The following is a 57,143-nucleotide window of genomic DNA, read 5'->3' on the forward strand; positions in this document are numbered from 1 at the left end:
GAAGGCGCACGCAGTGTCGCCGGCACTGAGGTGGTCATCAAGCGCGTACCCGAGACCATGCCGCAAGAGGCCTTCCAGGCCGCTGGCGTCAAGGTGGACCAGGCAGCCGCCGTCGCCACGCCTGCCGAGCTGGCAGAGTACGACGCCATCATCTTTGGCACCCCCACCCGTTTTGGCAATATGAGCGGCCAGATGCGCAGCTTCCTCGACCAGACCGGCGGCCTCTGGGCCAAGGGCGCACTGTCGGGCAAGGTGGGCAGCGTGTTCACGTCGACCGGCACCTTGGGCGGCCAGGAAACCACCGTGACCTCGTTCTGGAACACCCTGGCCCACCACGGCATGGTGATCGTTCCCGCTGGCTTTGGTCTGCCTTCGCAGTTCGACCTGTCGCAGGCCAAGGGCGGCTCGCCTTACGGCGCTGCCACCCTGGCCGGCGCCGATGGCTCGCGCCAGCCTTCCGCCCCCGAACTGGAACTGGCCTTTGCCCAGGGCGCCAAGGTTGCGGCCCTGGCCGCCAAGCTGAGCGCCTGAGTCTGCGCCTCTAGCCGGCCTGGCCGGCTGCAGCAGCCTTAAGACGCAAAAAAGCCAGTCAGAATGTCTGACTGGCTTTTTGGTTTTGGCGCCTTGTCCGGTACCTGCCACCGTCGCGGTGACAGGGCAGTGCCGCTTACTTGGCGGCCAGGCGCTGCCAGGTGTCGATGACGCTGTCAGGGTTCAGCGAGATCGAGGCAATGCCCTTGTCCGCCAGCCACTGCGCAAAGTCCGGATGGTCCGAAGGGCCCTGGCCGCAGATACCGACGTACTTGTTCTGTGCCAGGCAGGCCGTGATGGCGCGCTCGAGCATCTTCTTGACGGCAGGGTCGCGCTCGTCAAAGTCGGCAGCCAGCAGCTCCAGACCGGAGTCACGGTCCAGGCCCAGGGTCAGCTGGGTCAGGTCGTTCGAGCCGATCGAGAAGCCATCGAAGTACTCCAGGAACTCATCGGCCAGGATGGCGTTCGACGGCACTTCGCACATCATGATGACTTCCAGGCCGTTCTCGCCGCGCTTCAAGCCATTGGCCGCCAGCAGCTCGGTCACGCGCTTGGCCTGGTCCAGGGTGCGCACGAAGGGGATCATGATCTTGACATTGGTCAGGCCCATGTCGTTGCGCACGCGCTTGAGCGCCTCGCACTCCATCTTGAAGGCTTCGCCGAAATCCTTGGAGATGTAGCGCGCTGCACCACGGAAGCCCAGCATCGGGTTTTCCTCATCGGGCTCGTAGCGGCTGCCGCCGATCAGCTTGCGGTATTCGTTGGACTTGAAGTCCGACATGCGCACGATAACCGGCTTGGGGTAGAACGCCGCAGCGATCGTTGCCACACCTTCGGTGATCTTGTCCACGTAGAAAGCGCGTGGCGAGGCATGGCCACGGGCCACCGATTCGACGGCCTTCTTCAGGTCGGCATCGACAGCGGGGTAGTCCAGGATGGCCTTGGGGTGCACGCCGATGTTGTTGTTGATGATGAATTCCAGACGCGCCAGACCCACGCCCTCATTGGGCAGCTGGGCAAAGTCAAATGCCAGTTGGGGGTTGCCCACGTTCATCATGATCTTGGTCTTGATCGGCGGCATCTCGCCACGCTTGACCTCGGTCACTTCGGTTTCGAGCAGGCCGTCATAGATGCGGCCGGTGTCGCCTTCGGCGCAGCTGACCGTCACCAGGGTGCCGTCCTTCAGCAAGTCGGTGGCATTGCCGCAGCCCACGACCGCAGGGATGCCCAGCTCGCGCGCAATGATGGCGGCGTGGCAGGTACGGCCACCCCGGTTGGTGACGATGGCAGCTGCCTTCTTCATCACCGGCTCCCAGTTCGGGTCGGTCATGTCGGTCACCAGCACATCGCCGGCTTCGACCTGGTCCATCTGCGAGATGTCGGACACCAGGCGCACACGGCCGGTGCCGATCTTCTGGCCGATCGCGCGGCCTTCGGCCAGCACGGTGCCACTGCCCTTGAGCTTGTAGCGCTGCTCGGCCTGGCCCTTGGACTGGCTCTTCACCGTCTCAGGGCGTGCCTGCAGGATGTAGAGCTTGCCGTCGGTGCCGTCCTTGCCCCATTCGATATCCATCGGGCGGCCATAGTGCTTCTCGATCACCAGCGCGTACTGCGCCAGCTCCTGCACTTCGGCGTCGGTCAGCGAATAGCGGTTGCGCAGCTCGGGGCTCACATCGGTGGTGGCCACCAGCTTGCCGGATGCGGCTTTTTCTTCGGGCGTTGCAAACACCATCTGCACCAGCTTGGAGCCCAGATTGCGGCGGATCAGTGCCTGCTTGCCCGCTTCGAGCATGGGCTTGTGCACATAGAACTCGTCCGGGTTCACGGCGCCCTGCACCACGGTCTCGCCCAGGCCGTAGCTGGAGGTGATGAAGACCACCTGGTCAAAGCCCGACTCGGTGTCGATCGTGAACATCACGCCTGCGGCGCCCTTGTCCGAGCGCACCATGCGCTGCACACCGGCCGACAGGGCCACCACGTCGTGGGCAAAGCCCTTGTGCACGCGGTAGGAGATGGCGCGGTCGTTGTAGAGCGAGGCGAACACTTCCTTCATCTTGTGCAGCACATCGTCGATGCCCACCACGTTCAGGAAGGTTTCTTGCTGGCCGGCGAACGAGGCGTCCGGCAGGTCTTCTGCGGTGGCCGACGAGCGCACCGCAAAGGAGGCCTCGGTGTTGCCCGCTTGCAAGGTCACAAAGGCCTCGGCAATCGCTTTTTGCAGATCGAGCGGGAAAGGCTGGGCCTCGACCATCGCACGGATCTCGGCGCCGACCTGGGCCAGCGCGCGCACATCATCCACATCCAGCGCCGCGAGCTTGGCGCTGATCTTGCCAGCCAGGCCTTCGTGGGCCAGGAACTCACGGAATGCGTGGGCCGTCGTGGCAAAGCCAGTGGGCACGCGCACGCCTTGCGGCAGTTGCGAGATCATTTCGCCGAGCGAGGCGTTCTTGCCGCCTACGACCTCGACATCGGTCATTCTCAGGTTCTCAAACGGTACGACCAGGGCGGTCGCGCTGTAGAGGTTGGACATGGTGAAGCTCCGGAAGTTAAAAACTGGCTCGGGCGCCCATGGCCGCAGTGGGGGCAATGGCACGCAGGCATAGACTCCTGTCCGGCCGCTGCGGGCTCGGACATCTGGCTTTGTATTTGTACTGGTAGGCCGGAGTACATGCGGGAAATGTGAATAATGGGCGTCATTGTAGGCGTGCTGCCGCCGTTTTGCTTGCGACTTGCTGAACACCGTGGTCAACAATGACAAAGCCCGCACGCAGCGGTGCACCGCCTGCGACAGAATTCGCCCGTTACCGCCGATGTACCCCCATGCACCAACGCACCATTTTCTTTATCTCTGATGGCACCGGCGTGACAGCCGAGACCTTTGGCCGCGCCATCATGAAGCAGTTCGACATCACCACCCGCGCGGTGCGCCTGCCGTTTGTGGACACGGTCGACAAGGCCCACCAGGCCGTGCACCAGATCAACCACACAGCCGAAAAGGAAGGCAAAAAGCCCATTGTCTTCACGACCCTGGTCGAGCCCGAGACGGTCAAGGTGGTGCATGCGCACTGCAAGGGCCTGGTGATGGACATGTTTGCCACGTTTGTGCAGCCGCTGGAAGACGAGCTGGGCGCCAAGTCGCACCACCGCATCGGCCGCTTCACCGATATCAGCGAGAGCAAGGAATACTTTGACCGCATGGAGGCGATCAACTTCAGCCTGGCGCACGATGACGGCCAGACCCACCATGACCTGGCCGGCGCCGACGTGATCCTGGTGGGGGTCAGCCGCAGCGGCAAGACGCCTACCAGCCTGTACCTGGCGATGCAGTTCGGCCTGAAGGTGGCCAATTACCCGCTGATCCCCGAGGATTTCGAGCGCCAGCAATTGCCCCCGGCGCTGCTGCCTTATAAAAAGAAGATCTTTGGCCTGACCATTGCGCCCGAGCGACTGTCCCAGATCCGCAACGAGCGCCGCCCGGACTCGCGCTATGCGAGCCTGCAGAACTGCCGCATGGAGGTGGCCGAAGCCGAATCGATGATGCGCCGCGCCGGCATCCAGTGGCTGTCGACCACGCACAAGTCCATCGAAGAGATTGCGGCCGTGGTGCTGCAGGACCTCAAGCAGGACGAGTGAGCGCCAGGCTGCCGTGAGCTGCACGCTGCGCAACTTGGATGCGCAGCGTTACCGTTGCTTCGCACAGCTTTACAGCAAGCCGCATGCCGGCCTGCTATAACCAAGTGATAGCGGCCCCGTGTGGATGGGCCGCCGCTCAGGAGTTCTCCGATGAACGCAACATTGACCTGGATCGCCAGCGCCGGCCTGTGTGCCATGCTGCTGGCTGCCCTGCCCGCCCATGCCGCCCAACCGGGCGCTTTTTCCGTCACCGAGACCAAATCGGCCATCGGCAACAAGGCGGCCAAGCCCCCCCGCACCAAGGACCGCTGCATCGGCCCCGAGCTGGTGGACAAGGAAGGCTTTCTCTACCCCGACCTGATCCTGTCCAAGCACTTCAGCCAATGCCGTATCAAAGACAGCAAGCTGCTGGACAAGAACAACAAGAGCTGGACGGTGACCTGCGGCAAGATGCTGACCGCCCAGGCCAAGCAAACCAATACCGGCGACAACTTTCATCTGCATATCGATGCAGCCCTGCTTGGCGGCGCGATGAAGCAGACATTGGACTATGAGGCGCAGAGCCTCAAGCGCCAGTGCACACCTGAAGACGAGCCGCTGGAATAAGCCCACCCGCACCGCCAAAGAACCAGCGGGCTTGGGCCCGCTCAGTGTTGCGCCAACAGCGGCCGGGCCCTGCCATGCGCTGCCTTGCCGGCGGGTGTCGATGGACCTAGCGGATCACTTCAGCCATTTCTGCGCCTCTTGCTGCAGCACACCGCGCAGCGCGAGCACGTCCCAGGTGTACTGCATCACGCGCTGGTAGTCGGCATCGTCCACCGGCAGCATGAAGCCCAGCTGGTTGACGGGGGTCAGCGGCTTGTCCAGGTACGCGGCGTAAAGGCGCGGATCGGCCTTGCTGTAGTGCAGCGCCTCATAGGTCTCGGTGATCATCGCGTCGCCCTTGCCTTCGGCGATCAGGCCCGGAATCTCGGCGTTCTTGTCGTGCGTGCTGACCTGGGCGTTCTTCAGGTTCTGCAGCACATAGGCTTCGTTGGTGCCGCCGGGATTCTTGATCACGCGCACGCTGGCCTGGTTCAGACTCTCGGGTGTGGTGAACTTGTCCTTGTCGGCTGCCCGCACCAGGGCCACCTTGCCGAACGGCGCATAGCCGGGCAGCATCTGCACCTTGCTCAGGCGCGCCACATTGCGGGTGATGCCGCCCACGGCCACATCGAACCTGTTGTCCTGCAGGTCCTGCATCAGCTTGGGCCAGGTGGTATCCACATACTCGACCTTGACACCCAGCTCCTTGGCCATGGCTTCCACCACCTCGATGTCATGGCCGGCATATTTGCCATCGGCCTTCATCGCAAACGGACGGTAGTCGCCCGGCGTGCCTACGCGCAGCACCTTGGCCTGCAGGATGGCATCGAGCCGGGGGCCCGCCTGGGCAGGCAGAGACAGCGCAGCAAGCGCGGTCGCGCTGACAGCCATCGCGGCGAGAACATGGGTTTTCTTCTGGAACATGGGGCACCTTGGTGTTTCGACAATCGGGAGGAAATATCTCGCAAAAAAAGCGTGCACACCGTTGCGGTGTACACGCTTTTTGAGACACGCGGCGCCATTGTCTCCCGGCGCCCGCCGCCTGCCCATCGGGGTTCACCCAAGCGCAGCAGGCACTGCGGCGATCAATAACGCGAGATCTGGCCCTGGTTGATCTGCACGCGGTCACCCGGGCGCAGGTCGCCGGGGTTGGGCACATCAAAAATGCGCTGGCCGCCGTTTTGCAGGTTGATATGGATGCGGTAGCCGCTGACGGTGCTGCGGCCGCCATTGGACGACTGCTCCAGCGCATTGCCTGCTGCTGCACCACCGGCCACACCGGCGGCGGTAGCGGCCATACGGCCAAAGCCGCCACCGACCTGGTTGCCCAGCACGCCGCCCACCACCGCGCCCAGGATGGCGCCGACGCCCGAGGTGCTGCGCGACTGCGAGCGCAGCTCTTCAATATTGGCCACGGTGCCATATTCCATGCCGTAAGGCGCTTGCTGCGGGTAGCCGCCCTGCTGCGGGTAGCTGCCCTGTTGCTGGGGCGCGGGGCCTTGCGGGTAGCGGTTGTCATAACGCGGAGGTGCCTGCACACAGGCCGCCAGCACCGAGGTGGCCGCCAGGGCCAGGCCCAGCTTGCCTGCGCGTTGCAGCATGCTGCGCGAGCTTGGATTGGTTTGAGACATTGCGCTCTCCTTTCAGATCACAAAAATGGCTTGGGGGTCAGGGCATCCGCGCCCTGCCAGGTTCAATACGGTGCGGCGGCTTATCGCGTGCCGGTGGAGCCATAGCCCCCGGCACCGCGTGCGGACACATCGCCAAAATCTTCCACCACCTGAAAGCTCGCCTGCACGACGGGCACGATCACCATCTGCGCCAGGCGCTCCATCGGCTGCAGCACAAACGGCTGGGTGCTGCGGTTCCAGGCGCTGACCATCAGCTGGCCCTGGTAGTCGCTGTCGATCAGGCCGACGAGGTTGCCAAGCACGATGCCATGCTTGTGGCCCAGGCCCGAGCGCGGCAGGATCATGGCGGCATAACCGGGGTCGCGCAGATGGATGGCCAGCCCGGTGGGCACCAGTTGCCAGGCATTGGGCTCCAGGGTCAGCGGTGCATCCAGGCAGGCACGCAAATCCAGGCCAGCGCTACCGGGGGTGGCGTACTGGGGCAACTGGTCTTGCATGCGGGGGTCGAGAATCTTCAGGTCAACAATCATGGTGGTGGTTCAACTAGCAATGCAGCGAAGGCTAGCATATACACAACGCCCGGCGCCCCAGTTGGTGCACAGGCCTACAAGCATTTACCGTATGCATACAAATGCGCCGGCCCGCGCCTGCGCTGTCTGCTGCCCCGGCCCGGCGCTGCCGCAGCCGCCCCACTGCAGAGACTTTTCCCAGCGCTAACCCTTCTGGGACCAGCCTTTTCTGAAAGCCGCAATCAACATCACGATGCCCAGCGGCGGGAACATGATGCCGAGGATCGCGGCAATCAGCAGCCCGATGAGCTTGAAGCCGCTGAAAGACTTTTGAGGGGCCGCGCCGTCGCCAGCGGGAGCAAAGATGGACGTGCTGGACGCGCCTGAGGTGCTGCGCGCAGTGGCGGTCACTGTCTGCGCCGCGCCTGGGCGCTTGTCCTTGCGCGTTTGGTCCATCTGGCGGATGCGGTCAAGCAGCTCCTGGGCCTGGTCGGCAATCGGGTTGTGGCTTGCCTTTTGGCCGGATGCCCCCGATAGCGCCTGGCCCTGTCCCTGGCGCTGCCGCGCCGGGCGCTGCGTGCTGCCGGCAGCATGGGCGGCGCCCGTGTTCTGCCGGGCGATGAGCTGCTCCACATAGCGCACAAAGTCACCGTGGGGCGGTGTGTCGTAGACAGAGGCTGTGTCCCTGTTCAGCAGTGCCAATTGCATCTCCTCCTGGCGCGGCCGCCTGCAAGTGGCGGCAGCGATTGATAGTTTCAAACTCCGGCATAGCAGCCATGCATGCCCGGGACGCTTTCCCTCTGAGAGCGCATTGTGCTTGACATCCAGCGCCCCTACAACGCGTCAGATGCGGCGTCCGTTGCCTGCGCCCGGCCTTGCTTTCTGTCACAATGGCCTCAACTTTTGTCCATGGCGCATCCCCGCTGCCTAGAAACCCGATATTTAACAAGGAACCTGCCATGTCGGAATCCCTGATCAAGCACACCAACGAAGCCAGCTTTGAAGGCGATGTACTGCAACCCAACACCAATGTTCTGGTGGACTTCTGGGCGGAATGGTGCGGCCCTTGCAAGCAGATCGCTCCGGTGCTGGAAGAAGTGTCGGTCAGCTACAAGGACAAGCTGCAGATCGCCAAGGTCAATGTGGACGAGAACCGTGCCATTTCGGCCAAGTTCGGCATCCGCGGCATCCCCACGCTGATGCTGTTCAAGAATGGCGAACTGGCCGCGACCAAGGTCGGCGCGCTGAACAAGGCCCAACTGACGGCCTTCCTGGACGAGCAACTCGCCTAAATTCAGCCCCGGGATGCCAGCGCAACATCCGCATCAGCATCCCGCCAGAGCGGCTATGGCCACCAAAAGCACGGTTTGCGCCGTGCTTTTTGCTTTTTCAAGCTTTTGATTTATCTATAATTTTTATAAGAAAATCGAAAACCCTAGCCGCTCGCTGTCCCGCTTGATACATATAGTTGATAATTCAAGCGGGATGTTCGTACAGTAACCTGTCTATAATCTTCATTCAGATCACCGATCGTATTCCGACCAAGAATAGATCACGCATGGTCTCCGGCTTCGCGGTCTCCCGCTTATTGCACCGGCTCTGCATTCCCCCTACCTCTAACAGTTACTCCGTTCTGGAGTCCATCCATGCACTTAAATGAGCTCAAGGCACTGCACGTGTCTGAAGTCCTCAAGCTGGCAGAAGAGCTTGAAATTGAAAATACTGGCCGCATGCGCAAACAGGAGTTGATGTTTGCGATCATCAAGAAGCGGGCCAAAGCCGGTGAACAGGTTTTTGCCGATGGCGTTCTGGAAATCCTCCCTGATGGATTTGGCTTTCTGCGAAGCCTTGATACCAGCTTCACCGCCAGCACCGACGACATCTACATTTCCCCCAGCCAGGTGCGCCGCTTCAATCTGCACACCGGCGACATGATTGAAGGCGAAGTGCGCACCCCCAAGGATGGCGAGCGCTACTTTGCCCTGACCAAGCTCGACAAGGTCAATGGTCTGCCCCCTGAGCAGAACAAGCACAAGATGATGTTCGAGAACCTGACCCCGCTGTTCCCCAAGGAACAGCTGCGTCTGGAGCGTGACATCAAGGCCGAGGAAAACATCACCGGCCGCCTGATCGACATCATTGCGCCTGTGGGCCGTGGCCAGCGCGCACTGATCGTCGCGCCTCCCAAGAGCGGCAAGACGATGATGATGCAAAGCATTGCACACGCCATCACCGCCAACTACCCCGATGTGCACATGATGGTGCTGCTCATTGACGAGCGCCCTGAAGAAGTGACGGAAATGCAGCGCTCGGTCAAGGGCGAGATCATTGCATCGACCTTTGACGAACCCGCCGCCCGCCACGTGCACGTGGCCGAGATGGTCATCGAGCGCGCCAAGCGCCTGGTGGAAATGGGCCAGGACGTCGTCATCATGCTCGACTCCATCACCCGCCTGGCCCGCGCCTACAACAACGTCGTGCCCTCGTCGGGCAAGGTGCTCTCCGGTGGTGTGGACGCCAATGCCCTGCAGCGCCCCAAGCGCTTCTTTGGCGCGGCCCGCAATGTCGAAGAAGGTGGCTCGCTCACCATCATCGCCACCGCCCTGGTCGACACCGGCAGCCGCATGGACGAAGTGATCTTTGAAGAATTCAAGGGCACCGGCAACAGCGAACTGCACCTGAGCCGCCGCCTGTACGAAAAGCGCGTCTTCCCCGCCATCGAGCTCAACAAGAGCGGAACCCGCCGCGAAGAGATGCTGCTGGCACCCGAGATCCTGCAAAAGACCCGCATCCTGCGCCAGTTCATGTACAACATGGACGAGATCGAGTCGATGGAGCTGATGATCAAGAACATGAAGCAGACCAAGAGCAATGTCGAGTTCTTCGACATGATGCGCCGAGGCGGCTAACCCCCTTCAGCGCCCTCCCGCCTGCCAACCCTCCGCCCACACGGAGGGTTTTTTCATGGCGCAGCGCTCAGGACCCCAGCCACGCCGCCCACGCCGCCGCCCAAGGCCTGCTGCAAAGCCAGATGGCTTTGCAGCAGCGCCAGGCGTGCCGACCCATGGGCCAATTCACTGCTGCGCAGGCGCTCCTGGGCATCGAGCCATTCACGCAGCGGCGCCTGCCCGGCCCGGTAGCGCATGGCGTAGAGGCGCTCGATCTGTTGGCTCTCTTCAAGCGCCCGGCGCAACCATTCCAGTTGGCGGCTCAGTTGCGCGCGCGCCGACAGCGCCTTGTCGACTTCGGCCAGCGCACCATAGAGGGTCTTGCCAAAATTCAGTACCGCCTCCTCATGGCGCGTGCGGGCGATGTCGGCAGCCAGGCCAAGCTCCCGTGCGTTGAGGAAGGGCAAGCTCAGGTTGGCGCCCAAGCTGGCCACAGGGTTGGCCAGCACCTGCAACAGTGCCTGGCTGGATGTGCCCAGCGACCCCGTCAACGACAGCGTCGGATACAGGCGCGCTGCAGCGGCATCGCTGGACGCCAGTGCGGCCCGCAGCCGCAGCTCGGCCGCGCGCAGGTCCGGCCGGCGGCCCAGCAGTTCGGCTGGCAGCCCTGCACTGACAGGCGGTAGGGCGGTGGCCGGCAAGCGCGGTGGCTCCGCCTCAAGACCGGGCGGCGCGCCGTTGAAGAGCACCATCAGTGTCTGGCGCAGCTCTGCCCTGCTCTGCACCAACTGGCTGAGCGCCACCTGCTGCTGCGCCACCGCCTGCTCCGCCTCGCGCAAGGCCAGACGAGAATCTGCGCCACTGCGGTAACGCAAAGCCACCAAGGCTTGCACCCGCTGGGCATAGGCCAGGCTGTGCTGCGCATGGCCGATGCGTTCGTTCGCCCATCCGATCTGCCAGTAAAGATTGGCCACAGAGCCGGCCATGGACAGGGCCACCGCATCCAGGTCCTCACGGCTGGCCTGCGCCTCCCATGCAGCAGCATCGCGCTGCGCGCCAAGACGGTCAAAAAGATCGAGCTCCCAGCTCAGCCCCAGCTGGGCATTGGCGTTTGTCGCGAGGCCCCGGGCATCACCCGACAAAGGCTGCGTGGCAGTGCCAGCCAGCGATAGTGACGGCGTTGGCGCAAGCGCACGCGCTGCCAGCTGCGCCTCCAGCGCAGCCCGCCGCACGCGAATCGCGGCTGCAGCCAAGTCGCTATTGCGCGCCAGCGCGAGATCGATCCAGGCACCGAGCTGAGGGTCAGCGAATGCGCGCCACCAGCTCGGCTCCTGCGGAACGGCCGCCTCTTGTTCGGCATGCACAAACTGCGCGGGCAAGGCCACTGCTGGCGGCACATAGGGCGTGCGGACAGGCGCTGCACAGCCTGCCAGCGCACTGCCTGCCAACACGGTGATCCATAACGTAGTACGCCGCATAGGTCAGTCCCTTGCCAGTGCCTGGACAGGATCGAGCCGCGCTGCCGCACGCGCGGGCAAAAAGCCAAAGCCGATGCCGATCAGCGACGCACTGGCCACTGCCCCCGCGATGGAGGTGGTGCTGAACGACAGCTGCCACGGCGCATGCAGCAAGCTGACCAGCGCACCCACACCCAGCGCCAGCCCGATGCCCAGCAGACCGCCCACCAGGCATACGAGCACGGCCTCGATCAGAAACTGCTGCAGGATGTCCGACTGGCGGGCACCGATGGCCATGCGTACGCCGATCTCGCGTGTGCGCTCCGTCACCGACACCAGCATGATGTTCATCACCCCCACGCCGCCGACCAGCAGCGCAATCGCCGCGATGGATGAAATCAGCAAGGTCAGCACCCGGCCGGTGCGGCTCACCGCTTCGCGGATCTGGTCGGCGTTGAAAATAGAGAAATCCTGGCTGCCATGGCGCGCGGTCAGCAAGGCCGTCACCGCCCGTTGGGCCGCCTCGAGGGGCACCGTGTCGGCAATGCGCAAGCGAATGCTGTCGAGGTGGTGTTTTCCGCCCAGGCGTGCATACACGGCGGTGTAGGGCACCAGAAAGTTCGGCGTGGGGCCTGCGAAGCTGTGGGTCTCCGGTGCCAGTACGCCAATGACCTCGGCCGGCATGCGGCCCAGCAGCACAGTCTCCCCCAACGGCGACGGCTGATGCGGAAACAGCGCACGCGCAGCCCGCTGGTCGATGACCGTGACCTGCGCATTGCGCTCGACCTCACCCTCGTTGAAGAAACGTCCGGCGGCCAGCCGAAGCCCTAGCACGCGCCAGTGGTCCGCGCCCACGCCGTTGATCTGGGCCGACGCGGCACGCTCTCTGTAAAGGGCAGTGACTGGCACCGACAGGCTGGGAGAGGCACTGTCCACATAGGTTTGTGCAGCCAGCGCCTGCACATCGCCAGCGACCAAGGTGTTCACCGATCCGGCGTTGGGGTCGCCAAAATCCCGGCCGGGGTAGATCTCCAAGGTGCTCGTACCCAGGCTATCGATTTGGGCCAGCACCTGGTCCTGCGCGCCGCGCCCCAACGCCACGACAAAGACCACCGCCGCAATACCGATGATGATGCCCAGCATCGTCAGAAAGCTGCGCAGGCGATGGGCTGCCAGCGCACGCATCGCCATATGCATCGCCTCAAACAGGCGATGACTCCAGGCTGGCAGCGCTGAGTTGCCACGTTGGGCAGCGATGGCCTTGGCCTGCTGCTTTGGCTGCGCCTGGCGCAGTTGCCGGTCGGCTACCACTTCACCGTCACTGAGCTCGATGATGCGCTCGGCATGGGCGGCCACGCCCATGTCATGGGTCACCAGAATCACGGTGTGGCCGTCGGCATGGAGCTCCTGCAGAATACGCATGACCTCCTGGCCGCTGGCCTTGTCCAACGCACCGGTGGGCTCGTCCGCCAAAATCACGGTGCCGCCGTTCATCAGCGCCCGGGCAATCGACACACGCTGCTGCTGGCCTCCGGAGAGCTGCGCTGGCCGATGCTGCATGCGGTCTGCCAGACCCAGGCGCTCGAGCAGCGCCTGGGCCCGCGCCTGGCGGTCCACCGTGGCCAGGCCCGCATAGACCGCTGGCAGTACGACATTGCCCTGGGCCGATAGATCAGCCAGCAGGTGGTAGCGCTGAAAGATGAAGCCAAAGCTCTCGCGGCGCAGCGCTGCCAGCGCATCGGGCGCCAGTGCCGATACATCGCGCCCGGCAATGCAGTAACTGCCGCTCGTGGCACGGTCCAGACAGCCCAGGATATTCATCAGGCTCGACTTGCCCGAACCCGAGGCACCGACGATGGCCACCATCTCTCCGGCATCAATGCGCAGGTTGATGTCCTTGAGCACCGCCACCGCGCCATCGCCGGCCGGGAACTCGCGCCGCAGGCAGCGCATCTCCAGAAGTGCAGTGCGCATCTCAGAACCCCAGCAGCCCGCTGGCCGGCCACTCACTGGGCAAGGCCTCGCCCAGCACCACCTCTTCGCCTGGCGCCAGCCCCTCCAGCACCTGCGTCTGCGAATGGGTCTGCAAGCCGATGCGCACCTGCCGGCTGGCCACACCGCCTGCCGCATCGCGCACCCGCACGCTGTACAAACCCTCCGCATCTCGTGCCCCCAATGCGGCATTGGGCACCTGCAGCGCCTGTAGCGCCTCATCCACCAGAATGCTCACCTGTACCGTCATCGACGGTCGCAATTGCCCATCCGGGTTGGCCACATCGAACAGCGCGTTGTAGTAAACCGCCCGTGTCGCGGCACCCTCGTTGCCGCCGGGGCTGACGCCTGCACCCACATCGTTGACGATGGATTCCGGCGCGGGCTCGACCCGTTCAACCGTCGCCTGGTGGGCCACTCCGGGCTGGCCCAGGGTGGTAAATGTCACCGCCTGGCCGGGCGCAATCTTGTGCACGTCGGCCTCCGATATTTCCGCCCTCACGGTCATCACATCGAGCTTGGCCAGCATCACGATATTGGGCGTGGTCTGGAAGGCGTTGAGGGTCTGGCCCTGCTTGGTGACCACCGCCACCACCATGCCGTCCATCGGCGCAACGATGCGCGTGTAGCCCAGGTTGATGCGTGCCGTCTCCACCTGCAACCGTGCCTGCTCGATCTGCGCGCCGAGCGAACGCACCTCCGCCTGGGCAGTCACCAACGCGGCCTTGGCAGCCTCGTAGGTGGCCTGGGCGGTCGCCTCGCCTTGCAGCAGCATTTGCTCGCGCTGGTAACCCAGTTGCGCCTGCAGCCTGGCAGCCTCGCGGGCCGCCAACTGCGCCTGCAGCGATGCCAGCGCCGCCCGGGCATTGCTCAGCGCCACCTGCTGGGGCTGTGCATCGACCTCGGCAATCAAGTCGCCGGCCTTGACCTGCTGGCCCAGCGCCACATGCAAATGCTGAACCTGGCCGGAAACCTGCGCACCGACGGCCACCAGCTCCTTCGCACGCAGACGGCCCACGGCCAACACGGTCTGGCGCAGGTCTGCGGTGGTCACCATTGCCGTAGCGTACAACGGCGCAGTTGACGACCTGGCCGACAACCAGAAGCAGCCCGCCACCAGCACACCTGCGGCAACCAGCGCTGCCACTAACACCCCATTGCGTTTGGACACCCCTGCTCCCTCCCTGCCTAGGTCCCCCGCTAGTGCAGCCATCGCCGCGCGAGCAGAAGTCTTGAAACAAGCCTGCAGTCTGGTGTCAAATATTGGGATTAGTTTGTAATTTCTATGGACATTCGATGACCAGATAAAACACCTACTTATAAAACGATAAGCGCAAGTTACTGGTCGCAAATCTGCACTGACCCGCTGTGCCCTCCCAGTGGCCACCGCCCCCCTGTTATCGGCGTCCGGCCAAAGGGGCCCTCAGAATCTGCGGGACATGCGGCTAGTCGGTGGCTACGGTACGCGCAGTCCGTTGTCCGCTGGATCCATTCCTCGACGCCCGGTGCCCCGCCGATGGCTGCCTGCGTTGTGCCCTTTTGGGCCGGCTGGGTGCTGCGCCGCCACCATCTGCCCCGCCCGGGCGACAGAGCCCGCCAAAGCGCGATCGCCGGTTCTGAACAGATTCGTGTGCCCGGCTGCAGTTTTTTCCGGTGGCGCCGGGCAGCCATCGTGTGGGGTGCCAGCAGGCCTCAAGCCCTGTCAATCCGAGCGCTGCAATGCTTCAGCCTCAGGCCGGCCACCCATCAGCCGACTGAAACCAGAGGTTTTGCAGCACACAAAGCCACCATATGCAATAATGGAGGGCTTTTATTGCGGAAAGTACGCCCAGTTTACTGGGATGCAGAGGTTGCATCCGGCTTGGCACGGCTCCCGCACTTGACCTAAGGAAGAATCATGAAAGAAGGCATTCACCCAGACTACCGCGAAGTGTTGTTCGTGGACCTGTCCAACGGCTTCAAGTTTGTGACCCGCTCCTGCGTGAACACCAAGGAAACCGAAACCTTCGAAGGCAAGGAATACCCGCTGTTCAAGCTGGATACCTCGTCTGAGTCGCACCCTTTCTACACCGGCACCCAAAAGTCGGTGGACAACATGGGCGGCCGTGTGGAGCGTTTCCGCAACCGTTTCGGCAAGAAGTAATTTGCAGGCTCCAAAGGGTGCGGCTGCAAAGCCCAGCGCCCTTTTGTCTTGCAAAGCAAAAGGCAGTGCGAAAACGTGCTGCCTTTTTTTATTTGCCCCGTTGATTGACCCGCAGGCGATGCGCGGTTCTCCTACATTTCTGGCGCAGGGCCTGATAAGCTGCTGAGCCTTGCCACCTCTGGTACCCCGGTGTGAATTTTCCGACCCCTGCCATCGTCTCCCAAGCTGCTGTCCGTCCGCTGCCGCGTGCACTTCTGCTGCTGCTGTGCTTGGCCTATGTGGTGCCCGGCTTTGTGGCCCGCGCGCCCTGGAAGACCTTGGACATCACCAGCTATGGCTACGCGCTGGCCTTAGCGGAGGGACGGACACCGTGGCTGGCACCAGAGATTCTGGGCTTGAGCCCGGACACCGAAGGCCTGATTCCCTACTGGCTGGGCGCCTGGGCGATCCAGGCTTTTGGAGACGTCATGTCGCCCGAGCTGGCCAGCCGCCTGCCGTTTGCCGCGCTGCTCTGGCTGGCGCTGATGGCCACCTGGTATGCGGTGTACTACCTGGCGCGCAGCCCGGGCGCTGGCCCGGTGGCCTTTGCCTTTGGTGGCGAAGCCAACGAGATTGACTATGCGCGCGCGATGGCCGATGGCGGCCTGCTCGCACTGATTGCCTGCCTGGGCCTGGCCCAGCCTTCGCACGAAGCCAGCAGCTATGTGGTGCAACTGTCGGGCGTCTGTTTCGTGTTCTACGCCGCCGCTTGCATTCCGATCCGCTTTGCCACGCCGCTGTGCGTCGGTGCGATAGGCCTGGTGATGCTGGCGCTGAGTGGCGCACCCACCTACGCGGTCTGTCTGGGTCTGGGTGTGGCCCTGATTCTGGCCTTGACCCCGGTGGATGCCAAGCTGCGCGCGCGCAGCCTGCAGGCGGCGGGCGTGTTCGCCATCCTGGGCGTGGCTGCGTTGCTGCTGGCCGTCTATCTGCACCAGTGGCAGTGGCGCATTCTGCCGGCCGAGAACTTCCGCCAGCTGCGCCCGCTGTTCGAACTGGTGGTCTGGTATGTCTGGCCGGCCTGGCCGCTGGCGCTGTGGTCCCTGTGGATCTGGCGCCGCCAGGTGGCTGACTGGCGCTTTGTGCACCGCCATCTGTGGCTGCCGATCCTGCTGGGCGCCCTGGCGCTGGTCAATACCGTCATCACCACGCCATCGGACCGCGCGCTGCTGCTGGGCCTGCCCGCGTTTGCCGCGCTGGCCGCCTTTGCGCTGCCTACCTTCCGCCGCGCAATGGCAGCGCTGATCGACTGGTTCACCCTCCTCTTTTTCAGCGCAGCGGCCATCACTATCTGGGTGATCTGGTTGGCGGTCTACACCGGTACGCCGGCCAAGCCAGCGGCCAACGTGGCGCGCATTGCTCCCGATTTCGTCGCCCAGTTCTCGCTGCCCCAGTTTGTCATGGCCGTGCTGGCCACGCTGGCCTGGTGCGCGCTGGCCTTTTGGCGTGCCCGCCGCAACCGGCCCGAGATCTGGCGCAGCCTGGTGCTGCCGGCCGGCGGCACCGTGCTCAGCTGGATCTTGCTGATGAGCATCTGGATGCCGATGCTGGACTATGGCCGCAGCTACACCGCCCAGGTGCAGGCCTTGGCCAAGGTGCTGCCGCCGCCCGCATCGGCGGGCTGTGTGGCCGCCTGGGGCCTGAGCCGTTCGCAGATTGTGGCCCTGCAGGCCCAGGGCGGCTGGCAGCTCAAGACCTTGACCGACCCGGCCAGCGCATCCTGCAACTGGCTGGCGATGCCGCTGGAGTCACAGCGCACCCCGAGCAACGAGGTGCTGGGCCCTGAGTGGCAGCGCCTGGCTGCGGTGGCCCGTCCGACCGACAAGAACGCGGAGATCGTCATCTACCGTCGTCAAGCGAATTGAGGGTGTGCATGCGGGAGAGTTGGACGCGCCTGCTGGCAGGCCGCGATATGCGGGTGCTGGCCAAGCATGCGGGGACGGTGTTTGTCGGCCAGATTGCCGTGATGGGCTTTGGCGTCGTCGACACCATCGTCGCCGGCCGCCATGCCGAGGCCTCGCTGGCGGCACTGTCGGTGGGCTCGGCCATCTTTGTGACGGTCTACGTCTCGCTGATGGGCCTGCTGCAGGCGCTGATGCCGATCTGGTCGGAGATGCACGGTGCGCGCCGCCATGCCGAGATTGGCGCCTCGCTGCGCCAGTCGCTCTACATCTGCCTGGCCGCCACCTTGCTGGGCTGGGCCGTGCTGTTCAACCCCGCACCGATCCTGCGCTGGACCGAGGTGCCGCAAGAGCTGCAAGCGCTGGTCAAAAGCTACCTGGCCATCATCGGCTGGAGCCTGCCGGCAGCGCTGCTGTTCCGCATCTTCAGCACGCTGAGCCAGTCGCTGGGCAAGCCCAAGATGGTCACCTGGCTGCAGGCCATGTCCTTGCTCGTCAAGCTGCCGCTGTCCGTCTGGTTTACCTTTGGTGGCCTGGGCCTGGCGCCGATGGGCGTGCTGGGCTGCGCCTGGGCCACCTTTGTGGTCAATTTTCTGCTCTGCGCGCTGGGCTGGTGGTTGCTGCGCAGCCAGTCCGTCTATGCACCGGCCGATATCTGGCGCCGCCTGGAGCGGCCGCACTGGCCCACCTTGGCACAGTTTGCGCAATTGGGCGTGCCCGCCAGCCTGTCGATCCTCGTCGAGATCACCTCGTTCACCCTGATGGCGCTCTACGTGGCGCGCATGGGCACAGCCTCATCGGCCGCGCACCAGATTGCGGCCAATGTCACCGCGCTGATGTACATGGTGCCGCTGTCGCTGGCCATTGCGACCAGCGCGCGCGCCAGCTACTGGCGCGGCGCAGGCGATGAGGCGCGGGCACGCCAGGTGGTGTTTCTGGGCCTGTTCAGCGCCATGGGCCTGGCGGCTACGCTGGCACTGCTGGTCTGGCTGACCAAGGGCTGGATCGTGCCGATCTACACCGCAACGCCAGAGGTGGCCGCCATTGCGCTGGGCCTGCTGGGCTGGGTCAGCCTCTACCACCTGGCCGATGCCAGCCAGACGGTGTCGATCTTTGTGCTGCGCAGCTACCGCATCACCGTCACCCCTTTGCTGGTGTACTGCAGCCTGCTCTGGGGTGTAGGGCTGTGGGGCGGCTTTCAGCTCGCCTACCACGGCATCGCCGGCCACGCGGCGATGGGTTCGCCGATCGCCTTCTGGATGTGCGCTGCCAGTGCGCTGATGCTGGCTGCGGCCTGCTTCCTGGTCCTGCTGCACCGGGTGACCGCTCGCGCGGTGCGCCAGGGCCGTTAAACCAGCTCTTCTGCGAGCTGCTTGCGCACGCGCGACGGCGGAAACACTACGCTGAATTCCGAACCCTTGCCGATCGTGCTGCGGATCTGCAGCTGCGCGCCATGGCGCTGCAGCACATGCTTGACAATCGCCAGGCCCAGGCCGGTACCGCCGGTGTCGCGCGAGCGGCTGCGGTCCAGGCGGTAGAAACGCTCGGTCAGGCGCGGGATATGCTCGGGCGCAATGCCAGGGCCGGTGTCGGTGACGCTGACCCGGCCCGAGCCATCGGGCTGGCGGCTGAACTGCACCCGGATCTCGCCGCCCGCCGGCGTGTAGCGCACGGCGTTGTTGACCAGGTTGGACAGCGCGCTTTGCAGCTCGTTGCCCGCGCCTGCCAACTCATAGTCGCCCGCCTCCGCGTTCGCATCTGGAAAGAACAGTTGCAAAGGCTTGTCGCCCTCTTTGGCAATCATGCGTGCCAGACCATGGGCGTCTTCCTCACAGCGCTTGAGCAGGCTGCCGACGCTGACCCATTCGTTGAGGCTGGGGGGCGGATTGCCTTCCAGGCGCGACAGGGTCAGCAGATCGACCACAAGCCCCTGCATGCGGTGGGCCTGGTTGGACATCAAGCCCAGATACTGGGTGCGCTCTTCGGCGCTCAGCGGCAGGGTCTGCAGGGTCTCGATGAAGCCGGTCAGCACGGTCAGCGGCGTGCGTATTTCATGCGATACATTGGCCACGAAGTCACGCCGCATCGCATCGGCCAGCTCCAGGGAGGTGACATCGCGCGACAGCAGCAGCTTGCGGTTGCCGCCGTAGGGAAACATCTGCACCGAAATGCGCATCGGGCTGGCAGCACGCACGACCGGGCTGACCATCACCACATCCTTGCTGAAATTGTTGGCGTTGAAATAGCCGATGAATTCCGGCGCGCGCACCAGGTTGGTAATCACCTGCATGTGGTCACGCTCCAGATTGAAGCCAAAGTGGTCGCATGCAGTCTGGTTGCACCATTCGATATGGCTGTGTTCATCGAGCAGCACCACGCCGTTGGGTGACGCCTGGATGGCCGTCAGCACCTGGTGCAGCCGGTCATCGGCCTGCGCCTCGTTCTTCTGCAGCTGGCGCACCAGCCGGCGCGCCCGGTCGGCCGCCTCGCCCCACATACCCATCAGCTGCGGGGCACTGTCGGGGTCACCGCGCCTCAGCCATGCCAGCACCTTGTTACCTCGCCACAAATCCGTGACAAACCAGCACCAGGCACCGATGACGGCGGCTATCAGCGCGCCATGCCACTGGCCCAGCCACCATCCCAGGGCCGCGCCCAGGGCCTGAAAAACCAAAAAACTGACAATGCGAAACAGCATGCAGGCCTAACGCTCAAAAACAAAAAAAAGCTGCGACCAGCGCAGCCTCCACAAAACCCAAGGTGCCCGGATGCGGCAGTATCTCCGCATCCCCGGCACGGTGCAAGGCTATGCGCGCTGCAAAGCCTGGGGCTGGCCGGTGATGCGGTAGCCGGCACCACGCACGGTCTCCACCATCACATTGGCAGCGCCCAGGGCCTCACGCAGCCGCTTGACGTGGACGTCCACGGTGCGCTCCTCGATGAACACATGGTCGCCCCAGACCTTGTCCAGCAACTGCGAACGCGAGTGGACACGCTCGGCGTGCTTCATCAGAAAGTGCAGCAGCTTGAACTCGGTGGGCCCCAGCTTCAGCAGCTCACCCTGGAAGGTCACGCGGTGCGTGGCCGCATCCAGCACCAACTCGCCAATCGTCACACTGTCGTTGACCTGCTCGGGAATGCGCCGGCGCAGCACCGCACGGATGCGGGCCAGCAACTCCTGCGTGGAGAACGGCTTGGTGATGTAGTCATCGGCACCGGCATCGAGACCGGCAATCTTGTCGGGCTCATCGCCGCGCGCTGTCAGCATGATGATCGGAATGCCCTTGACGCGCGCATCGGCACGCCATTTGCGCGCCAGCGACAGGCCGCTTTGGCCCGGCAGCATCCAGTCCAGCAAGATCACATCGGGCAGCACCGCGTCCAGTTCGCGCTGTGCAGCATCACCATCCTCTGCCCAGATGGGCAGGCAGCCGTTGTGCCGCAGGTTCACCGCGATCAGCTCGGCAATCGCGGGCTCGTCTTCGACAATGAGTACGCGTGGCAGTTTTTTCATAACTCAGGCTTTACAAAACACTCGATTCAATTTCGTCCATCGTGGTGTGGCGCACATCAATGCCCTTGACCAGGTAGATGATGAGCTCGGCCACATTCTTGGAGTGGTCGCCGATGCGCTCGATGGCCTTGGCCAGGAACAGCAGGTCCAGGCTCGGGGAGATCTTGCGCGGATCTTCCATCATGTAGGTGATCAGCTTGCGCACAAAGCCATCGAACTCGGCATCGATCAGGTCGTCCTCCTTGAGGATTGATACGGCCGCTGCCGTGTCCAGGCGGGCAAAGGCGTCCAAGGTCTTGCGCAGCAGGCCCGAAGCCAGCTCGGCGGCCACGCGCAGGTCCGACGTCGGCAGCGAGCGGGCCGCACCGCTGTCGATGATGGATCCCACCATGCGCGCCATCTTGTGGGCTTCGTCGCCCATGCGCTCGAGGTTGGCCGTGGCCTTGGAAAACGCGATCAGCAGGCGCAGGTCGCGGGCCGTGGGCTGGCGGCGCGCAATGATCGTCGACAGTTCGTAGTCGATGTCCACTTCCAGCTGGTTGACGCGCTTTTCCTGTTCTTCTACCCGTACGACGGCCTCGGTGCTGAACTGCGACAGCGCATAGATGGCCTGCTGGATCTGGGATTCGACCAGACCGCCCAGCTCCATCACGCGTGAGGAGATGCTGTTGAGCTCGCTGTCGAACTGCGATGAGAGGTGCTTTTCTGTCATATCAGGCCCTTTTCGTTGTTGGGGTTGGCATCGCCGCGCCGGCTCAGCCGAAGCGACCGGTGATGTAGTCTTCGGTCTCTTTGCGCTGGGGCTTGAAGAACATCTGTTCGGTCGCACCGAACTCCATCAGGCTGCCCAGGTACATGTAGGCCGTGAAGTCGCTGCAACGCGCGGCTTGCTGCATGTTGTGGGTCACGATCACCACGGTGTAGTCGTCCTTGAGCTCGGCAATCAGCTCCTCGACCTTCGCGGTCGAGATCGGATCGAGTGCCGAGCAAGGCTCGTCGAGCAGCAGCACCTCGGGCTTGATCGCGATGCCGCGGGCAATGCACAGACGCTGCTGCTGGCCACCGGACAGGCCCGATCCGCTTTGACCCAGCTTGTCCTTGACCTCAGTCCACAGTGCGGCCTTGCGCAGCGCCCATTCCACGCGCTCTTCCATGTCGCTCTTGCCCAGGTCTTCGAACAGCTTCACGCCAAAGGCGATGTTGTCGTAAATCGACATCGGGAACGGCGTGGGCTTTTGGAAGACCATGCCGACCTTGGCGCGGATCAGCGCCACGTCCTGCTTGCTGGTCAGCAGGTTCTCGCCATCCAGCACGATCTGGCCTTCGGCGCGCTGCTCGGGGTAGAGCTCGAACATGCGGTTGAAGGTGCGCAGCAAGGTCGACTTGCCGCAGCCCGATGGGCCGATGAAGGCCGTCACCTTGTTTTCCGGGATTTCCAGGTTGATGTTCTTGAGCGCGTGGAACTTGCCGTAGTAGAAGTTCAGGTCCCGCACCGAGATCTTGGAGTTCAGTGCACTGGCATTTGCCGCATTGGTTTTCGTCAACATAGGGTTCACCTGTGAATGCTTATTTTTGGCGCGCCATGCTGCGCGCAAGGATGTTCAGACCCAGCACGGCCAGCGTGATCAGGAAGACGCCTGCCCAGGCCAGTTGCTGCCAGTTTTCATAAGGGCTCATCGCAAACTTGAAGATGGTGACCGGCAGGCTCGCCATCGGCTTGGACAGGTCGGTGTTCCAGAACTGGTTGTTCAGGGCGGTGAACAGCAGCGGAGCGGTTTCACCGGCGATGCGGGCCACGGCCAGCAGCACACCGGTGATCACCCCTGCGCGGGCTGCACGCAGGGTCACCATGCTGATGACCTTCCACTTCGGCGTACCGAGTGCGTAGGCGGCTTCGCGCAAGCTCGATGGCACGAGGATCAGCATGTTCTCGGTGGTGCGAATGACCACCGGAATCACGATCAGCGCCAACGCCACCACGCCGGCATAACCGGAGAAGCTCTTGAAGCGGATGACGATCATCGTGTAGACAAACAGACCGATCACGATCGACGGCGCCGACAGCAGAATGTCGTTGACAAAGCGCGTCACCGACGCGAGCCAGCCGGTCTTGTTGTACTCGGCCAGGTAGATACCGGCCATCACGCCGATCGGCGTGCCGACGAAGGTGGCCAAGGTCACCATCACCAGCGAGCCCCAGATGGCATTGGCGATACCGCCGATTTCATTGGGGGCAGGCGTCATCTGGGTGAGCAGTGCCACACTCAGCCCGCCCACGCCCAGGCGCAGGGTTTCCCACAAAATCCAGACCAGCCAGAACACGCCGAAGGCCATGGCTGCCAGCGACAGCGCGATGGCGATCTTGTTGACGCGGTTGCGCACGCGGTACTTGGCGGCGCGCTGGGCGGCCAGGTCCGAGGCCTGGATCAAGCTTTCTCCGGTGGTCATGCGCGGGCTCCTTCGTTCTTTTGCAGGCGGCTCAGCAGCAGTTTGGAGCATGCCAGCACGATGAATGTAATGAAGAACAGCGCCAGGCCCAGGTAGATCAGCGATGCCTGGTGCAGGCCTTCACCGGCCTCGGCGAACTCGTTGGCCAGGGCCGAGGTGATGCTGTTGGCCGCTTCGAAGACCGACAGCGAGTTGAGCTGGTTCATGTTGCCGATCACGAACGTGACGGCCATGGTCTCGCCCAGCGCGCGGCCCAGGCCCAGCATCACGCCACCGAATACACCGGTCTTGGTGTAGGGCAGCACGACCTTCCACATCACTTCCCAGGTGGTCGAGCCCAGGCCATAGGCCGACTCCTTGAGCAGCGCAGGGGTGACCTCGAACACATCGCGCATCACCGATGCGATGAAGGGGATGACCATGATGGCCAGGATGACACCGGCCGAGAAAATACCGATACCGACCGGCGGGCCGGAGAAGAAGGCTTCCAGATAAGGAACGCCTTGAAACAGGTTTTGCAGCGGCTGCTGCACATAAGTGGCCAGCAAGGGGCCAAACACCATCAAACCCCACATGCCGTAGACGATCGATGGCACGGCAGCGAGCAGTTCAATGGCGGTACCCAGCGGGCGCTTGAGCCAGACGGGCGACAGCTCGGTCAGGAACAGCGCAATGCCAAAGCTGACAGGCACTGCAATCAGCAGCGCGATAAACGAGGTGGCCAAGGTGCCGTAGATCATCACCAGACCGCCATAGCGGTTCTGGACAGGATCCCATTCACTGCTGAAGAAAAATCCGATGCCGTATTCGCGGATGGCTGGCCAGGCGCCAACGATCAGCGAAACCATGATGGCCAGCAGCAGACCCAAGGTCAGCACCGCTGCACCGCGCGCCAGGAACGCAAAAAAGCCGTCAGCGACGGAGTTGGAAAGCCATGGCTTGCGCGATGGAGGTTGGCTCGATTGCATCTGCGCTTTGCCGGCGGCAACCGTTTTGTTTTGAACAGGAAAGGATGTCGACACTTGTGATTCCATTCAGTGTGGGAAAGGGCCGCTACCCGAGCGGCCCCTCCTATTTTCGACTTACTTCGCGAACACAGCCTTGCCGCTGGCGTCCTTGATCTCGCCCCAGGACTTGTAGATGATGTCCTTGACGCTGGCAGGCATTGGCACGTAGTCCAGGCCGTCCGCCGTGCCGTCACCGGAGGTGTAGGCCCACTCGAAGAACTTCAGCGAAGTGGTGCCCTGGGCTGGCTTTTCCTGCAGCTTGCGCATCAGGATGAAGGTCGCCGAGGTGATGGGCCATGCATCCTTGCCAGGCTGGTTGTTCAAGATCTGGTAGAAGCTCTTGTTCCAGTCCGCACCGGCAGCAGCGGCCTTGAAGTTGGCGCTCTCCGGGCTGACAAAGTGGCCGTCGGCGTTTTGCAGCTGGGCGAACACCATCTTGTTTTGCTTGACGTAGGCGTACTCGACATAGCCGATGGAGTTGGGCAGGCGGCCCACATACGCGGCCACGCCTTCGTTGCCCTTGCCACCGGCACCGGTAGGCCAGTTCACGGCAGCGCCCTCACCCACTTTTTCCTTCCACTCGGTGTTGACCTTGGACAGGTAGTTGGTGAAGCCAAAGGTCGTGCCCGAGCCGTCAGCACGGCGCACGGGAGCGATGGTGGCGTCTGGCAGAGCCACGCCTGGGTTCAGCGCGGTGATCGCTGGGTCATTCCACTTGGTGATCTTGCCCAGGTAGATGTCGCCCAGCACCTGGCCGTTGAGCTTGAGCTGACCGGGCGCAATGCCCTTGATGTTGACCACGGGCACAATGCCGCCGATCACGGTGGGGAACTGCACCAGACCCTTTTGTGCCAGCTCTTCGTCCTTCAAAGGCATGTCGGAGGCACCAAAGTCCACCGTCTTGGCATCGATCTGCTTGATGCCTGCGCTCGAACCCACCGATTGGTAGTTGATCTTGACGCCCGTCGCCTTGTTGTAGTCAGCGGCCCACTTGGAATACAGGGGCGCTGGGAAGCTTGCGCCGGCACCGGTAGCCTCCTGGGCGTGAACCTGGGCAAATGCACCGGCGGCAACCAGACCGGCAACCAGCACTCGAATCGCGGACACTTTCATGAAAACTCCTGTTGGTGATGAAACGCAATGGAGTGAACTGTAAAAAAGGTATGTGACATTGATATGACATTTTTCGTCATCTTTGCCTCGTACGGAGGTCGATGTCACACAACAACGCCGCACAGGATTGTCATATTAGAGTCACGCGAAAGACTTACTTTTAAGTTTTGTCAGCATGCCGCTGTACAACGCAGGTACAGGAGCCGAGGGATCCCGTACACAGCCATCGCCTAGCGGGATGGACGCGGATCGGGATGAGACGCAAGCCGCCTTTTGCAGTCCATCGTGAACTATGGGCAAGAAAGACAATGCAGCGAATCGCCCGGGGCCTCGTTCGGACCATGGCAGGCCTTGCTGACGGTCCCCTGGTGCTATGCTGCCTGCCTGGACTGCAGAACCGATAGATGACGACACTTATGCTTGATGGCACCTTGCTTGCCGCCGTGGATCTGGGATCAAATAGTTTCCGCCTCGAAGTGGGCCGCTATGCGGCGGGCCATATTGAACGCGTGCAATATTTCAAGGAAATGGTACGCCAGGGCGCCGGGCTGGATGAGCAAGGCATGTTGACCGCCGAGGCAATGCAGCGCGGCTGGGACTGCCTGGCGCGCTTTGCCGAGCGGCTGGCCGGCTTTCCCGCCGCACATGTGCGAGCCGTAGCCACGCAGACCTTGCGCGAGGCGCGCAACAGCGACGTCTTCATCCAGCGCGCCAACCAGATTCTGGGTTACCCGATCAGCATCATCTCCGGGCCCGAGGAAGCGCGCCTGATCTACCAGGGCGCGGCCCATTCCCTGCCCCCGTCCGACGAGCGGCGTCTGGTCGTCGACATTGGTGGCCGCTCCACCGAGCTGATTCTGGGCCAGCGCTATACCTCGCAGCGTGTCGCCTCGTTTCCGGTCGGCAGCGTTGCCTGGTCGCTGCGCTATTTTCCGCAAGGCGAGTTCAGCAAATCAGCGCTGAAGACCGCGCAGATTGCGGCCCAGGCCGTCATGGAAGAAGCAGCCCACCATTTTGTGCCCGGCAGTTGGGACAGCGCCTATGGCACCTCGGGCACCGCCAACGCCATTGCCGATGTGCTTGCACTGTACGGCGGCCACCCCGATGTGGTGACGCGCGAGCAGTTGCACTGGCTGTGCGAGCAATTGTTGGCAGCGGGCAACGCCAGCCAGCTGCGGCTGGAAGGCCTCAAGGAAGAGCGCCGTGCAGTCATTGGCGGCGGCGTGACCGTGCTTTGCGCAGTGTTTGACCTGCTGCAGATCCAGGAGCTGCGCATCGCCAGCGGCGCGCTGCGCCAGGGCCTGCTGCGCGACATGGTGCAGCACGAGGAGTTCAGCGATATCCGCCACCGCACGATTGCCGCGCTCAAGGAACGCTACCAGGTGGACCGCACGCAGGCAGGCCGCGTGCAGCGCACTGCGGCAGCCTTGTACGAACAGGCGCGCCGCTACGCAGGTGCCACCGAGCCGGCCGAGCTGCAATCGCCGATGCTGGACTGGGCCAGCCAGCTCCATGAGATCGGTTGCCTGATCTCCCATACCGACCACCACCACCACGGCGCCTATGTGCTGGGCCACAGCGATGTGCCCGGCTTTACGCAGACCGAGCTGTCCCATCTGGCAGCGCTGGTGCTGGCCCAACATGGCAAGCTGCGCAAGGTCGAGGCCTTTCTGCAAGACCGCGATTTTGCGTTGGAGCTGCTGTGCCTGCGCCTGGCCACCCTGCTGTGCCATGCACGCCGCGACCCGGCGCTCGACCAGGTTTGTCTGCGCGACAAGACCGAAAAATGGTCGCTCAAGGTTGCCGCAGGCTGGGCCGAGCAGTTCCCCCAATCGGCCTATCTGCTGGAAGAGGAAGTGCTGGCCTGGCAGAAGACGCCGTATACCTTCCAGTTCAAGCAGGCGCTGGGCATCGCCGCCAAATAAATGCGCTGTACACCCAGGCCGGCAACGGCCCGGGTGTTTTTGCCGCTCAAGCGCCCAGGTCGACAGGCGCTACAGCGCCTTTGCCGGAGAACACCCCGGTCAGGTTGCCGATGAACTGCTCCAGGCTCGCCTGGGTGGCCTCGGGTGACCAGCCGGCCACATGGGGCGTGATGAGGATATTGGGCAGATCGACCAGCGGCTCAGGGCGGTGCGGCTCGCTTTCGTACACATCGATGCCGGCGCCTGCGATGGTGCCGTCCTTCAAGGCGGCAGCCAGTGCCAGCGTGTCGACCACCGAGCCGCGCGCAATATTGATCAGGTAACCGTTGGGGCCCAGCGCCTGCAGAATCTGGGCATTGACCAGATGCTTGGTGCCGGGGCCGCCCGGCGTGGCGCAGACCAGGATATCCGCCCAGCTGGCCAGCGCATGGAGCGAGTCGAAATAGCGGTGGGCCACGCCCGCCTTGAGCTGGCGGTTGTGGTAGCCCACCGGCATGTCAAAACCTTCGGCCCGCCTGGCGATCTTCAGACCAATATGGCCCAGCCCCAGGATCCCCAGCTTCTTGCCCGACACGCTGGGCGGATGGGCCAGGCTATAGCGGTCCACACCGGCACGGGCTTGCTGGTCCAATGTGCGGAAATTGCGCATCGATGCCAGGATCAGACCAAAGCTGTGGTCGGCCACGCTGGTGTCATTGGTGCCCGCCCCGGTCGCCAGCACAATACCTCGTGCGCGCAGCGCATCCAGCGCCAGCCCTTCGTAGCCCGCCCCCAAGGTGCAGGCCAGGCGCAGTTGGGGCATCTGGGCAATCTCTTCGGCCGTGAGCCCAATCGAGCCGATGGTCAGCACCGCCTGTGCCTGGCTGCCGTGCGAAGCCACGGCGCTGGCACGCAGTTCGGGCGTTGGCGCATACACCACCTGGGCATACGCACGGATCTGCTCGAGCAGCGGCTCAGCCATGGGATTGAATACCAGCAAGGTAATCGGCGATTGTGGGGATTGCGAGAGAGAGCTCACCATAAGTCCTTTGGATAGCAAAAAACACTGCCTGTACCACCAGCAGTGTTTTGATTATGAGGACTTTCCACTAGGCTTATTTACATCGCGTCAGTAGGCCTACGTTGCCACCGTGGTATGGCCCCACAACGTGAACCGTCACTTGCACCAGGCGTCTGGTGCTACAGGCTTGGGAGCGCCCGCAACCGGCTGCCCCCATCAACCCAGGAAGTGCTTGCGGTAGCGTGGAGGCAGGCGGTCCAGCTGCATCAGCATCGGCAGATCGGCGGTGTTGAAGTCCGGATCCCAGGCAGGGGCGCCAATCACCTCGGTGCCCACCCGCAGGTAGCCTTTGATCAACGCTGGCGGCTCGACATCCACCCGGTCGTTGAGCTGCTCCAGCGGCAGCGGCAGGTGCGGCACCACACGGTACTCGCTCGAAATCTGGCCCTTGGCCAGCAGCTGGCGCCAGATGCTGGCGGCGGCGTCACCGCTGACAATGCCGTTGTGCCACATCGGAATGCTGGCGCAGCCCATCATCACATCGAGCTTGTTGCGCAGCATGAAGCTGGCCAGCGCACCCCACAGCGCCATGATCACGCCGCCCTGGCGGTAGTCCGGATGCACGCAGCTGCGGCCCAGCTCGACCATGCGCGGGCGCAATGCATCAATGGCGCTGAGGTCAAACTCGCCGTCCGAATAGGTGCGGCCGGCCCGCAGCGCCTGGGCGGGCGTCAGCAGGCGGTAGGTGCCGATCACCTGACTGCTCTGGCATTGGCGCACCAGCAGGTGCTCGCAGTAGTCGTCAAAGGCGTCTACATCATGGCCTTCCAGGCTGGTTTGCAACTGCGCCCCCATCTCGCCGGCAAAGATCTGGTGGCGCAGGCGCTGGGCTTCGCGCACCTCGTCGAGGTGGCAGGCCCAGGAAACCTCGATCTCCAGTGGCTGGGGTGCTGCAGCGGGCACCGGCATGGGCGCCTGCTGCGGGGGCGCCGGGGTCGTGACAAGGGCGGTCTCGGATGCGCTGAAAAAGCTGTGTTTGTTGTGCATGGCAGAGCTCCTGTAGCGCCCTGCCGCCCGGCGATGCTGACTGGCCTCCTTGCGGGGCCTGTGCTTACGGGCTGGTACAGAGCGACTTCAGTGTCATATCCACACATGACAGCAAGATGTTCAGTGCATTACACGTTTATTAAAAATGTCACAACTGCACACCACTGGGCCCTTCGCCCTACGGGGCTCAGGACTGCCGCGCCACTTCTGCCAGCTGCTCGGCGCAGCGGCTGGCCCGGGCCGCATCAAAAGCCTCCACCATCACCCGCAGCAGCGGCTCGGTGCCACTGGGGCGGATCAGCACCCGGCCCTGACCGGCAAAATCGGCGGTGATGCTGCGTTCCAGCTCGGCCAGCTGGGTGTTGCGGCGCCAGTCCTGCCCCGGCTGCAAGCGCACATTGAGCAGCACCTGGGGGCACAGGCTCACACCGTCGAGCTGCTCGGCCACGCTCTGGTTGCGGCTCACACAGGCCTGCAGCACCTGCAATGCACTGACAAGGCCGTCGCCGGTGGTGTGCTTGTCCAGCGCCAACAGGTGGCCCGAACTCTCACCGCCCAGCACCCAGTTGCGGCGCTGCAGCTCTTCGAGCACATAGCGGTCACCCACCTTGGCACGCACCAGCTCCACGCCTTGCTTTTGCAACGCTGCCTCGACCGCCAGGTTGGTCATCAAGGTGCCTACCACGCCTGGTACCTTCTTGCCACGGCGCAGACGGTCCATCGCCATCAGATACAGCAGCTCGTCGCCGTTGTACAGCCGCCCCTTGGCATCGACCAGTTGCAACCGGTCGGCATCGCCATCCAGTGCCACCCCCAGATCGGCGCCATTGGAGCGCACCGAGCGCACCAGTGCATCGGGGTGGGTTGCCCCGACATCGTGGTTGATGTTGAGGCCATCGGGATGGCAGCCGATGGTGATGACCTCTGCCCCCAGCTCGTGGAACACCTTGGGGGCAATATGGTAGGCGGCGCCGTGCGCGGCATCGACGACGATCTTCAGCCCGCGCAAGGTCAGGCGGTGGTCAAAGGTGCTCTTGCAGAACTCGATGTAGCGGCCAGGCGCATCGTCCAGACGGCGGGCCTTGCCCAGCGCTGCCGAGGGCACCCAGTCAAAACCCTCCATCAGCGCAGCTTCCACCGACTCTTCCCAGCTGTCGGGCAGCTTGGCGCCTTCGGCGCTGAAGAACTTGATGCCGTTGTCGTCAAAGGGATTGTGGCTGGCGCTGATGACGACACCCAGGCTGGCGCGCTGGGCGCGTGTCAGGTAGGCCACGCCGGGGGTCGGTAAAGGCCCCAGCAGCACCACATCGACGCCGGCCGAATTGAGACCCGACTCCAGCGCGCTTTCGAGCATATAGCCCGAGATGCGGGTGTCCTTGCCAATCAGCACGGTGGGCCGCTCCTGCTCGCGGCGCAGCACCCGGCCCACCGCATGGCCCAGGCGCAATACAAAATCAGGGGTGATCGGCGGCTTGCCTACCGTGCCACGGATGCCATCGGTTCCAAAATACTGTCGTGCCATAGTGTTCTTTGTTGTGGAGGGCGAGGGAGAAAGTCAAGCGGTGCCATCGGCGGTGCATGGCGCTTAGCAGTGTAGCGCCTGGCCCACTGTGTCATCCGCAAACCGGGTCAGCCCTGTGCATCCAGCGCATGCGGTGCGCGCATGGCCTGCAGCACGGCCAGCGCATCGCAGGTCTCGCGCACGTCATGGACGCGCACAATGGCGGCGCCATGCTCCACGGACAACAGCGCGGCCGCAATGCTGGCGGGCATGCGCTCGCCCACCACACGCCCCGTCACCTTGCCCAGCGACCCCTTGCGCGACCAGCCTGCCAGCAGCGGGTAGCCCGCCGCAGCCAGGCGCGGCTGCTGCTGCAGCAACGCAAAGTTCTGGCCCGGGCTTTTGCCAAAGCCGGTGCCGGCATCCCAGACGATGCGCTCGGCCTGCACGCCCAGTGCCTCCAGGCTGCGGGTATGGCTTTGCAAAAAGTCCAGCACCTCGGCCGTCACATCACCCTCCTGCGCCATGTGCTGCTGGTGCATGGTCTGGGGGTTGGCATGCATGTGCATCAGGCAGACGCCGCACTGCGCATGGCGGGCCACCACGGCCTGCGCGCCTGGCTGGCGCAGCGCCCAGATGTCGTTGATGATGTCGGCGCCCAGGTCCAGCACTGCCTGCATCACCTCGGGCTTGTAGGTATCGACGGAGACCGGCACCTGCAGGGCCACGGCCGCCTTCACCACCGGCAGCACCCGGCGCAACTCTTCCTCCAGCGGCACCGCAGGGCTGCCAGGGCGGGTCGATTCACCGCCGATATCCAGAATATGTGCGCCATCGGCCAGCAGCTTTTCCGCATGGATCATTGCGGCAGAGACGCCCTCGTGGCTGCCGCCATCCGAGAACGAATCCGGCGTGACATTGACGATGCCCATCACCTGCGGCTGGGTCAGATCGATACGAAAGCGGGTGGTTTGCCAGTGGCGCATCAGAAGGTCCTTGTGTCAATAAAAAAAGCGCTCGGTGAGAGCGCTTTTCGGTGCTGTCTATCGCGATCAGACGGCGTTGTGTGCAGGCTCGGTCACCACCGTGGGGCTGCCGCCTGCGCCGCCGTCATTGCTGCTCGACGGGGGGTTGCGTGGCGTCCAATCCTTCGGAGGACGGGGCGCCTTGCCGGCCATGATGTCGTCCAGCTGCTCGGCGTCGATGGTTTCCCATTCCAGCATGGCCTTGGCCATCGCATGCATCTTGTCGCTGTGCTCTTCGATCAGTTTACGCGCCAGGCTGTACTGCTCGTCGATGATGCGGCGCACTTCGGCATCCACCTTCTGCATCGTCTCTTCGCTGATGTTGCTCGGCTTGCTCATCGAACGGCCCAGGAAAGGCTCGCCTTCCTGCTCCGCATAGACCATCGGGCCCAGCGCATCGGTCATGCCGTAGCGGGTGACCATGTCACGTGCCAGCTGGGTGGCCTTGTTGAAGTCATCCGATGCACCCGTGGTCATCTGGTTCATGAACACTTCTTCGGCAATCCGGCCGCCAAACAGCATGGCGATGCGGCTCAGCGCCCATTCCTTGTCGTAACCGTAGCGGTCCTTCTCAGGCAGGGTGAACGTCACGCCCAGCGCACGGCCACGCGGCACGATCGTGACCTTGTGCACCGGATCGCACTTGGGCAGCAGCTTGCCGATCAGCGCATGGCCGGCTTCGTGGTAGGCCGTGTTCTTCAGCTCTTCGGGGTCCATCACCGCAGACTTGCGCTCCGGGCCCATGAAAATCTTGTCCTTGGCCTTTTCGAAATCCTGCATCTCCACGGTGCGTGCATTGCGGCGGGCCGCCATCAGCGCAGCTTCGTTGCACAGGTTGGCCAGATCGGCACCGGACATGCCGGGCGTGCCACGGGCGATGATGTTGGGGTTCACATCCTGGCCCACGGGGATCTTGCGCATGTGCACGTTCAGGATCTGTTCGCGGCCACGCACATCAGGCAGGGTCACATAGACCTGGCGGTCGAAACGGCCGGGACGCAGCAAGGCGGCATCGAGGATGTCGGGACGGTTGGTGGCAGCCACCACGATCACACCCATGTTGGTCTCGAAACCATCCATCTCGACTAGCATCTGGTTCAAGGTCTGCTCGCGCTCGTCATTGCCACCGCCCATACCGGCGCCACGCTGGCGGCCGACGGCGTCGATTTCATCGATGAAGATGATGCAAGGCGCATTCTTCTTCGCGTTCTCGAACATGTCACGCACACGGGCAGCACCGACGCCAACGAACATTTCCACGAAGTCGGAGCCGGAGATCGAGAAGAACGGCACCTTCGCTTCGCCGGCAATGGACTTGGCCAGCAGGGTCTTGCCGGTACCGGGAGGGCCGACCAGCAGCAGACCACGGGGAATGCGGCCGCCCAGCTTCTGGAACTTGTTGGGGTCCTTCAGGAAATCGACGACTTCCTTGACTTCTTCCTTGGCCTCGTCGCAACCAGCCACATCGGCAAAGGTGACGCTGTTGTTGTTTTCGTCGAGCATGCGCGCCTTGGACTTGCCAAAACTGAACGCCCCGCCCTTGCCGCCGCCTTGCATCTGGCGCATGAAGTAGACCCAGACCCCAATCAGCAGCAGCATCGGGCCCCAGCTGATCAGCAGGCTCATCAGCAGCGAGCCCTCTTCGCGCTCCTTCACGTCGAACTTGACGTTGTTGTTGATCAGGTCGCCAACCAGGCCACGGTCCATGTAGGTCGCCGTGGTCTGGAGCTTGCGATCGTCACCGGTCGTCGCCGTGATCACCGTGCCGGCAGGGCTCTCCTGCAGGGTCGCGGTCTTGATGCGGCCATTGCGGACGTCTTGCAAAAACTCGGAATACGGGATCTTGTTCGCGCTGGCGCCTGCACGGTTGTCCAATTGCTTGAACACGGTGAACAGCACCATGGCAATGACAAGCCATACGGCGATCTTAGAAAACCACTGATTGTTCAAGGGGGCTCCAGTAGTAGGAAATCAGAAAAGACACAGAATCTGCTGTGTCAGATATGCACTATTTTAGGACTTTCAAGGGTAAATGCTTGCGCTATCCCCTTGGTGGCACGCAGGATTGCTCAGTAAGCCTATTGTCTCAGTGTTTAAGCAACCTCAAAACATCCCGTCTCGGGCGCTGCCGCATCTGGCTCAACGCTGCGTCTCGGGTTTGAGACGGATGCCGATCAAATAGGTTTCCGAAGATTTGTCACGCGAGGCCTTGGGTTTGTAAGGCTTGACGACCTGGAAGGTCTGCTTGAACAAATCCACCAGTTGCGAGTAGCCACTGCCATGGAACAGCTTGACCACCAAGGTGCCCTCGGGCTTCATATGCTGGCAGGTAAAGTCCACGGCCAGCTCGATCAGGTGGGCGATACGGGCGGCGTCCACGTTTTCCACGCCCGACAGATTGGGCGCCATGTCCGAAATCACCACATCGACGCGGCGCTTGGCGAGCGTCGCCTCCAGCTGGTCCAGCACTTCCTGCTCGCGAAAATCGCCCAGGATGAAATCCACACCTTCGATGGGCTCCATCGGCAGCATGTCCAGCCCGATGATGGCGCCGTTGAGCTCACCCACGGCAGCGCCCTCGGGCGAGAGGCGGCGGCGCACGTACTGGCTCCAGGCGCCCGGCGTGGAGCCCAGATCGACCACCACATCACCCGGCCGGATCAGCTTGAAGTGCTCGTCGATTTCCTTGAGCTTGTAGACCGCACGGGCGCGGTAGCCGTCTTTTTGCGCTGCCCGCACATAGGGGTCATTGATGTGCTGATTGAGCCAAGTCTTGTTGACCTTCTTGGTTTTAGTACTAACTTTCATGTTTTCTCCCGGGAGCCCCGATAATACGGGCTATGCCCCAAATACAACTTACTCCCGCCCAACGTCGCGAGCACCGCGCCGAAGCTCACCACCTTGACCCCGTGGTTCTGATTGGCGGTGACGGCTTGACCGAAGCCGTCGAAAAAGAGGTCGACCTGGCCCTGAATGCCCATGGCCTGATCAAGATCCGTGTTTTCTCCGATGACCGCGCCAACCGCGAGGCCATCTTCCTGAAGCTGACCGACTCGCTCAATGCAGCGCCTATCCAGCACATCGGCAAGCTGCTGGTGTTGTGGCGCCCAATGCCCGAGAAGGAAAAGCAACTCGATGAAGACCGCAAGGCCGGTCCGCGCGAAGTCAAGGTGCTCAAGTTCAGCAAGAACGTCTGGCAAAAGCCCGAGGTCAAGCAGATCCGCATCCTCGGCAACCAGCGCCTGACGGCCGGCGGCCAGGTCAAGCGCGCCAAGCCCAAGCAAAAGTCGATCAAAAAGCAGCAGGGCAGCTAGTGTGACCGATCGCCACATCCTTTGCATGAAATGGGGTACCAAATATGGCCCCGACTATGTCAATCGGCTGTACGCCATGGTTCGCCGCCATCTGAGTGGCGATTTTCGCTTTGTCTGCCTGACCGACGACACGCAAGGGATTCGCAGCGAAGTGGAATGCCACCCGATTCCGGACCTGAACATCCAGCTGGCCCCCGGCCAGCGCGATGGGGCCTGGAAAAAGCTCACCACCTTCGAGCAGGATCTGTATGGCCTCCAGGGCCAGGCGCTGTTCCTGGACCTGGATGTGGTGATCGTCGGCAGCCTGGATGAGTTCTTTACCCTGCCAGGTGAATTTCGCATCATCCACGACTACCCGCGTTTTTGGCGCTTTGGCAAACGCATTGTCGGCAACTCCTCGGTCTACCGCTTTACCTTGGGCGCTCACGCCGATGTGCTGGCCAACTTCCGCGCCAACACCGAGCAGTTGCGCGCCCAGTACCGCAATGAGCAGGAGTACCTGTCGCACTTTCTGCACCAGCAGGGCAAGCTCGATTACTGGCCTGCCGCCTGGTGCCCGAGCTTCAAGTACTACTGCATCCCCACCTGGCCGAGCAACTACTGGAAAGAGCCGGTACCGCCTGCCGATGCGCGCATCGTCATCTTCCACGGTGAGGTCAACCCGCCCGATGCCTTGCAAGGCCTGCGCAACAAGCGCTTCCACCATATCCAGCCAGCCCGCTGGATTGAAAAGGCCTGGGGCTGAACCAGCCTACCCATAAAAACCAAAGGCGTTGATCTCTGTGATCAACGCCTTTTTTTATGGCCCGCGATGGGCTTTGGTTCAGCAGGATCAGCGCTGGTCCGCCGCCACCAGCGCATGGCCTTGCATGCGCGTCAAAATCGCCAGCGGGCTCGCATCCGGGTTGTACTCCTTGCCCGGCGGCAGGAAGAAAGTCTGCTCCAGCATGTACTGGCCCGACATGACGGCATGCACCGCCTGGTCCGAAAAGCAGACCCAGCTGGAGCCGGCGGCAAAGGGCACGGTCTCCTGCGGCGCATTGCGCTGGTAGTCCATGTCGCCTTTCATGCCATCGTGCAGCTGCAGCATCAGGTGGTCATACTCGCTGCGCAGCGACTTGGTCACATGCAGCAGGGCCAGCGCCTTGGCCTGCCATGCCACATAGGGCTTGGCACGGGGCAGAAACTTGCGCGCCACATCCTCGAAAGGCTCGCCCACGCGCCAGACGCGGGGCTGGCCATCGGGGTTTACATTGCTGAACACGCGCAGGATACGCTCGCCGTAGTTGGGCCGCGACGGGAAGGCGTCCACATGCATGCGCTTGTCGTCAGCACGCCAGGACTGGGCACGGGTCTCCACCTGCGAGGGACGGTAGCTCGTGGGCGCCATGCGCACCAGCGGCATGTAGTCGGGGAACAGGCCGGCAATCAGCGCGGTCGCCTGCGCACGAAAGCGCGTGACCATGGCCGCAACGGCCGCCTGTGTGGCCGCGTCTCCGGCAACACCCTTGATGCTGCCATCCACATTCAGGCTGATGTTGCGCGACTTGGGGTCGCGCACATCGGGGCGCAGCAGCGTCTTTTCCTGGTCGGAGAGTGCAAACGCGAGTTGGGGGAAATACAGCACCTTGCCGGATTCCACGGCGGCCGTCCATTCCGGACGGCCCGGTGTGTTGCGCCAGTCATTGGCGTCTATGGAAACGATGGGAGATTGCATGGCACACCCAGTGTAGCGCGGCGGCGGGCGATCGCCTTGGGCCAGATCAAGCCCGTGGTGCTGGTGCGGATGTCCGCCACAGCACCAGGGCGGCACACAGCCACTGCAGCGCATACAGCAAGGTGCCCAGGCCGTGCCAGAGCTTGAGGTTCTCGCGCTGCACGATCTTGGGCGATATGCCGTATTGCACGACCAGCGCCATCAGCATGCCCGCCAGCACAAAGCCCAAGGCCGCACGGGCCCAGGGCTGGATGGTGTTGCTGGCCTTGTCCTTGGCCAGCACCAGCAGCACCAGACCACAGGCCAGCGACACCCAGGTCTGCGCCGCAAACAGCTTGGCAGCCATGAAGCCCGCCATCGATGCCTGCGGCAGGTTGGCAAACAGCATCGGCACGGCCATGAAGCCAATGGCCGACAGACTGCCCCACCACAGCGCGGCAGCGAAAACAGGCAGGCGGTGTTTCATCGCGGGCTCGGTACGCAGTGGCCGATGGCTTTAGAGGTAGCGCACGGCCACGACTTCGTAGCGGCGCTCGCCACCGGGGGCTTGAACGACGGCGGTGTCGCCCTCTTCCTTGCCGATCAGTGCGCGTGCAATGGGGCTGGAGACGTTGATCAGACCTTGCTTGAGGTCGGCCTCGTCTTCACCCACGATCTGGTAGGTCACCGGATCGCCGCTGTCCTCATCGGCCAGGTCCACCGTGGCGCCAAACACCACCTTGCCGCCCGCATCGAGCTGCGAGGGGTCAATGATCTGGGCGGCCGACAGCTTGGCCTCCACTTCCTGGATGCGGCCTTCAATAAAGCCCTGGCGGTCTTTGGCCGCATCGTATTCGGCGTTTTCGCTCAGATCGCCATGCGAGCGGGCTTCCGCAATGGCCGCAATGACGCCTGGGCGGTCCACGGTCTTGAGGCGTTGCAGCTCTTCCTTGAGCTTTTCTGCACCGCGCTTGGTAATGGGGATAGTGGCCATCTCGGTCTCCACAAACAGTCAAGATGCCAGCACTGTGGCTGGCATCTGGTAGACATCCGCCTGCTAAGCGGCGGGGGTTCAAAAGCAAACCGCCGCGCTGGGGAGCGCGGCGGTTGCGAGGCAGTCTCTATTATGCCGATTTTTGAGCCTGGCAACAAAAATCGGCGAACGGCGCTGCGATCAGCGCTGCAGGCTGGCGTGCAGCTCCTGCACCGAGTACACCTCCAGATCATCCATGTTGCGCAGGCCTTCGACCGCCGCCTCGGCACCAAAGATGGTCGTGAACGTGGTCACCCGGGCCAGCAAGGCGCTGGTACGGATGGCCCGGGAGTCGGCAATCGCGTTGCGGCGCTCTTCCACGGTGTTGATGACCATCGCAATTTCATTGTTCTTGATCATGTCCACGATGTGCGGGCGGCCCTCGGTCACCTTGTTGACCGTCTGCACCTCGATACCGGCATCGGCAATCGCAGCGGCCGTGCCACGGGTGGCGCAGAGCTGGAAGCCCATGCTCGCCAGTTCCTTGGCAATCTGCACGGCGCGGGGCTTGTCGGCGTTCTTCACGGTCAGGAACACCTTGCCCGAACGCGGCAGCTTGGTGCCTGCACCCAGCTGGCTCTTCACATAGGCTTCGCCAAAGGTCTTGCCCACCCCCATCACTTCACCGGTGGACTTCATCTCGGGGCCGAGGATGGTGTCCACACCAGGGAACTTGACGAACGGGAACACGGCCTCCTTGACGCTGAAGTAAGGCGGGGTCACCTCTTCGGTGATGCCCTGCTCTTCGAGCGTATCGCCGACCATGCAACGTGCCGCGACCTTGGCCAGCTGGATGCCGGTGGCCTTGGAGACAAAAGGCACGGTACGCGAAGCACGCGGGTTCACTTCCAGCACATAGATGATGTCCTTGCCGTCGCGCTCCTGGATCGCGAACTGCACGTTCATCAGGCCCACCACGTTCAGGCCTTCGGCCATCGCTGCGGTCTGGCGCTTGATCTCGTCCACCGTCGCCTTGCTCAGGTAGTAAGGGGGCAGCGAGCAGGCCGAGTCACCGGAGTGCACGCCCGCTTGCTCGATGTGCTCCATCACGCCACCGATGAAGACCTTGCCGGTGCGGTCACGCACGCAGTCCACATCGCACTCGATCGCGTTGGACAGGAAGTGGTCCAGCAGCACCGGCGAATCGTTGGAGACCTTGACCGCCTCGCGCATGTAGCGCTCCAGGTCGCGCTCCTCGTGCACGATCTCCATCGCGCGGCCACCCAGCACATAGCTGGGGCGCACCACCAGCGGGTAGCCCAGCTCGCGGGCGTGTTCCATCGCCTGCGTCTCGGTACGCGCGGTGGCGTTCGGGGGTTGGCGCAGGTTCAAGGTCTGCAGCATCTGCTGGAAGCGCTCACGGTCTTCGGCCGCGTCGATCATGTCGGGGGTGGTGCCGACGATCGGCACACCGGCCTCTTCCAGCGCCAGCGCCAGCTTCAGCGGGGTCTGGCCACCGTACTGCACGATCACGCCGACGGGCTTTTCGACGGCGACGATTTCCAGCACGTCTTCCAGCGTCACGGGCTCGAAGTACAGGCGGTCCGAGGTGTCGTAGTCGGTCGATACGGTTTCGGGGTTGCAGTTGACCATGATGGTTTCATAACCATCCTCGCGCATCGCGAGCGCGGCATGCACGCAGCAGTAGTCGAACTCGATGCCCTGGCCGATGCGGTTGGGGCCGCCGCCGAGCACCATGATCTTCTTCTTGTCGCTGGGCTGGGCTTCGCACTCTTCGTCGTAGGTCGAGTACATGTAGGCCGTGTTGGTCGAGAACTCGGCCGCGCAGGTATCGACGCGCTTGAACACGGGGCGCACATTCAGCGCATGGCGCGCTTCGCGCACGGCCTTGTCGGTCGTGTGCAGCAGCTTGGCCAGACGGCGGTCCGAGAAGCCCTTTTGCTTGAGGCTGCGCAGATCGTCGGCCGACAGCGCGGCCAGCGCCTTGTCATCGCCCTGGGCTTCGGTATGCTTGTCCAGTGCCAGTTCCAGCTTGACGATCTCTTCGATCTGCACCAGGAACCACTTGTCGATCTTGGTGATATTGTGCACTTCGTCCAGCGACCAGCCGGCCGCAAACGCATCACCCACATACCAGATGCGGTCGGGGCCGGGCTCGCCCAGTTCCTTTTCCAGGATCTCGCGGTCCTGGGTCTTTTCGTTCATGCCATCCACGCCCACTTCCAGACCGCGCAGCGCTTTCTGGAACGACTCCTGGAAGGTACGGCCCATGGCCATCACTTCGCCCACGGACTTCATCTGCGTGGTCAGGCGGTTGTCGGCGGTCGGGAACTTCTCGAACGCAAAACGCGGAATCTTCGTGACCACGTAGTCGATGGTCGGCTCGAACGACGCGGGGGTCTTGCCACCGGTGATGTCGTTCTTCAGCTCGTCGAGGGTGAAACCCACGGCCAGCTTGGCAGCGATCTTGGCAATCGGGAAGCCCGTGGCCTTGGAGGCCAGCGCCGACGAGCGCGAGACGCGCGGGTTCATCTCGATGACGACCATGCGGCCATCCTTGGGGTTGATCGAGAACTGCACGTTGGAGCCACCGGTGTCCACACCGATCTCGCGCAGCACGGCCAGCGAGGCATTGCGCAGGATCTGGTATTCCTTGTCGGTCAGGGTCTGCGCAGGGGCCACGGTGATCGAGTCACCGGTGTGCACGCCCATCGGGTCCAGGTTCTCGATCGAGCAGACGATGATGCAGTTGTCGGCGGTGTCGCGCACCACTTCCATCTCGTACTCTTTCCAGCCCAGCAGCGATTCCTCGATCAGCAGCTCGTTGGTCGGCGACGCCTCCAGACCGCGCTTGCAGATGACTTCGAATTCTTCGGGGTTGTAGGCAATACCGCCGCCGGTGCCGCCCAGGGTGAAGCTGGGGCGGATCACGGTGGGGAAGCCCACCTGGCGTTGTACATCCCAGGCCTCGTCCATGCTGTGTGCGATACCCGAGCGGGCCGAGCCCAGCCCGATCTTGGTCATCGCGTCCTTGAACTTGAGGCGGTCTTCGGCCTTGTCGATGGCTTCGGGCTTCGCGCCGATCAGCTCGACCTTGTACTTGTCGAGCACGCCGTTCTTCCACAGGTCCAGCGCGCAGTTCAGCGCTGTCTGGCCACCCATGGTGGGCAGGATCGCATCGGGACGCTCCTTGGCGATGATCTTCTCGACCGTCTGCCAGGTGATGGGCTCGATATAGGTGACATCGGCTGTCGCCGGATCGGTCATGATCGTCGCAGGGTTGCTGTTGATCAGGATGACCTTGTAGCCCTCCTCGCGCAGCGCCTTGCAGGCTTGCACGCCGGAGTAGTCGAATTCGCAGGCCTGGCCGATGATGATCGGGCCGGCGCCAATGATGAGAATGCTTTTGAGATCGGTGCGTTTAGACATGAGGCTCGCCTTGCAGTCGCGCGCGCTGGCTGGCTGCATCGTGGGCAGCCGCCGAGCGCTGGGTTTATACGCGGTCGGTATCTAATTTGTTCAAAATGGCCAGGACACGGGCCTCGGGCAGGTTCTTCTGCATCAGTTGCAGCAGACCATCCCCTTGCACCATGGGGCGCAGTACCTGCGCCTCGGCTTCGTAGAACTTGGCGTCCCACTCGGCCATCACCTGGTCGAAGTCCTCGTCCGACATGGACTTGCACTTGGACACGATGGTCACCAGCGGCAAGGCCTTGTTGTCGAGGAATGATTTTTTATAGGGCTTTTGCTGCCAGCGCGCCATGAACCACTCCTTGTGTTCGGGCGGCAAGGTCATGATGCGCTTGCTGATCGCTTTTTCTAGGGTGGCAACAGGAAAAGAAAAAAGTTTCACGGCAGCATATTCCTTGGGTTCATCGTGCGCAGGCGCGGGCGGCGGCAGAAGGCGCCTGGCATCAGGCCTTCTTGTGCTCGCGCATCAGGTTCACAAAACGGTCGAACAGGTACGACACATCATGCGGGCCTGGCGAGGCTTCGGGGTGACCCTGGAAGCAGAAGGCAGGCCGGTCGGTACGCTCCATGCCTTGCAAGGTGCCATCGAACAGGCTCACATGCGTGGCGCGGGTGTTGGCCGGCAAGGTGTCCAGGTCCACCGCAAAGCCATGGTTCTGGCTGGTGATGCAGACGCGGCCCGAGTCCAAGTCCTTCACAGGGTGGTTGGCACCGTGGTGGCTGTTTTGCATCTTGAAGGTCTTGGCACCGCAGGCCAGCGCCATGATCTGGTGGCCCAGGCAGATACCGAAGGTCGGCACGCCGCTGTCCATGATGGTGCGCGCAGCGTCGATCGCATAGTCGCAAGGCTCTGGATCGCCGGGGCCGTTCGACAGGAACACGCCATCGGGTTGGTACTTCAGCACTTCAGCGGCAGGCGTCTGGGCCGGCACCACCGTCACACGGCAGCCGCGCTCGGCCAGCATGCGCAGGATGTTCTTCTTGACGCCGTAGTCATAGGCGACCACGTGGAAGCTATGGTCCTGCAGCTTGCCGTAGCCGGGCGTGCCATCGGCGCGCGCCAGTTGCCATTCGGTCTGCACCCATTCGTAGGACTGCGACACGCTGACCACCTTGGCCAGATCCAGACCCTTCATGCTGGGCGCGGCCTGGGCGGCGGCAATGGCTTCATCGATGCGTGCTTGCGAGACCTGCTCGCCCACGGCCAGGCCCACGATGGCGCCGTTTTGCGCACCCTTGTCGCGCAGCAGGCGGGTGAGCTTGCGGGTATCGATGTTGGCGATGGAGACCGTCTTGCTGCGAATCAGGTATTCCGACAGGGTTTCCGTGCTTCGGAAATTGCTGGCCAGCAGTGGCAGATTCTTGATGATCAGGCCAGCAGCAAAGACTTTGTCGGACTCAATATCTTCCGCATTGATCCCGTAGTTGCCGATATGCGGATACGTGAGTGTCACGATCTGCTGGCAGTAGCTGGGGTCGGTGAGGATTTCCTGGTAACCGGTCATCGCGGTGTTGAACACCACTTCGCCGGTCGTGGTGCCTTGCGCACCGATTGAGTTGCCAATAAAGACCGTGCCGTCTGCGAGCGCCAGGATGGCGGGAGGAAACGCGCTCTGTTGAGACAAAAACACTGGGTTCTCCGGATGGTTACGGGTCGCCCGGAGTCTGTGGTGTCCCGGAGGATCACCGCGAAGACTGTGCTTATGAGAGATTGCTTTGAGTGCAGCCGGGCGACGTGATTACTTGAAAGCCACCCATTGTAGCGTGCAAGCTGCAATCTGAGTGGGTGCAAGGGATGATTTGCGGGCTAAATCGCCAAAAATTACACACTCTGCGCAGCAACACACCAACGCAGAGCGTAGAAATACCAGATAAAACACGCAAAGCGCATACTCGTTAGCCCTGAATCATCCGGCCTGCCCGGGACCGGGGTGGCGCGTCAATCCGCGCGTGCAGCGGCGCTGGCATGCAGGCAAATCGCCGCTGCAGCACCTACATTGAGCGACTCCTCACCACCGGGCTGGGTGATGCGGATATGGTGCTGTGCCGCCGCCTGCAGCGGCTCGGACACGCCCTGCCCCTCGTGCCCCATGACCCAGGTGCAGGGCCAGGGCAGCGCGGCGCGGTGCAGCCAGTCACCCTGGTGCGAGCTGGTGACCAACAGCGGTTGCTGCAAGGCCAGCACGTCCTCCTGGGAGGCATTCTCGACCAGGTGCAACGCGAAATGCGCGCCCATGCCGGCGCGCAGCACCTTGCCGCTCCACAGTGCTGCCGATCCCTTGAGTGCAATCACCTGGCCAAAACCAAAGGCCGAGGCGCTGCGCAGGATGGAGCCCACATTGCCCGCATCCTGGACCCGGTCAAGCACCACGGCCGCGACGCCGGGCTGGATGCCCGCCTGCTGAGCCGGCAGGTCCATCAGAAAGCCAAAGGGCGCAGGCGATGGCAGTGGGCTGAGGCTGGCGAGCAAGGCCGTGTCGATGACGATGTTGCGCGCAGCCGCATGGGCATAGTCGTTCTCGGGCGACTGCCAGAATTTCTCGGAGAACACGGCCACGGCCGGCTTGACGCCGCGCGTCAGCGCTGCGCGGCAGAGGTGGTCGCCCTCGATCCAGTAGCGCCCCTGCTTGCGGTAGGCCGCGCCTTCTTCCATCAGACGGCGCAGATCCTTGACCAGCGCATTGTCACGCGACTGGATAAAAACGGGTGGGTGCTCAGCAGGGGACACAGAGAATTCCTTTGTGCAGGCAGGCGCCCGCAACAGCTAGGGCGGTCAGGCGCCGGTCTTGACGACGGCCAGGGCCTGGGCCACCGGCGAGAACGAACGGCGGTGCTCCGGGCAGGCGCCAAAGCTCTGCAACGCGGCCAGGTGTACCGCAGTGCCATACCCCTTGTGAGCGGCAAAGCCGTATTGCGGGTACAGCCGGTCAATGTCCTGGCACCAGCGATCGCGATGCACCTTGGCCAGAATCGATGCCGCCGAGATGGCCTGCACCAATGCATCGCCTTTGACAATCGCCTCGGCGGGCATCTCCAGACGCGGAATGCGGTTGCCATCGACCAGCACACGCACGGGCTTGAGGCGCAGGCCGTTGACCGCGCGCTGCATCGCCAGCATCGTGGCCTGCAGGATATTGAGACCATCGACCTCTTCAACGGTCGCCATCGCAATCGAGCAGCACAGCGCCTTGCCACAGATCTCGTCATACAGGCGCTCGCGGGTGCGCGCGGTGAGCTTCTTCGAATCCGCCAGCCCGGCAATGGGTGAGCGCTCATCGAGGATGACGGCCGCAGCCACTACCGGCCCTGCCAGCGGGCCGCGCCCTGCCTCATCGACGCCCGCCACCAGGCCCGGCGGATGCCAGGGCAAGGTGGCCTGGTCAGGCAGAGAGAATTTTTTGGATGGCATCGGCAGCAAGCTTTGGGGTATCCCTGCGCAGTTCCAGGTGCAGGTCATGAAAACGCTGCTCCAGCTGGGCCAGGCGTGCGGGATCGAGTCGCGGCGCGTCCAACCATTGCGCCACCGCCTCGGCCAAGGCTTCAGGCGTCGCCGCCTCTTGCAAAAGCTCGGGCACGACAAAGTCTTGGCACAGGATATTGGGCAAGCCAACCCAGGGCTGCAACTGCTTTCTGCGCATCAGGCGCCAGCTGATGGCGTGCATGTGGTAGCTGATGACCATCGGCCGCTTGAACAGCGCCGCCTCCAAGGTGGCGGTACCGCTGGCGATCAACGTACAGTCACAGGCCTCCAGCGCCAGATGCGACTGGCCATCGAGCACACGGATGCGCTCCAATATCCCGCATTCAGCAGCCAGCGCATCAATGCGTGCGCGCAAAGCCGGAACGGCAGGGACGACGATTGTAAGCGAAGGTCGCGCCTGCAAAAGCCGTGCGGCAGCCAGAAAGAACGGCTTGGCGATATAGCTGACTTCCGAGGCCCGGCTGCCCGGCAGCACGGCCAGCACGTCGCCGTCCTGCGGCAAGCCAAGCTGCTGGCGCGCCGCTGCACGGTTGGGCTGCAGCGGGATCACATTGGCCAGCGGATGGCCGACATAGGTGCCCGCAATGCCGTGCCGGGCCAGCAAGGCCGGCTCAAACGGAAAGATGCACAGCACATGGTCGGCCGAGCGGCGGATCTTCTCGACCCGCTCGGGACGCCAGGCCCAGATCGAGGGGCAGACAAAATGCACGGTCCTGATGCCCTGGGCACGCAAGCGCTCTTCAACGCCGAGGTTGAAATCCGGCGCATCCACGCCGACAAACAACCGGGGCGGCTCGCCGGTCAGACGCTGCACCAACTGCTTGCGGATGCGCAAAATGCCCCAGATGCGGCGCAGCAGTTCGGCACTGTAGCCATGCACGGCCAGGCGCTCGCTGGGCCACCAGGCATCAAACCCGGCCTGGGCCATGCGCGGGCCGCCAATACCGGCCGAGCGCATACCGGGAAAATCGGCAGCCAGGCCCTGCAGCACCAGGCCTGCAAGCAGGTCACCAGAGGTCTCGCCGGCTACCATCGCCAAAAAAAGGTCCTGGGGCTTGTCCATTGCGGCAGGAGCAGCCATCAGCGCACAATGCCGCGCTTGGATTGCTGCAGAAAGTCGAGCATCAACTGAACATCGGCCTGGGCTTCAGCCTCGCAGCTGCCCTGCAGGTTGTCCAGCGCTTCAACCGCCGCCTGCAAGGTCAGGCCGCTGCGGTACAGCAGCCGGTAGGCCTGCTTGATGACCGCCAGCCGCTCGGCGCTGAAACCGCGCCGGCGCAGGCCTTCGAGGTTCAGGCCGCGCACGGCCAGCGGGTGGCCATCGACCATGCAGAATGGGGGCACATCCTGGCTGATATGGCTGGCAAAGCCGGCCATCACATGGGCACCGACCTTGGTGAACTGGTGCACGCCCGACAGGCCTCCAATGATGGCCCAGTCAGCCACATGCACGTGACCGGCCAGGGTGGCATTGTTGGCCAGAATGGTCTGGTTGCCGACCTGGCAGTCATGCGCAATGTGCACATAGGCCATGATCCAGTTGTCGTCACCGACACGGGTCACGCCGCCGTCCTGGGCGGTGCCGGTATTGAAGGTGCAGAACTCGCGGATGGTGTTGCGGTCACCGATCACCAGCCGGGTCGGTTCGCCTGCGTATTTCTTGTCCTGCGGCATGCCGCCCAGCGCGGCATGCGAATGGATCACGTTGGACTCACCGATCGTGGTGATGCCCTCGATCACCGTGTGCGCACCCACCTTCGTATGGGCGCCAATGCAAACCTGGGGGCCAATAACTGCGTACGGCCCAACTGACACCGTAGGGTGCAACTGGGCCGCAGGGTCAACGATCGCTGTGGGGTGGATGGAACTGACCGCCGTCATCTACCGTTATTCCACGTGGCGCATCGTGCACATCAGCTGTGCTTCAGCAGCAACTTCGCCTTCGACACTGGCCACGGCATTGAACTTCCAGATACCGCCGCGCACGCGGTCAATGGTGATCTCCAGTACCAGCTGGTCTCCCGGTACCACCGGGCGCTTGAAGCGGGCAGAGTCGATACCGACGAAATAGTAGATGTTGTTTTCATCGGGCACCTGGCCCATCGCGTCAAACGCCAGCAAGCCCGCTGCCTGGGCCAGGGCTTCGAGGATCAGCACGCCAGGCATCACAGGGCGGCCCGGGAAGTGGCCGGTGAAGAACGGCTCGTTGAACGTGACGTTCTTGATCGCCTTGATGCGGGTGTTGCGCTCAAGCTCTTGCACACGATCCACCAGCAAAAAGGGGTAGCGGTGAGGCAGCTGCTTGAGAATTGCTTGAATATCCATCATTGTGAACTCGGCTTAGCCGTTTTTCTGAGTTTGCTCCAAGGCCTTGATTCGGTCCCTCAACGCATGGAGATGTTTTAGGGTAGCGGCGTTCTTTTCCCAGCTGCCATTGTCGTCGATAGGGAAGAAGCCGGTGTACTGACCCGGCTGCCTGATCGAACGACTGACCACGGTGGCCGCCGAGATGTGTACATTGTCGGCGATTTCCAGGTGGCCCAGAATCATTCCAGCGCCTCCAATCGTGCATTGGCGCCCAATTTTGGCACTTCCGGCGATGCCGACGCAGCCAGCCATCGCCGAATGCTCGCCAATCTCGACGTTATGGCCGATCTGGACCTGGTTGTCGATCTTCACGCCATTGGCAATGATGGTGTCCCGCAGTGCGCCGCGATCGATGCAGGTATTGGATCCGATCTCGACATCGTCACCGATCTGCACCCCACCGAGCTGCTCGATCTTGATCCAGCGCCCACGCTCGTTGGCAAAACCAAAGCCGTCGCCACCGATGACCGCGCCTGGCTGCACCAGCACCCGCTCGCCCAGTACACAGTCCGCCCCTATGGTCACGCGCGAGGTCAGCACCGAATCGGCACCGATGACGGCACCACTGGCCACATGGCACAGCGGCCCAATGGACGCAGAAGGGTGCACGATGGCACCCTCTTCCACCACCGCAGACGGGTGGATACCGGCGGGCACCGGGCGTATCGCATGGTGCTTGCGCCACAGCTGCGTCAGCCGCGCAAAGTACAGATAGGGGTTGTCAACCACCAGGTAGGCACCACCACGCTGGCGGGCCTGCTCCTGCATCTGCGCACTGACCGCAATGCAACCGGCCTTGGAGGCCAGCATCTGGGCTTGCAGCTTGGGGTTGCTGAGGAAACTGAAATCCTGGGGACCGGCATCTTCCAGCGAGGCAATGGCCTGGATCTCCATCGCTGGATCTCCTTGCTCAAGCGTCCCTCCCAGGACCTCCATGATCTGAACAAGCTGCAGGCTCACGCGTAACCCCGTCTTACTTGGCGGGGGCAGAGGCGTTCAGGGCCTTGAGAACCTTTTCGGTGATGTCGAACTTGGGGTTGATGTAGACTGCTTCTTGCAGCACCACATCGTACTTTTCCTGCTCGGCCACTTGCTTGACGACCTTGTTGGCGCGCTCGAGCACCTGCGACAGCTCTTCGCTCTTGCGGGCGCTGAGGTCTTCCTGGAACTCGCGGCGCTTGCGCTGGAACTCACGGTCCTGGTCCACCAGCTGACGCTGGCGCGTCACGCGCTGGCTTTCGGACAGCGTAGGCGCGTCGCGCTCAAACTTTTCGCCGGCGGTCTTCAGGGCGTTGCCCTGGTCCAGCAGATCCTTTTCACGCTTGGAGAACTCGGCCTCCAGCTTGGTTTGCGCAGCCTTGGCAGCATTGGCTTCGCGGAAGATGCGATCCGTATTGACGAAACCTGCCTTGAACTCTTGGGCCTGCGCTGCAGCGCCAAAAGACAGCGCTGCTGCCAACACCAGCAATGGGAAAGAACGAGATACGGTTTTCATTAGAAAGATGTTCCGATTTGGAATTGCAATTTCTGGATTTTATCGCCTGCGAATTTGCGAATTGGCTGAGCATAAGCCAAACGCAGCGGTCCCAGTGGGGAAATCCAGCTCAACCCGATACCTGCAGACGCACGCATTTCATTCAGTTTCAAATCCTGCTCATCACCCCAGACATTGCCCGCATCCACAAAGGCAAACCAGCGGAAGGTGCGGTCGTTTCCGGTGCCCGGCATGGGCCCGATGAACTCGGCGTTCAGCGTCACCTTCTTCGCGCCGCCCAGGGTGGCGCCCGTCACGTCACGGGGGCCGAGCGTATTTTGCTCGAAGCCGCGCACCGATCCCAGGCCACCCGAGAAGTAGTTCTTGAACACCGGGAAGGCCTTGCCGCCCATGCCCTTGCCCCAACCGGCTTCACCGTTGAGCGCAATCGTGTAGCGCTTGTTCAGCGGCAGGTACTGCTGGATCTGGTAGTTGCCCTTCAGGTAGCGGGCATCACCGAACAGCGACCATTCGGAGTTCAGCTTCTGGAACCGACCCGAGTTGGGCGCCAGCGCGCTGTCGCGGCTGTCGCGCGACCAGCCCAGGGTCAGCGGGAAGTTCAGGCTGGTATCGCCATAGCGCGTTGCATAGTCCAGGTAGGCCGCCGGCATGTTGGTGCCCAGCTTGATGCGGGTGTTCTCCAGACCGCCGCCGACATAGATGGTATCGAGTTCGCTGAACGGAATGCCGAAGCGCACGCTGGCACCGGTGGTCACGATCTGGTAGTTGCCGCCCTGCTCGTCATAAGGACGGTCGGTGCGGTAGTACATGTCGTAGGTACGCGAGATACCATCGGGCGTGAAATACGGGTCGGTCGTGCTCACCACCAGGGTGCGGTGGTACTTGCTGGTGTTGACATCGATGCCCAGGTAGTTGCCCGAGCCGAACACGTTTTCCTGCTTGATGCCGAAGGTCAGCGAGACCTTTTCAGCGCTGGAGTAACCGGCACCCAGCTGCAGCGAACCGGTGGGCTTTTCCTGCACGGTCACATTGACATCGACCTGGTCCGGCGCGCCAGGCACTTCTTGCGTGTCGATCGCGACATCGTTGAAGAAACCCAGGCGGTCCACACGGTCACGCGAGAGCTTGATCTTGTCCGAGTCGTACCAGGAGGCTTCGTACTGGCGCACCTCGCGGCGCACGACTTCATCCCGTGTGCGGTTGTTGCCGGCCACGTTCACGCGGCGCACATAGGCGCGGCGCGAAGGCTCGGCCTTCAGCACCAGCTCGACACGGTTGTTTTCACGGTCGATCTCGGGCACGGCTTCGACGCGCGAGAACGCATAGCCAAAGCTGCCGAAGTGGTCGGTGAAGCGCTTGGTGGTTTCGGTCACGCGGTCGGCGTTGTAGGGCTCGCCGGGCTTGATCGAGATCAGCGACTTGAACTCGTCCTCACGCTCCAGGTAATTGCCTTCGAGTTTGACACCCGAGACCACGTACTTGGGGCCTTCGTAGATCTGTAGATTGATCGAGATACGTTCCTTGTCCGGCGAGATCGACACTTCGGTCGAGTCGATGCGGAACTCCAGGTAGCCGCGCGACAGGTAATAGGATTTGAGCGTCTCCAGGTCGGCATTGAACTTGGTGCTGGAGTAGCGGTCGCTCTTGGTATACCAGCTCAGCCAGCCACCGGTGTCTTGGTCGAACAGGTCGGTCAAGGTCGATTCCTTGAAATCCTTGTTGCCGGAGATATGGATTTCCTTGATCTTGGCTGCATCGCCTTCGGTCACGGTGAACGTCAGGTTCACGCGGTTGCGCTCGATAGGCGTCACCGTGGTCACCACCTCGGCCGCATACAGGCTCTTGTTGATGTACTGGCGCTTGAGCTCCTGCTCGGCGCGGTCGGTCAGCGCCTTGTCGTAGGGGCGGCCTTCGGTCAGACCCACATCACGCATGGCCTTTTTCATCGCGTCCTTGTCGAACTCCTTGGTGCCCAGGAAGTCGACATTGGCGATGGTGGGACGCTCTTCAACGACGACGACCAGCACATTGCCATTGGCCTCCAGCCGCACGTCCTTGAACAGACCCAGCGCAAACAAGGAGCGAATGGCTGCCGATCCCTTTTCGTCGTTGTAGTCGTCGCCGACATGCAGCGGCATGGAGGCGAAGATGGTGCCGGGCTCCACACGCTGCAGGCCTTCCACACGAATGTCCTGGATGGTGAACGGGTCCAAAGCCCACGACAGCTTGGCAAGCAGCATCAAGGCAGCTGCAGCCGTGGTCTTGCGAAGAAGCGAAGAAGGGATGGAATATGTCATTTGTGATAGCAACCAGAGCCGCTCATTATGCAGCAGGGCCAAGAAAGTCAGCCCAAGAGCCGAGACAAATCGTTAAAGAACGCAATGCACATCATGAGCAGCAAAACGGCGACACCGCCTTTTTGCAAGCGCTCCATCCATTGCAGGGTGGGTGGCTTGCCAGTGACAGCCTCCCAAAGATAATACATCAGGTGACCGCCATCGAGCACCGGCAGCGGCAGCAGATTGAGCACGCCCAGACTGACGCTGATCAGCGCCAAAAAGGCCAGGTATTGGGTGATGCCGACCTCGGCGGACTTGCCTGCGTATTCGGCGATCGTCAGCGGTCCGCTGATGTTCTGCAGCGAGGCCTGGCCAATGACCATCTTGGCCATCATCTTGACCGTCAGCGCCGAGACCTCCCAGGTCTTTTGCACACCCCGGGCAAAACCTTCCCAGAGGCCGTAGCGCACATCGACCATCGCTGGCGGCGAACCGATAAAGGCGCCCAGACGGCCAATCTTGCTGCCCTTGTCCTCGCTTTGCGTCAGTTGCACCGGTACATGCAGCTGCGCGCCGTTGCGCGACACCAGCCAGTCCTGCAAGGCAGGCACGCCCTGCTCGCCCGATGCACGGATCATGCGGCGCAGCTCGCCGCCATCGCCCACGCGCACGCCGTCGATGGACAGCACCTTGTCCCCCTTGCGCAGCGCCGATTGTGCGGCGGCACTGCCGGCTTCAAAATCGCCGAGCACCGCATCGGACCAGGGGTGGGTCAGACCAATCTTTTCGACCAGCTTGGCGTCGGCCTCGCGGGCATCGATGCTGGACAGCGGCAAGCGGTAGCTGCGCTCAGCTGCACCAGCACCGGGGCGCGCGCTGAGCACCACATCCTTGCCGCCCAGCGCGGCCTGTGCCACAAACCAGCGCAGGTCGTCCAGCGAGCGCACGGCTTCAGGCTCCGCATCCGGGTAACCCATGGACACGATTTCTTCGCCGCCTTGCATGCCAGCCTGAGCCAGCAGGCTGGCAGCCGGCGGCGTGCCAACAATGGCGGCCGGCTCGCGCACGCCCACCCAGTTCACGCAGGCATACAGCAGCACAGCCAGCAGCAGATTGGCCAGCGGCCCGGCGGCAACGATGGCCGCACGCGCGCGCAGCGGCTGCACATTGAAGGCCAGGTGGCGCTCGTGCGCAGCAACCGGTGCCTCACGCTCGTCGAGCATGCGCACATAGCCGCCCAGCGGAATCGCGCTGATGACAAATTCGGTGTCCGCGCCCTTCTTCTTCCAGCGCAGCAGCGGGCGGCCAAACCCCAGCGAAAAACGCAGCACCTTCACCCCGCAGGCGACCGCCACACGGTAGTGACCATATTCGTGCACGGCGATCAAAATGGCCAGCGCAACGACAAATGCAACAACGGTCAACATTGCTCAAGCCCTTGCTTTGAAAAACGCGATTCTACTGAGCCGGGCAATAGCCCTGTCAAACGGCCAGCTCTGCAATGCGCGCTTCGGCGTAGCAACGCACCTCGGCATCCAGCGCAAGCAGTGCGTCGATGCTGCCGGGCGCCTGCGGCAGCACGCCGTCGAGTGCCTGTGCGTTGACCTGGTAGATCTGGTCAAAGCGCATGCGGCCATCCAGAAACGCGGCCACCGCGACCTCGTTGGCCGCATTGAGCACCGTCGTGGTGCCTTCGGCCGCGCGCAGCGCCTGCCATGACAGGTGCAAGCCGGGAAAGCGCCGTGCATCGGCCTCTTCAAAGGTCAGCGCCGAGAGCTTGGCGAAATCCAGTGGCGCGGCCCCGCTGGCCACACGCTCGGGCCAGGCTAGGCCACAGGCGATCGGTACGCGCATATCGGGCGTCCCGAGTTGGGCCAGCACCGAGGCATCGCGGAACTGCACCATCGAATGCACGATCTGCTGCGGATGGATGACCACCTGGATCTGCTCGGGCTGCAGGTTGAACAGCCAGCGCGCCTCGATCACCTCCAGCGCCTTGTTCATCATCGTGGCCGAGTCGATCGAGATCTTGCGGCCCATCGCAAAGTTGGGGTGGTTGCCGGCTTGCTGCGGCGTCACATCGCGCAAGCTCGATGGCTCGCGGGTGCGGAACGGACCGCCCGAGGCCGTCAGGATGATGTGGTCCACCCGCTGGGGCCAGACCGCAGGGTCTTCCGGCAGGCACTGGAAGATGGCCGAGTGCTCGCTGTCGATGGGCAGCAAGGTTGCGCCACCATCGGCGACGGCATCCATGAAGAGCTGGCCGCCAACGACCAGCGCTTCCTTGTTGGCCAGCATCAGGCGCTTGCCGGCCTTGGCTGCGGCCATTGCAGGGCGCAGGCCTGCGGCGCCGACGATGGCGGCCATCACCGCATGCACATCGCTGTGGGAGGCCACCATTTCCAGTGCTGCCTCACCTTCCAGCACGTCGACCCGGCTGCCCGCGGCCCGCAGGCCTTCGCGCAATGCCGAGGCGGCCGCGGCACTGGTCATCACCGCATAGCGTGGCTGGAACTGCAGGCACTGCGCGAGCATCAGGTCTACGCGCGAATGCGCGCTCAGCGCAAAGACGCGGTACAGATCGGGGTGGCGCGCCACCACATCCAACGTATTGGTTCCAATCGAGCCCGTCGATCCGAGCACGGTAACTTGCATGGTCATCGCGAGGTTCACTTATCCAAAAATTGCAGCAGCATCAGCGCCAACGGCACGGTGGGCAGGATCGCATCGATGCGGTCGAGCACACCGCCATGGCCCGGCAGCAACTGGCTGCTGTCCTTCATGCCCGCGCTGCGCTTGACCAGCGACTCCACCAGGTCACCTGCAACGCTCATGCCGGCCAGAAACGCGCAGGACAGCACCATCAGCCATGGCGAAAAATCCCACAGCCTGCTGTAGAGGCTGGGCACCTGCGCGCCAAAATGGCGGTCCGCCCAGCTCCACACCAGTGCCATCAGCAGCACACCCAGTGCGCCACCCCAAACCCCTTCCCAGCTTTTGCCCGGGCTGATGGCCGGCGCCAGCTTGTTCCTGGTGAAACGCAGCCCGAACTGGCGGCCTGCAAAATAGGCACCGATGTCGGCCATCCACACCAGTGCAAACAGCGACAGCAGGAAGTTGACGCCGATCCACTTGGCCTGCGCGATGGCCAGCCAGGCCACCCACAGCGCCAGCACACCGACCACCAGGCGCAGCGCGCGCGGAATGGGCGCCCAGCCCGGCACCCCGGCCTTGAGCAGATAGGCGGCCAGCAGCACCCAGGCTGCCCCGGCCACCAGCCACACGCCAGGCAACGGAGCCTGCGTCCACCCAAGGGTCCAGGCGGCGCCACACAGCACCAGCGCAACGGCGCCCAGGCCGTAGGCAGCCATGCCCTGCAGACCATTGAGACGCCCCCACTCCCAGGCAGCGGCGACCACGGCCAACAGCATCAGCGCCGCAAACGGAACGGGATTGCCCGCAGCAATCGCGGGCACCAGGATCAGCAGGAGAACAATGGCCGTAATGATGCGTTGTTTGAGCAAATTGATCTCCTGGAAAAAAGAAAACTGATGCCCGGGGTGCCAAGCATCAGCAGTAGGCGTACTACGAGGGGGACTGGACCAGCTGCTCGGAGATCTTGCCAAAGCGGCGCTCACGCCGCTGGAATTCACCAATCGCCTCGTCCAAGGCCTGCTCGTCAAAATCAGGCCACCACTTGTCACTGAAATACAGCTCCGAATAGGCCGATTGCCACAGCAGAAAATTGCTGATGCGCATCTCGCCACCCGTTCGGATCAGCAGATCGGGGTCAGGCACATGGGCCAGCGCCATCGCATCGTTGAGCGCCCCTTCGGTGATCGGCTGGCCCGTTGCAGCCAGCTTGGCTGCCGCCTGGGCAATGTCCCAGCGGCCGCCATAGTTGAAGCAGACATTGAGCACCATGCGGTCATTGTGGGCCGTCGCCTGCTCGGCCTGCGCCAGGCCCGCCTGCACCTTGGCAGACAGGGAGGCCCGGTCGCCGACAAAGAACAGGCGGATGCCGTCCCGGGCCAGCGATGGCACTTCCTTGGCCAGCGCGCCGGCCAGCAGGTTCATCAGGCCATCGACCTCGTCGGTGGGCCGGTTCCAGTTCTCGGAAGAAAAGGCAAACACGGTCAGCACCTTGACGCCGCGCTCGGCACAGGCCTTGGCGCAGCGGCGCAACGAGTCCACCCCTTGCTTGTGGCCCGCCAGGCGAGGCAGAAAACGGCGTTTGGCCCACCGGCCATTGCCATCCATCACGATGGCAATGTGGTGCGGTAATACAGCAGCAGTCATGCGCGGAAAAGCAGATCCAGATCTGGATCAGACCGCCATGATGTCTTTTTCTTTTTCGACCACCAGCTGGTCGATCAGCTGGATGTGCTTGTCGGTGATCTTCTGCACCTCGGCTTCGGAGCGCTTTTGGTCGTCTTCCGATGCTTCCTTGTCCTTGACCAGCTTCTTGACGCCTTCGTTGGCATCGCGGCGCAGGTTGCGGATGGCGATCTTGGCGTTTTCGCCTTCGGCCTTGACCAGCTTGGTCATCTCCTTGCGGCGCTCCTCGCTCATCGGAGGCATCGGCACGCGGATCAGGTCGCCCATCGAGGCGGGGTTCAGGCCCAGGTCGCTTTCGCGGATAGCCTTTTCCACCTTGGCCGCCATCGCCTTCTCCCAAGGCGTCACGCTGATGGTGCGGCTGTCGATCAAGGCCACATTGGCCACCTGCGACAGCGGCATCATCGAGCCGTAGTAGTCAACCTGGATGGTGTCCAGCAGCGCGGGATTGGCGCGGCCGGTGCGGATCTTGGTCAGGTTGTTCTTGAACGCGGCAATCGATTGGTCCATCTTGCCTTCGAGATTCTTCTTGATTTCTGCGACTGTCATTGTCAACTCCTAACTACCACATTCTGCACTTGCACACGCCAGCCGCCGGTCAGGCGTACACCAGCGTGCCCTCTTCTTCGCCCATCACCACGCGCTTGAGCGCGCCGCTCTTGATGATCGAGAATACACGGATAGGCAGTTTCTGATCGCGGCACAGGGCAAAGGCCGTGGCATCCATGATGCCCAGGTTGCGGTTCATGGCTTCATCGAAACTCAGCTTGGTGTAGAGCGTGGCATTGGGATCCTTCATCGGATCGGCCGTGTAGACGCCATCGACCTTGGTGGCCTTGAGCACCAATTCTGCGCCAATTTCAGCGCCGCGCAGCGCCGCTGCGGTATCGGTGGTGAAGAAGGGGTTGCCGGTACCAGCGGCAAACACCACGACCTTGCCCTCTTCGAGGTACTGCAGCGCCTTGGGGCGCACATAGGGCTCCACCACCTGCTCGATACCGATGGCCGACATCACGCGGGCGGTCAGGCCCTGCTTGTCCATCGCATCGGCCAGCGCCAGCGCATTCATCACCGTCGCGAGCATACCCATGTAATCGGCAGTGGCACGGTCCATGCCGACCGAGCCGCCAGCCACACCACGGAAAATATTGCCGCCGCCGATCACGACAGCGACTTCCACGCCCAGCCGCGTCACCTCGGCAATCTCCTCGACCATGCGCACGATGGTGGCGCGGTTGATGCCGAAAGCATCATCCCCCATCAGAGCTTCACCGGAGAGTTTGAGAAGAATGCGCTTGTGGGAAGGGCTTTGGGACATGGTGGAGAGCTCCAGGTGTGGGGATGGGGAAAAAACGATAGGTGAAACAAAGGGGCCGTAGCCCCTTTGTCAGGATGATTACTGGCCCTTGGCGGCCGCAACCTGCGCGGCGACCTCGGCAGCGAAGTCATCCACCTTCTTCTCAATGCCCTCACCCACCACGTAGAGCGTGAAGCCCTTGATCGAGGTGTTGGCGGCCTTGAGCATTTGCTCAACGGTCTGCTTGCCGTCAGCGGCCTTCACGAAGACCTGGTTGAACAGCGAGACTTCCTTGAGGTACTTCTGCACAGCGCCGTCCACCATCTTGGCAGCGATGTCAGCAGGCTTGCCCGACTCTTCAGCCTTGGCGGCAGCGACGGTGCGTTCCTTTTCGATCAGCTCGGCAGGCACATCAGCGCTGGTCAGCGCCACGGGCTTCATCGCCGCCACGTGCATTGCCACGTCCTTGGCCGCTTGTGCGTCGCCTTCGAACTCCACCACCACACCGATGCGGGTGCCGTG

General features: G+C 63.0%; 53 protein-coding genes (2 of these 53 running past the window's edge). 11 read left to right on the plus strand and 42 right to left on the minus strand.

Annotated features, from left to right (window positions below):
• On the plus strand, positions 1 to 531 hold the 3' portion of the coding sequence (gene wrbA / locus ACCQ08_RS18155; protein WP_373450577.1) for an NAD(P)H:quinone oxidoreductase. Its footprint begins 69 nt before the window's first position; only the last 531 of its 600 coding nucleotides appear in the window; the start codon falls outside the window, past its left edge; its stop codon occupies positions 529 to 531.
• Between the two features lie 136 nt (positions 532 to 667).
• On the opposite strand, the gene ppsA is transcribed toward wrbA, so the two are convergent.
• Complete coding sequence (ppsA, locus tag ACCQ08_RS18160; RefSeq protein WP_239811634.1) at positions 668 to 3,061, minus strand: phosphoenolpyruvate synthase; 2,394 nt, start codon at positions 3,059 to 3,061, stop codon at positions 668 to 670.
• A 290-nt stretch (positions 3,062 to 3,351) separates the two neighbouring features.
• On the opposite strand from ppsA, the gene ACCQ08_RS18165 reads away from it, so the two are divergent.
• Complete coding sequence (locus tag ACCQ08_RS18165) at positions 3,352 to 4,164, plus strand: pyruvate, water dikinase regulatory protein (RefSeq protein WP_239811633.1); 813 nt, start codon at positions 3,352 to 3,354, stop codon at positions 4,162 to 4,164.
• Positions 4,165 to 4,314: 150 nt separating this feature from the next.
• Positions 4,315 to 4,770 carry a hypothetical protein gene (locus tag ACCQ08_RS18170; RefSeq protein ID WP_239811632.1) on the plus strand — a complete coding sequence of 152 codons (456 nt, stop codon included), beginning with the start codon at positions 4,315 to 4,317 and terminating at the stop codon, positions 4,768 to 4,770.
• 114 nt (positions 4,771 to 4,884) lie between these two features.
• Here the strand turns inward: ACCQ08_RS18170 and ACCQ08_RS18175 are convergent, their stop codons facing one another.
• From ACCQ08_RS18175 to ACCQ08_RS18190, 4 genes are all read right to left on the minus strand, one after another.
• A complete protein-coding gene (locus ACCQ08_RS18175; RefSeq protein WP_239811631.1) occupies positions 4,885 to 5,673 on the minus strand; it encodes a transporter substrate-binding domain-containing protein in 789 nt (262 codons plus the stop codon).
• Positions 5,674 to 5,834: 161 nt separating this feature from the next.
• Positions 5,835 to 6,380 (minus strand): glycine zipper 2TM domain-containing protein, encoded by a 546-nt coding sequence (locus ACCQ08_RS18180; RefSeq protein ID WP_373450578.1) that lies wholly within the window; start codon positions 6,378 to 6,380, stop codon positions 5,835 to 5,837.
• Positions 6,381 to 6,460: 80 nt separating this feature from the next.
• A complete protein-coding gene (gene dut, locus ACCQ08_RS18185; protein ID WP_313330233.1) occupies positions 6,461 to 6,910 on the minus strand; it encodes a dUTP diphosphatase in 450 nt (149 codons plus the stop codon).
• 183 nt (positions 6,911 to 7,093) lie between these two features.
• Entirely contained in the window at positions 7,094 to 7,597 is a 504-nt protein-coding gene (locus tag ACCQ08_RS18190; protein ID WP_373450579.1) for a hypothetical protein, read from the minus strand.
• A 251-nt stretch (positions 7,598 to 7,848) separates the two neighbouring features.
• Between ACCQ08_RS18190 and trxA the strand changes: the two genes are divergently transcribed.
• Both trxA and rho read left to right on the plus strand, forming a co-directional pair.
• Positions 7,849 to 8,181 carry a thioredoxin TrxA gene (gene trxA, locus ACCQ08_RS18195; protein WP_027010832.1) on the plus strand — a complete coding sequence of 111 codons (333 nt, stop codon included), beginning with the start codon at positions 7,849 to 7,851 and terminating at the stop codon, positions 8,179 to 8,181.
• 354 nt (positions 8,182 to 8,535) lie between these two features.
• Entirely contained in the window at positions 8,536 to 9,798 is a 1,263-nt protein-coding gene (rho, locus tag ACCQ08_RS18200; RefSeq protein WP_239811627.1) for a transcription termination factor Rho, read from the plus strand.
• Between the two features lie 53 nt (positions 9,799 to 9,851).
• Here rho and ACCQ08_RS18205 read toward each other — a convergent pair whose 3' ends face one another.
• The 3 genes from ACCQ08_RS18205 to ACCQ08_RS18215 are packed head-to-tail and all read right to left on the minus strand — an operon-like array spanning position 9,852 to position 14,397.
• A complete protein-coding gene (locus ACCQ08_RS18205; protein WP_373450580.1) occupies positions 9,852 to 11,255 on the minus strand; it encodes an efflux transporter outer membrane subunit in 1,404 nt (467 codons plus the stop codon).
• Between the two features lie 3 nt (positions 11,256 to 11,258).
• A complete protein-coding gene (locus tag ACCQ08_RS18210) occupies positions 11,259 to 13,208 on the minus strand; it encodes a MacB family efflux pump subunit (RefSeq protein ID WP_373450581.1) in 1,950 nt (649 codons plus the stop codon).
• 1 nt (position 13,209) lies between these two features.
• Complete coding sequence (locus tag ACCQ08_RS18215) at positions 13,210 to 14,397, minus strand: efflux RND transporter periplasmic adaptor subunit (RefSeq protein ID WP_373450582.1); 1,188 nt, start codon at positions 14,395 to 14,397, stop codon at positions 13,210 to 13,212.
• A 726-nt stretch (positions 14,398 to 15,123) separates the two neighbouring features.
• Here ACCQ08_RS18215 and ACCQ08_RS18220 point away from each other — a divergent pair.
• From ACCQ08_RS18220 to ACCQ08_RS18230, 3 genes are all read left to right on the plus strand, one after another.
• Positions 15,124 to 15,369 carry a type B 50S ribosomal protein L31 gene (locus ACCQ08_RS18220; RefSeq protein ID WP_021026595.1) on the plus strand — a complete coding sequence of 82 codons (246 nt, stop codon included), beginning with the start codon at positions 15,124 to 15,126 and terminating at the stop codon, positions 15,367 to 15,369.
• 191 nt (positions 15,370 to 15,560) lie between these two features.
• Positions 15,561 to 17,273, plus strand: a complete 1,713-nt coding sequence (locus ACCQ08_RS18225; RefSeq protein WP_239811623.1) for a hypothetical protein — start codon at positions 15,561 to 15,563, stop codon at positions 17,271 to 17,273.
• Between the two features lie 8 nt (positions 17,274 to 17,281).
• Positions 17,282 to 18,661 (plus strand): MATE family efflux transporter, encoded by a 1,380-nt coding sequence (locus ACCQ08_RS18230; RefSeq protein ID WP_312834390.1) that lies wholly within the window; start codon positions 17,282 to 17,284, stop codon positions 18,659 to 18,661.
• On the opposite strand, the gene phoR is transcribed toward ACCQ08_RS18230, so the two are convergent.
• The 7 genes from phoR to pstS all read right to left on the minus strand — a co-directional run bounded on the left by phoR (position 18,658) and on the right by pstS (position 25,391).
• On the minus strand, positions 18,658 to 20,007 hold the full coding sequence (gene phoR / locus ACCQ08_RS18235) for a phosphate regulon sensor histidine kinase PhoR (RefSeq protein ID WP_312834389.1): 1,350 nt from the start codon (positions 20,005 to 20,007) through the stop codon (positions 18,658 to 18,660). The genes ACCQ08_RS18230 and phoR overlap by 4 nt on opposite strands.
• A 108-nt stretch (positions 20,008 to 20,115) precedes the next feature.
• Positions 20,116 to 20,823: a phosphate regulon transcriptional regulator PhoB gene (gene phoB / locus ACCQ08_RS18240; RefSeq protein WP_021026591.1), complete on the minus strand. Its 708-nt coding sequence runs from the start codon at positions 20,821 to 20,823 to the stop codon at positions 20,116 to 20,118.
• A gap of 10 nt (positions 20,824 to 20,833) precedes the next feature.
• Entirely contained in the window at positions 20,834 to 21,535 is a 702-nt protein-coding gene (gene phoU, locus ACCQ08_RS18245; protein WP_373450583.1) for a phosphate signaling complex protein PhoU, read from the minus strand.
• A gap of 43 nt (positions 21,536 to 21,578) precedes the next feature.
• Positions 21,579 to 22,370, minus strand: a complete 792-nt coding sequence (gene pstB, locus ACCQ08_RS18250; protein WP_239811619.1) for a phosphate ABC transporter ATP-binding protein PstB — start codon at positions 22,368 to 22,370, stop codon at positions 21,579 to 21,581.
• A gap of 19 nt (positions 22,371 to 22,389) precedes the next feature.
• A complete protein-coding gene (pstA, locus tag ACCQ08_RS18255; protein ID WP_239811618.1) occupies positions 22,390 to 23,271 on the minus strand; it encodes a phosphate ABC transporter permease PstA in 882 nt (293 codons plus the stop codon).
• Positions 23,268 to 24,239 (minus strand): phosphate ABC transporter permease PstC, encoded by a 972-nt coding sequence (gene pstC, locus ACCQ08_RS18260; RefSeq protein WP_239811617.1) that lies wholly within the window; start codon positions 24,237 to 24,239, stop codon positions 23,268 to 23,270. The genes pstA and pstC overlap by 4 nt, the downstream gene beginning before the upstream one ends.
• Positions 24,240 to 24,353: 114 nt before the next feature.
• The gene (pstS, locus tag ACCQ08_RS18265) at positions 24,354 to 25,391 is read right to left on the minus strand and encodes a phosphate ABC transporter substrate-binding protein PstS (protein WP_239811616.1); all 1,038 of its coding nucleotides are present in this window, start codon (positions 25,389 to 25,391) and stop codon (positions 24,354 to 24,356) included.
• Positions 25,392 to 25,795: 404 nt separating this feature from the next.
• Here pstS and ACCQ08_RS18270 point away from each other — a divergent pair, with 404 nt between their 5' ends.
• Positions 25,796 to 27,316 carry an exopolyphosphatase gene (locus tag ACCQ08_RS18270; protein ID WP_373450584.1) on the plus strand — a complete coding sequence of 507 codons (1,521 nt, stop codon included), beginning with the start codon at positions 25,796 to 25,798 and terminating at the stop codon, positions 27,314 to 27,316.
• Between the two features lie 46 nt (positions 27,317 to 27,362).
• Here ACCQ08_RS18270 and ACCQ08_RS18275 read toward each other — a convergent pair whose 3' ends face one another.
• The 6 genes from ACCQ08_RS18275 to ACCQ08_RS18300 form a co-directional block, all read right to left on the minus strand.
• A complete protein-coding gene (locus ACCQ08_RS18275) occupies positions 27,363 to 28,337 on the minus strand; it encodes a 2-hydroxyacid dehydrogenase (protein WP_373450585.1) in 975 nt (324 codons plus the stop codon).
• Positions 28,338 to 28,532: 195 nt separating this feature from the next.
• Positions 28,533 to 29,285 (minus strand): GNAT family N-acetyltransferase, encoded by a 753-nt coding sequence (locus tag ACCQ08_RS18280; RefSeq protein ID WP_373450592.1) that lies wholly within the window; start codon positions 29,283 to 29,285, stop codon positions 28,533 to 28,535.
• 265 nt (positions 29,286 to 29,550) lie between these two features.
• Positions 29,551 to 30,885 carry a phosphoglucosamine mutase gene (glmM, locus tag ACCQ08_RS18285; RefSeq protein WP_312408695.1) on the minus strand — a complete coding sequence of 445 codons (1,335 nt, stop codon included), beginning with the start codon at positions 30,883 to 30,885 and terminating at the stop codon, positions 29,551 to 29,553.
• Positions 30,886 to 30,992: 107 nt separating this feature from the next.
• Entirely contained in the window at positions 30,993 to 31,850 is an 858-nt protein-coding gene (gene folP / locus ACCQ08_RS18290; protein WP_373450586.1) for a dihydropteroate synthase, read from the minus strand.
• Between the two features lie 66 nt (positions 31,851 to 31,916).
• On the minus strand, positions 31,917 to 33,839 hold the full coding sequence (ftsH, locus tag ACCQ08_RS18295; protein ID WP_239811613.1) for an ATP-dependent zinc metalloprotease FtsH: 1,923 nt from the start codon (positions 33,837 to 33,839) through the stop codon (positions 31,917 to 31,919).
• 189 nt (positions 33,840 to 34,028) lie between these two features.
• The gene (locus ACCQ08_RS18300) at positions 34,029 to 34,697 is read right to left on the minus strand and encodes an RlmE family RNA methyltransferase (protein WP_373450587.1); all 669 of its coding nucleotides are present in this window, start codon (positions 34,695 to 34,697) and stop codon (positions 34,029 to 34,031) included.
• Between the two features lie 32 nt (positions 34,698 to 34,729).
• Between ACCQ08_RS18300 and ACCQ08_RS18305 the strand changes: the two genes are divergently transcribed.
• Both ACCQ08_RS18305 and ACCQ08_RS18310 read left to right on the plus strand, forming a co-directional pair.
• Entirely contained in the window at positions 34,730 to 35,203 is a 474-nt protein-coding gene (locus tag ACCQ08_RS18305) for a YhbY family RNA-binding protein (protein ID WP_021026578.1), read from the plus strand.
• A 25-nt stretch (positions 35,204 to 35,228) separates the two neighbouring features.
• Positions 35,229 to 35,948: a glycosyltransferase gene (locus ACCQ08_RS18310; protein WP_239811611.1), complete on the plus strand. Its 720-nt coding sequence runs from the start codon at positions 35,229 to 35,231 to the stop codon at positions 35,946 to 35,948.
• A gap of 87 nt (positions 35,949 to 36,035) precedes the next feature.
• On the opposite strand, the gene ACCQ08_RS18315 is transcribed toward ACCQ08_RS18310, so the two are convergent.
• The 21 genes from ACCQ08_RS18315 to tsf form a co-directional block, all read right to left on the minus strand.
• The gene (locus tag ACCQ08_RS18315; RefSeq protein WP_239811610.1) at positions 36,036 to 36,920 is read right to left on the minus strand and encodes a Kdo hydroxylase family protein; all 885 of its coding nucleotides are present in this window, start codon (positions 36,918 to 36,920) and stop codon (positions 36,036 to 36,038) included.
• Between the two features lie 46 nt (positions 36,921 to 36,966).
• On the minus strand, positions 36,967 to 37,386 hold the full coding sequence (locus ACCQ08_RS18320; protein WP_239811609.1) for a DUF4149 domain-containing protein: 420 nt from the start codon (positions 37,384 to 37,386) through the stop codon (positions 36,967 to 36,969).
• A gap of 30 nt (positions 37,387 to 37,416) precedes the next feature.
• Entirely contained in the window at positions 37,417 to 37,893 is a 477-nt protein-coding gene (gene greA, locus ACCQ08_RS18325) for a transcription elongation factor GreA (RefSeq protein WP_027010824.1), read from the minus strand.
• Between the two features lie 180 nt (positions 37,894 to 38,073).
• Complete coding sequence (gene carB / locus ACCQ08_RS18330) at positions 38,074 to 41,322, minus strand: carbamoyl-phosphate synthase large subunit (protein ID WP_239811608.1); 3,249 nt, start codon at positions 41,320 to 41,322, stop codon at positions 38,074 to 38,076.
• 64 nt (positions 41,323 to 41,386) lie between these two features.
• On the minus strand, positions 41,387 to 41,746 hold the full coding sequence (locus tag ACCQ08_RS18335; RefSeq protein ID WP_239811607.1) for a hypothetical protein: 360 nt from the start codon (positions 41,744 to 41,746) through the stop codon (positions 41,387 to 41,389).
• A 61-nt stretch (positions 41,747 to 41,807) separates the two neighbouring features.
• Positions 41,808 to 42,995 (minus strand): glutamine-hydrolyzing carbamoyl-phosphate synthase small subunit, encoded by a 1,188-nt coding sequence (gene carA / locus ACCQ08_RS18340; protein WP_373450588.1) that lies wholly within the window; start codon positions 42,993 to 42,995, stop codon positions 41,808 to 41,810.
• A 308-nt stretch (positions 42,996 to 43,303) separates the two neighbouring features.
• On the minus strand, positions 43,304 to 44,092 hold the full coding sequence (locus tag ACCQ08_RS18345) for a TrmH family RNA methyltransferase (protein WP_373450589.1): 789 nt from the start codon (positions 44,090 to 44,092) through the stop codon (positions 43,304 to 43,306).
• Positions 44,093 to 44,137: 45 nt separating this feature from the next.
• Positions 44,138 to 44,773, minus strand: a complete 636-nt coding sequence (gene rnhB / locus ACCQ08_RS18350; protein ID WP_239811604.1) for a ribonuclease HII — start codon at positions 44,771 to 44,773, stop codon at positions 44,138 to 44,140.
• Positions 44,745 to 45,926, minus strand: coding sequence for a lipid-A-disaccharide synthase (lpxB, locus tag ACCQ08_RS18355; RefSeq protein WP_239811603.1), 1,182 nt, complete (start codon positions 45,924 to 45,926; stop codon positions 44,745 to 44,747). The genes rnhB and lpxB overlap by 29 nt, the downstream gene beginning before the upstream one ends.
• A complete protein-coding gene (lpxA, locus tag ACCQ08_RS18360; protein WP_239811602.1) occupies positions 45,926 to 46,726 on the minus strand; it encodes an acyl-ACP--UDP-N-acetylglucosamine O-acyltransferase in 801 nt (266 codons plus the stop codon). Before lpxA ends, lpxB begins: the two co-directional genes overlap by 1 nt.
• A gap of 6 nt (positions 46,727 to 46,732) precedes the next feature.
• A complete protein-coding gene (fabZ, locus tag ACCQ08_RS18365) occupies positions 46,733 to 47,173 on the minus strand; it encodes a 3-hydroxyacyl-ACP dehydratase FabZ (protein WP_021026566.1) in 441 nt (146 codons plus the stop codon).
• A 12-nt stretch (positions 47,174 to 47,185) separates the two neighbouring features.
• The gene (gene lpxD / locus ACCQ08_RS18370; protein ID WP_312408664.1) at positions 47,186 to 48,172 is read right to left on the minus strand and encodes a UDP-3-O-(3-hydroxymyristoyl)glucosamine N-acyltransferase; all 987 of its coding nucleotides are present in this window, start codon (positions 48,170 to 48,172) and stop codon (positions 47,186 to 47,188) included.
• Positions 48,173 to 48,185: 13 nt separating this feature from the next.
• Positions 48,186 to 48,707: an OmpH family outer membrane protein gene (locus ACCQ08_RS18375; RefSeq protein ID WP_021026564.1), complete on the minus strand. Its 522-nt coding sequence runs from the start codon at positions 48,705 to 48,707 to the stop codon at positions 48,186 to 48,188.
• The gene (bamA, locus tag ACCQ08_RS18380) at positions 48,707 to 50,947 is read right to left on the minus strand and encodes an outer membrane protein assembly factor BamA (protein ID WP_373450593.1); all 2,241 of its coding nucleotides are present in this window, start codon (positions 50,945 to 50,947) and stop codon (positions 48,707 to 48,709) included. The genes ACCQ08_RS18375 and bamA overlap by 1 nt, the downstream gene beginning before the upstream one ends.
• A gap of 104 nt (positions 50,948 to 51,051) precedes the next feature.
• Complete coding sequence (rseP, locus tag ACCQ08_RS18385) at positions 51,052 to 52,413, minus strand: RIP metalloprotease RseP (RefSeq protein WP_239811599.1); 1,362 nt, start codon at positions 52,411 to 52,413, stop codon at positions 51,052 to 51,054.
• Between the two features lie 55 nt (positions 52,414 to 52,468).
• On the minus strand, positions 52,469 to 53,647 hold the full coding sequence (ispC, locus tag ACCQ08_RS18390; RefSeq protein ID WP_239811598.1) for a 1-deoxy-D-xylulose-5-phosphate reductoisomerase: 1,179 nt from the start codon (positions 53,645 to 53,647) through the stop codon (positions 52,469 to 52,471).
• A gap of 8 nt (positions 53,648 to 53,655) precedes the next feature.
• Positions 53,656 to 54,510, minus strand: a complete 855-nt coding sequence (locus ACCQ08_RS18395; RefSeq protein ID WP_239811597.1) for a phosphatidate cytidylyltransferase — start codon at positions 54,508 to 54,510, stop codon at positions 53,656 to 53,658.
• 61 nt (positions 54,511 to 54,571) lie between these two features.
• Entirely contained in the window at positions 54,572 to 55,285 is a 714-nt protein-coding gene (gene uppS, locus ACCQ08_RS18400; protein ID WP_239811596.1) for a polyprenyl diphosphate synthase, read from the minus strand.
• 27 nt (positions 55,286 to 55,312) lie between these two features.
• The gene (gene frr, locus ACCQ08_RS18405; protein WP_021026558.1) at positions 55,313 to 55,873 is read right to left on the minus strand and encodes a ribosome recycling factor; all 561 of its coding nucleotides are present in this window, start codon (positions 55,871 to 55,873) and stop codon (positions 55,313 to 55,315) included.
• A 49-nt stretch (positions 55,874 to 55,922) separates the two neighbouring features.
• Positions 55,923 to 56,642 (minus strand): UMP kinase, encoded by a 720-nt coding sequence (gene pyrH / locus ACCQ08_RS18410; protein ID WP_239811595.1) that lies wholly within the window; start codon positions 56,640 to 56,642, stop codon positions 55,923 to 55,925.
• Between the two features lie 78 nt (positions 56,643 to 56,720).
• Positions 56,721 to 57,143 carry the 3' portion of a translation elongation factor Ts gene (tsf, locus tag ACCQ08_RS18415; RefSeq protein WP_239811594.1) on the minus strand. 468 nt of this gene lie beyond the right edge of the window, so only the last 423 of its 891 coding nucleotides appear in the window; its start codon lies beyond the right edge, outside the window; it ends in the stop codon at positions 56,721 to 56,723.

The sequence above is a fragment of the Comamonas sp. SY3 genome (genome assembly GCF_041730275.1).
GTDB lineage: Bacteria > Pseudomonadota > Gammaproteobacteria > Burkholderiales > Burkholderiaceae_C > Comamonas > Comamonas sediminis.

Coding starts and splice junctions, on each gene's coding strand:
- ppsA (WP_239811634.1), bottom strand. CDS start 3,061: ATGTCCAACCTCTACAGCGCGACCGCCCTGGTCGTACCGTTTGAGAAC.
- ACCQ08_RS18165 (WP_239811633.1), top strand. CDS start 3,352: ATGCACCAACGCACCATTTTCTTTATCTCTGATGGCACCGGCGTGACA.
- ACCQ08_RS18170 (WP_239811632.1), top strand. CDS start 4,315: ATGAACGCAACATTGACCTGGATCGCCAGCGCCGGCCTGTGTGCCATG.
- ACCQ08_RS18175 (WP_239811631.1), bottom strand. CDS start 5,673: ATGTTCCAGAAGAAAACCCATGTTCTCGCCGCGATGGCTGTCAGCGCG.
- ACCQ08_RS18180 (WP_373450578.1), bottom strand. CDS start 6,380: ATGTCTCAAACCAATCCAAGCTCGCGCAGCATGCTGCAACGCGCAGGC.
- dut (WP_313330233.1), bottom strand. CDS start 6,910: ATGATTGTTGACCTGAAGATTCTCGACCCCCGCATGCAAGACCAGTTG.
- ACCQ08_RS18190 (WP_373450579.1), bottom strand. CDS start 7,597: ATGCAATTGGCACTGCTGAACAGGGACACAGCCTCTGTCTACGACACA.
- trxA (WP_027010832.1), top strand. CDS start 7,849: ATGTCGGAATCCCTGATCAAGCACACCAACGAAGCCAGCTTTGAAGGC.
- rho (WP_239811627.1), top strand. CDS start 8,536: ATGCACTTAAATGAGCTCAAGGCACTGCACGTGTCTGAAGTCCTCAAG.
- ACCQ08_RS18205 (WP_373450580.1), bottom strand. CDS start 11,255: ATGCGGCGTACTACGTTATGGATCACCGTGTTGGCAGGCAGTGCGCTG.
- ACCQ08_RS18210 (WP_373450581.1), bottom strand. CDS start 13,208: ATGCGCACTGCACTTCTGGAGATGCGCTGCCTGCGGCGCGAGTTCCCG.
- ACCQ08_RS18220 (WP_021026595.1), top strand. CDS start 15,124: ATGAAAGAAGGCATTCACCCAGACTACCGCGAAGTGTTGTTCGTGGAC.
- ACCQ08_RS18230 (WP_312834390.1), top strand. CDS start 17,282: ATGCGGGAGAGTTGGACGCGCCTGCTGGCAGGCCGCGATATGCGGGTG.
- phoR (WP_312834389.1), bottom strand. CDS start 20,007: ATGCTGTTTCGCATTGTCAGTTTTTTGGTTTTTCAGGCCCTGGGCGCG.
- phoB (WP_021026591.1), bottom strand. CDS start 20,823: ATGAAAAAACTGCCACGCGTACTCATTGTCGAAGACGAGCCCGCGATT.
- phoU (WP_373450583.1), bottom strand. CDS start 21,535: ATGACAGAAAAGCACCTCTCATCGCAGTTCGACAGCGAGCTCAACAGC.
- pstB (WP_239811619.1), bottom strand. CDS start 22,370: ATGTTGACGAAAACCAATGCGGCAAATGCCAGTGCACTGAACTCCAAG.
- pstA (WP_239811618.1), bottom strand. CDS start 23,271: ATGACCACCGGAGAAAGCTTGATCCAGGCCTCGGACCTGGCCGCCCAG.
- pstC (WP_239811617.1), bottom strand. CDS start 24,239: ATGCAATCGAGCCAACCTCCATCGCGCAAGCCATGGCTTTCCAACTCC.
- pstS (WP_239811616.1), bottom strand. CDS start 25,391: ATGAAAGTGTCCGCGATTCGAGTGCTGGTTGCCGGTCTGGTTGCCGCC.
- ACCQ08_RS18270 (WP_373450584.1), top strand. CDS start 25,796: ATGACGACACTTATGCTTGATGGCACCTTGCTTGCCGCCGTGGATCTG.
- ACCQ08_RS18275 (WP_373450585.1), bottom strand. CDS start 28,337: ATGGTGAGCTCTCTCTCGCAATCCCCACAATCGCCGATTACCTTGCTG.
- ACCQ08_RS18280 (WP_373450592.1), bottom strand. CDS start 29,285: ATGCCGGTGCCCGCTGCAGCACCCCAGCCACTGGAGATCGAGGTTTCC.
- glmM (WP_312408695.1), bottom strand. CDS start 30,885: ATGGCACGACAGTATTTTGGAACCGATGGCATCCGTGGCACGGTAGGC.
- folP (WP_373450586.1), bottom strand. CDS start 31,850: ATGCGCCACTGGCAAACCACCCGCTTTCGTATCGATCTGACCCAGCCG.
- ACCQ08_RS18300 (WP_373450587.1), bottom strand. CDS start 34,697: ATGAAAGTTAGTACTAAAACCAAGAAGGTCAACAAGACTTGGCTCAAT.
- ACCQ08_RS18305 (WP_021026578.1), top strand. CDS start 34,730: ATGCCCCAAATACAACTTACTCCCGCCCAACGTCGCGAGCACCGCGCC.
- ACCQ08_RS18310 (WP_239811611.1), top strand. CDS start 35,229: ATGAAATGGGGTACCAAATATGGCCCCGACTATGTCAATCGGCTGTAC.
- ACCQ08_RS18315 (WP_239811610.1), bottom strand. CDS start 36,920: ATGCAATCTCCCATCGTTTCCATAGACGCCAATGACTGGCGCAACACA.
- ACCQ08_RS18320 (WP_239811609.1), bottom strand. CDS start 37,386: ATGAAACACCGCCTGCCTGTTTTCGCTGCCGCGCTGTGGTGGGGCAGT.
- greA (WP_027010824.1), bottom strand. CDS start 37,893: ATGGCCACTATCCCCATTACCAAGCGCGGTGCAGAAAAGCTCAAGGAA.
- carB (WP_239811608.1), bottom strand. CDS start 41,322: ATGTCTAAACGCACCGATCTCAAAAGCATTCTCATCATTGGCGCCGGC.
- rnhB (WP_239811604.1), bottom strand. CDS start 44,773: ATGCCATCCAAAAAATTCTCTCTGCCTGACCAGGCCACCTTGCCCTGG.
- lpxB (WP_239811603.1), bottom strand. CDS start 45,926: ATGGCTGCTCCTGCCGCAATGGACAAGCCCCAGGACCTTTTTTTGGCG.
- lpxA (WP_239811602.1), bottom strand. CDS start 46,726: ATGACGGCGGTCAGTTCCATCCACCCCACAGCGATCGTTGACCCTGCG.
- fabZ (WP_021026566.1), bottom strand. CDS start 47,173: ATGATGGATATTCAAGCAATTCTCAAGCAGCTGCCTCACCGCTACCCC.
- ACCQ08_RS18375 (WP_021026564.1), bottom strand. CDS start 48,707: ATGAAAACCGTATCTCGTTCTTTCCCATTGCTGGTGTTGGCAGCAGCG.
- bamA (WP_373450593.1), bottom strand. CDS start 50,947: ATGCTGCTTGCCAAGCTGTCGTGGGCTTTGGACCCGTTCACCATCCAG.
- rseP (WP_239811599.1), bottom strand. CDS start 52,413: ATGTTGACCGTTGTTGCATTTGTCGTTGCGCTGGCCATTTTGATCGCC.
- ispC (WP_239811598.1), bottom strand. CDS start 53,647: ATGACCATGCAAGTTACCGTGCTCGGATCGACGGGCTCGATTGGAACC.
- uppS (WP_239811596.1), bottom strand. CDS start 55,285: ATGACTGCTGCTGTATTACCGCACCACATTGCCATCGTGATGGATGGC.
- frr (WP_021026558.1), bottom strand. CDS start 55,873: ATGACAGTCGCAGAAATCAAGAAGAATCTCGAAGGCAAGATGGACCAA.
- pyrH (WP_239811595.1), bottom strand. CDS start 56,642: ATGTCCCAAAGCCCTTCCCACAAGCGCATTCTTCTCAAACTCTCCGGT.